The sequence below is a fragment of the Photobacterium kasasachensis genome (assembly GCF_050336885.1).
Classification (GTDB): domain Bacteria; phylum Pseudomonadota; class Gammaproteobacteria; order Enterobacterales; family Vibrionaceae; genus Photobacterium; species Photobacterium kasasachensis.
The window spans coordinates 57,672-115,342 of record NZ_JAKJSH010000005.1 but is presented as its reverse complement, the minus strand read 5'-3'; the positions used below and the strand labels follow the sequence as shown (position 1 = coordinate 115,342).

Below are 57,671 nucleotides of genomic sequence, written 5' to 3'. Positions count from 1 at the left end.
ATTTGTCATCTTGGCGGCGAGAAAGGCAATGAGCAGAAATGGCTAGAGCTAGCGTCACACGATGCTATTAGTGAATACCAAAAACGCTTCCATGATCAGTTCGCTCAGCTGGTTGACGAACCTCGCAGGAAACTTCGTCCTGCAGGCCTGTTACCACTGCTGGATATCTACCGCGCCTGGCATAACCTGTGTCACCAGGACCGCTCGGGCTTAACCCCCGCTCAGCAAATGGGGTTAACCTCCGCACCACTAACATTGGAACAACTGCTCAACTAATAACAACACCAAGGCTGCCTAATTCGGCAGCCACCATTTCTACATCTCATCCCGCCCCTGAACATGTCCACATCAGCTGGGAAGCCCGACCAGAGTGCAAATACTCAGCTTCCGTCATGCTTAACACTCAATGTCATCCTCTTCTGTTTAAAATGAGCCACGCTTTGCTGGACAGATCAACTTTCCTTCCCTCTATCACGCGTAGTATTTGATAATTATCTAAGATTTATTTACAAATAATTAATAAAAACCAAAACTCGGGGTAGATGCAGTTTGATACGGATAGTCCCAAATAGAATTAAGCCCATATTGCTTGCGAGCATGCTGTTTGTCGGCATTATCCCTGCGTTTATTTATAGCTGGGTCAGCAGCGAGAAGCTCTCGACTGTGGCACTTTCCCAGATCTCTCAAGGTTTGAGTAGCCGAACCGAGCTTGCCGCACAGAACATTGACGATATCATTGCCAAACGAATCCTGAGCATCAAAATATTGGCAAACTCGCCGGTTTTTGAACTTACTTCCGGTGCCGTTAATACAGGCGATGGTTTTCTCAGCCACTACCTTTCTGAAATTACGTCAGTCGATACCGCTTTCTCGGCAATTTACTTGCTCGAAAATAATCAGAATGACAACGGCCAGGACCGCTTCGAACTCATTGAATCCTCATCGTCCCACACGACTCAGGCGCTTAATCAGGAACTCAAACAGGCAGGTATTACCCGGCTCAGTGAAGTGGCTGACATACTTGCCCCACAGAACAATGATGTCTATGTTTCCCTGCCGCAGGGACTGGACAAAACTCCGTTTATCTACTTCATTTCCACTATTACACACCAGCACCCGGAATCAGATACACAGGACAACCAAAAGCTGCTCGTGGTCAAATACGAACTTAGCGAAATCAATAACCAGCTGACCTTCCTCGGCGAACGCATCAGTGATACTGACTACATCATCCTTATCGATCAACAAGGCGACGTGATCCTTTCGGGCATAAACCAAGGCCACCCGCTGCAAGTGTTTGCTAACTTTAAGCAGGTGTATAACCAGGATGATAGCAACACTCACACATCGACCAGTGAGATCATACATTATACCGACCGGTACAATGAACCATTGATTGCCACTGTGACCCGCCTCAGAACTCAGGGAAATGACGGCAACCCTCTTTGGTCACTGGTCTCGATAACCCCGCAAAATACAGTAACTCAGGCGATTGACTACCTGCATCGCTACTTCATGCTGGCCCTGTTTCTGACAGCAGGTATTGTGATCATCCTGTCTATTGCCCTGACAAAGCGGATCACTATGCCGTTGGCCAAACTGTCACGCTTTGCGGCTCAGTTTAAACTGGGTAACTATGCCCGCAATGAACGCATTGACGGTCCGCACGAGTTTCAGGTATTGCACGACGCACTCAATCAGGGCGCAGACAAAATCTCCTACGATACCGAACGGCTCAACCGGGCACTGCACAAGGCAGAAGCGGCAGACCGGGCAAAATCAGCCTTTCTGGCCAACCTTTCTCATGAGATCCGAACCCCGATGAATGGGATGCTGGGGTTATCGCAGCTGCTGCTAAAGACGAAACTGACCGAAGAGCAGGATCACCACCTCCGTACCCTGCTCGATTCCGGAAAGCATATGATGTCGCTACTGAACGACATTCTCGATTTTTCCAAGATCGAGCAAGGGCAACTTAAGCTGGATCCCACCAACTTCTGTTTTACCGATTTGGTCGGTACCATAGAGAGTACCTACTACTCGCTTGCCAAAGAAAAAGGCATCGGCTTCGACATCCAGTGCGAATTCAATCCCAACGACTGGTTCTATGCCGATAAAGCGCGGATCCGCCAGATTCTATTTAACCTGATCAGCAATGCCATCAAGTTCACGGAGCGCGGCAAGGTACAGGTGACACTGAAGCTGGACGATGGAGAAAGCCCCGGCGAGAAGATCCTTACCATTATGACCCGAGATACCGGCATTGGCATCGACCCGGAACGGATCCTGTACATCTTTGATCCTTTTGCCCAAGCAGAGGCTTCAACCAGTCGCCGCTTCGGTGGCACCGGGCTCGGGCTCAGTATCGTCAAACAGCTGGCGGAACTGATGGACGGGCAGATTCACCTCGACAGCGTTCCGGGAGCAGGGTCGACCTTTACGGTCACCCTTGGCATTCACCAAGGGCAGTACATGGTACCGGCGCAAGAAAGCCTCGAGTTCGACCACCGCGCATTTGCCAACCTCCGGGTATTGATCGTCGAAGACAACAACCTCAATGTCCTGATTATCGACTCCTTCCTCAAGCAACGCGGGTTCCAAACCTGTGTAGCCGAAAACGGAGCCGAGGCTCTGGCGATCCTCGAGAACGAGTTTTTCGATGTTGTTCTTATGGATAACCATATGCCGGTTATGGACGGTATCGAAGCAACCACTAAAATCCGAGCCTTATCGTCGCCTGTCAGCCAGATCCCTATCTTCGCCTGTACAGCTGATGTGTTTGAAGAAACCCAGAAAAACATGATTATTGCCGGCGTCGACTGTGTGATCACCAAACCTCTCGATGAACAAAAACTGCTTGACGCCCTCCAGCGCTTCAAGAGCAAGATCACCCATATGGCATTGCTACGCGCAGCCTATGAAGCAGAACAAAGAACAGAAACCGCTCCGAACAATGCTGCTGACGCGATAGATGCTATTGACGTTATTGAGCAAGAAGGTGGTGGTTTGACGGATGGCTGTGTCGGCAGCAGCGTGTTAAACGACGAGATCATAAGTGAAATCACTCAGGATGGGAGCCATACCAACGACAGCAGTGAAAGCCAGTTGCTGGCCGAGAGTTTCCAGCAAATCGAAATCAACGCCCTGCTTGATATGATGGATCAAGACCATGACATCATCATGCAGTTCCTCCAGATGTTTGCCGAAGAGCACAGTCAGGATATAGACAAACTCAAGCAGGCACTGGCCAAGGATGATTTTGATTCGGCCATACTGCTCAGCCACTCTCTGAAGGGTGCGTCAGGCAGTATCAGTGCCATCTATGTCCGCGAGGCGGCGTTGGTCATCGAGAAGAAGGTCAAGGCAGGCAAACAGCCAACCGAGGCTGAGCTAGCCAATCTTGACGATTTGTTAAACAAGCTCATTGAAGAGATCCACCAGCAAGTTGAACTAACGATCTAATAAAGACTGGTGTCATTCGTAAAAATGGCACCAGTCTGCCCAGCACAGCATTGCCCCTCCTCTTATCAATCACTCCCAGCCAAGCATTCAAGCCTGTAATTAGCGATACATCTCAGAACGCCATCCCAATAAAGAATAAAATCAAACCAAAAAAGAGATACTGAGATGCGAAAAATATACGACTTTGATTTAAAGCTACTCCACTTATTTGTGACCATTGTTGATTCTGGTGGCTTTTCAGCTGCGCAATTTAAATTAAACATGCACCAATCGACAATTAGTACTCGCATGAACGATCTGGAAACCCGGCTTGGTATGACATTGTGCCACCGGGGACGAAGAGGGTTCCGCCTGACTCATGATGGCAACAAGGTCTATCAGCTTTGCCAAACGTTATTTAGTGATATTGCCAGCTTTGAAGATCAACTCGATAGCATCAGAAATGTCTCCCATGGTCATATCAAACTCGCACTGACTGATAACCTTGCTACCAACCCGCAATGTAAAATCCAGCAGGCTATCAAACACTTTTGCAAAGACCACCCAAAGGTGACAATCGATACGGAAATCTGCGACTCGTACCAAATTGAAATGATGGTGCTTGATGGAAAGGCCGAGCTAGGGATCACCTCCTCAGAGGTCCCCAAAGACGGTCTTACATATATCTATTTATTTGGTGAAAAACAGTGCCTGTATTGCGCACCGGACCATCCGGTTCTCTCGATTCCACGAGAGATCACGACTGAAGATCTGCTTGATACACCAATTGTGGAGCGAGGGGTATCCCACAAGATCACTCCGCTCAGCAATACTAAAAACTTGCTTCACCTCGCCAGCAGCACCAATATGGAAGCAACAGCCCATCTGGTATTATCCGGAAATTTTGTCGGCTACCTGCCGGATCACTATGCTTCGATTTGGGAGCAACGTGGAGAGATGGTCAGAGTCAATGCCCCGTCTCTTGAATACATTGCTGAATTCCATTTAACCACCCTGGAATCCAAGGAACTTTCATTAGCCGCAACTGAATTAATGCATGCGATTTCCAGTGCCCACCAAAATAAAAAGCCGTCGCTTCATTTCTCGATTTAATACAATCAAATCTCATTACAGTTTCTTCACGGAATAAAGCAATTTATTCCGTGAATGTGACTTTTTATTCTTACATCGAATTCATACAAAGTAACCATAGAAAACCCATTATTTATCTTCATCACTAAAAAGCGCTCAATGTTCCAAAAGAACAATATTACCCAGAGGTAAAACTATGAGCACTTACCCGTGTATTAATATCCATTTAGATACGATCACCCAAAATACCCAACAAATGGTGTCAGCGTGCCGAGCCCAGGGCGTATCGCCTGCCGGTGTTACCAAGCTAGCCTGCGCCACTCCAGATGTCGGGCAGGCTATCTTAAATGGCGGCATTCAACTTCTTGCTGATTCTCGCATTCGGAATTTAAGAAAAATCCGTCATCTCGATACCCAAACGCTACTGTTGAGACTGCCAGCTCTTAGTGAAATCAGCGAGGTCGTCAAATATGCCGATATCTCTCTGAACTCCGAGATGGCAACCTTAAACGCCCTGTCAGCCGAAGCCCTCAAGCAGCATAAAACCCATCAAGTTATTCTGATGCATGACCTAGGCGACCTCCGGGAAGGTGGGTTCTACGAAGAAGAAACCCTTGCCCTTGCTCGCAAGGCCGTGTCACTACCGGGGATCGAGCTTGTCGGCCTCGGTAGCAACCTCGCCTGCTACGGTGGTGTAGAGCCCACCTCCGACAATCAAAACACGCTGATTGCGATCGCCAGACAGATAGAAGTGACATTTGGCATCACGCTTAAGTATATCTCCGGAGCAAGCTCTGCCGGATTGCCTTTGATGCTCAGCGGTGAACTGCCACAAGGCATCAACCAGCTAAGACTCGGGGCTTCACTTCTGATGGGAATTGGGCTGAACGATGATCCGATCCCCGACACCCGCCAAGATACCTTTGATCTCACAGCGGAAATTGTCGAGATCAAAGTCAAACCCTCAGTCCCGACCAGCTCCACCGCCCTTGATGCTTTTGGCAACAAACCTGATTTTATTGACCGCGGGCTGCGTAGACGTGCAATTTGCGCAATCGGAAAACAAGATGTCGATATCAGCCAGATCTCCCCGAAAGACCCAAACATCATCGTCATTGGCGGTAGCAGCGATCACCTCATTCTCGATATCAATGACTGCGAACCCGACTACCAAATCGGTAGCTTAGTCGATTTCGATTTGTCCTACGGCGGCGTCTTGCAGTGCATGACCTCCGAATACATCACCAAACGCTTTATCTAAAACCAAAAATATGAATGCAAATACCAACTCAACATCGCGCTAAGGATGCACCATGTTAAGAATTAAGAAGTTCCCTAACACCTTTACGATCCTATTCTTTTTAATTTCCTTCTTTGCCATGCTGACCTATATATTGCCAGCTGGTAAATACACCCGAGAAATGAATGAACAGCTCGGCAGGGAAGTGCCTCTGCCAGGCTCATATCATGTCATTGAGTCTTCGCCGCAAGGTTTTTTTGATACCCTTATGGCTCCCATCTCCGGCTTTTATGATCCGGTAAGCGGCGTCATCGGTGCCATCGATGTCAGCCTTTTCGTCCTGATGGTCGGCGGTTTCCTCGGTATAGTTACCAAGACAGGCGCCATTGACACAGGCATTGCCAGGATCATGGTTCGCCTGAAAGGACGGGAAATATACATGATCCCTATCTTGATGACCCTATTTGCACTTGGTGGGACATCCTACGGTATGGCTGAGGAATCACTGGCCTTTTATGGCCTGCTTATCCCAATCTTTATGACTGCCCGCTTTGATCCCCTGGTTGCCGTAGCCGTTATCTTTGTCGGCACTGGTGTCGGCACGCTGGGTTCAACCATTAACCCGTTTGGTACTGTCATTGCCTCTAACGCCGCCAGTGTCGATTTCCTCAGCGGGGTTGAATTGCGGTTTGTCATTCTTGCCGTTGCCCTTATCGTCGGCTGTGGCTATGTAATGCGCTATGCCAGAAAGATCCAGAACAACCCGGACGCTTCCCTGCTTGCCCACCTGCGTCACGATCATGAAGCGCACTTTCTGGGTGACAAAGATGCCACTGACAATCTGCCGGTTCTAACCACCTCACAGAAAGGCGTGCTGATCCTGTTTATCCTGACTTTCAGCATCATGATCTACGGTGTCTCTGTACTCGGTTGGTGGATGGCTGAAATGGCCACGCTATTTATCTTTATGGGTATTCTGTGCGGGATTGTCGGTCGCCTGAAAGAAGACGATCTGATCAACTCATTCGTGGCCGGCGCTGCCGACCTGATTGGGGTGGCATTAATTGTCGGTGTCGCCCGCGGAATTGTTGTGGTCATGGAAGCCGGTAACATCACTGACACCATTCTTAACTTTGCTGAAGGGATAGTGGCAGGCAAAAGCTCGGTCTTGTTCATTAACACCGTTTATTGGATTGAGATGCTGCTCTCTTTCATCGTTCCTTCAACCTCAGGTCTGGCAGTAATGAGCATGCCTATCCTGGCGCCACTGGGCGATTTTGCCAATACAGGCCGCGAGCTAGTGGTAACCGCATTTATGAGCGGAATAGGCACTATCCTGTTTATTACGCCAACCTATGGTGTACTAATGGGTGGATTAGCGATAGCACGTATTCCTTATATCACCTGGCTGAAGTTCATTGCCCCGTTAGTTGCTTTCTTTGTCGTACTTAACTGTGTGGTTCTGTCAATCGGGGTAACACTATAGAGTAACCCGTTATTAACCAATTACGCTCCCGGTGGGTCATTACCTTCCGGGAGCTTTTTGTACTACTGCGATTAGAACCACCGCGATTTCAACCACTGGTATTTCAATCGCTTCTATTTCAACAGCTGCTATTTCAAGCCCAGCCGCTTAGCCAGTCGATGCAGGTTACCGCTGTCGATGCCAAGCTGCCTTGCGGTCGCTGCCCAGTTGTTATCGTTCGCCTCCAGTGCCTGGCGAATATACTGCGCCTGAAATAACTCAGTCGCATCACGCAGGCTGTCACCGCTAAACACAGGCATTAATGGCTGAACAGCACCCCGGGCAGATCGAGCTATCGCAATCCCCTGCCTAGAGGCCTCTGGGCCAAAACCATCTTGATCAGCGCTGTCAAAATTAAAGTGATGAGGATGAATCTGTGGTGATTCAGCACCATATTCAGAACGTGCCAGAATAGCCGCGCGGTGGATACAGTGCTCCAGCTCGCGAATATTACCTGGCCAGCCATATTGGGAAAGTATTGTCAGACTAGTCTGGCTAAGACGGAGGGTCTGTATCCCTAATTTTGCCCGGCACTTTTCGATAAAGTACCCGGCAAGCAAGGCTATATCATCACCACGTTCTCGCAGCGGGGCCACATGGAGAGGAAAGACACTTAAACGATGATAGAGATCGGCACGGAACCGCCCTTCCACCACTTCCTGCTTAAGATCCTTATTGGTGGCAGCAATGATACGGACATTGACTTTCAGGCTGCGATCGTCACCAATCCGCTGCAAATCGCCATATTGCAGTACCCGCAGTAGCTTGGCCTGAAGCGCCAATGGCAGTTCACCGATTTCATCGAGGAAAAGCGTCCCGTCATTGGCAATTTCAAACTTTCCGCTCCGGTTGCTGATTGCCCCGGTAAAGGCCCCTTTAACATGGCCAAACAGTTCACTTTCGGCCACTGACTCAGGTAAGGCAGCACAGTTAAGGTAAACAAGAGGCTGCTCCGCTCGACCAGACTTGCGATGAATATCCTTGGCCACCAGCTCTTTACCGACACCTGTCTCGCCCAGCACCAAGACATTCAAATCCGACTTGGCAACAACATCGATTTCGCTCTTAAGGGCAAGCATAGGCACCGACTGGCCAACCATCTCAACATTGTCACTATCACTGATTTTAATTGACGAAAACTGCGCCGGGCTCTCTGTTGCCACTTTTTCCAGCTGCTCCATCATCAGGGCATTATTGAGCGACACCGCAGCCAGCGCACTGATAGTACGCAGGTCCTGATCGCTAAACTCCGCAAACGAAGAGGTGTCAAAGCTGTCTATGGTCAGGGCGCCGATTAAGTTGTCATCCGCCAACAGCGGCAATCCAATACAGGCATGAACTTTAAGTTCATCCTCATGGTTGGGGATTAGCCCATCAAACGGATCCGGAAGCTCGCTATCGGCAGGAAACCTGACAATGTCTCCGGCTCGCGCTATGGCTTCGAGCCTCGGGTGTTCGCTAATCGTAAAACGCCGTCCCAGCACATCTGGAACCAGACCATCGATAGCCAGAGGCGTAAATTGCTGACCACGAAAAGCCAACAGTGCCGATGCATCGCAATTCAGGGTTTGGCGAATAGTATTAAGCAAGCGCTGAAAGCGGTCCTGATTAGAAATACTGGTCGTCATATCCAAGGCGATATGGGTAAAGTCGCGTGTTGGCAAAACCATGGCAGTTCTCTCCGCTGATATTATTCAGGCTTTTAATACACTGTCACTATGACACTAATCACAAGAAACTCAATAAAGGGATCCAATACAACCTATAACTTATTGAGTTGTTTCAGCTCAAAAATCATCACCGATCTAACCATGCAAAAATTAGCGACTGACTTTTAAACACCAACAATGTCAATATGACACGCAGATGTATAAATGACAATAAAATATAAGTGTCATAATGACACCAAGAATATATGAAATTCTTTAAATACAACAAGTTAAACTTTGGCACGATAGTTGATTAGTAAGCCTTGATACTAAAACAACTATTCGAGTGATCAGATATGACTAAACAAAAGTTATCAATCATATCGCTTCTCATTGTGTGCTTGGCTTCATTTACAGTTTTGCTCAGCATCGGAAGCGACATTTACCGCGAGGCACCGCCAATCCCAACCAAGGTTGTGAGCACAAGCGGTGAGGTTATTTTTACGGAAAATGATATTCAGCGGGGCCAACTGGTATGGCGCTCTATGGGCGGGCATCAGCTTGGTTCTATCTGGGGACACGGCTCATATGTCGCTCCAGACTGGACAGCAGACTGGCTGCACCGCGAGGCGAACAACTGGCTGGAGCTCAAAGCGCGTGAAGATTTCAACAAGCCTTTCACCCAGCTGTCGAACAGTCAGCAGGCAGCGCTGGAGCAAGAGCTACGTGATGACTTACGCCCTAACAACTACAACGTAGAAACCGGTGTCATCACCATTTCTCCACGCCGTTCTGACGCGATTTCTATGTTGCAGCATCACTACATTGGCTTGTTTGGCGATGATCCTGCCTATCAGCCACTGCGTGAAGACTACGCAATGAAAGAGGGTACGGTTTCAACGGCCGAACGTCGCGAAAAGCTTACCGCCTTCTTCTTCTGGAGCGCATGGGCTGCCACCACAGAGCGTGTCGACCAAACTTATACCTACACCAATAACTGGCCGTATGATCCGGTCGTAGGCAATACACCAACATCCAGTAATATTGTCTGGTCAATCTTAAGTGTGGTTGTTCTGATTGCCGGTGTTGGCGCACTGGCCTGGTATCACGCCGCACTAAAACATGAGCCACTGCCAACACCACCAAAATATGACCCTCTGTTTGATGGCAAACCGACTGCTTCACAAAAAGCGGTAGGTAAGTACTTCTTTACTGCAGTAGGTCTATTCCTATTACAGGTTTTCCTCGGCGGCATTACCGCCCACTACGGTGTCGAAGGTCAGGACTTTTACGGCATTCCTCTTTCAGAAATCCTCCCTTACTCGGTAACCCGAACCTGGCATACCCAACTAGCGGTATTCTGGATTGCAACTGCATGGCTGGGAACAGGACTGTACATTGCACCGGCACTGTCAGGCCATGAACCAAAATTCCAGCGCCTGGGTGTCAATGTCCTCTGGATCGCACTGGTTGTTGTCGTACTCGGCTCGATGGCTGGTGAATGGCTTGCTGTTCAGCAGTACTTTGACCTCGATACCAGCTACTTGTTAGGACATCAGGGACAGGAATACATCGATCTTGGCCGTGTCTGGCAAGTACTGCTATTGGCTGGCCTGCTGATCTGGCTGGCACTGGTAACCCGTGCAATTCGCCCGGCGCTTTCGCAGCAAGGTGAAATGCGTGCTGTGATTTGGGTACTGTATGCCTCTTGCGTGGCGATCGGCCTGTTCTACGGTGCTGGCCTGTTCCAGGGTAAACACACCAACCTGGCAATTGCTGAGTACTGGCGCTGGTGGGTGGTACACCTATGGGTTGAAGGCTTCTTTGAAACCTTTGCGACCTCAGTTATTGCCCTTATGTTTGTTCGCCTTGGTCTGGTGCGCGCAGCAACAGCCAACAGTGCGGTACTGTTCGCAACAGTCGTCTTCTTAACTGGCGGCCTGATCGGCACCCTGCACCACTTGTACTTTACCGGTACGCCGACATCCGTCATTGCCTGGGGTTCAATCTTCTCGGCACTGGAAGTCGTACCGCTGGCGCTTATCGGATTCGAGGCTGTTGAAAGCTACCGCATGCGCAATACCACGCCGTGGATGGCGCGCTACAAGTGGGCAATCATGTTCTTTGTCGCTACGGCATTCTGGAACCTTGTCGGTGCCGGTGTACTTGGCTTTCTCATCAACCCACCTGTCGCGCTGTACTTTATTCAGGGCTTGAACACCACAGCTACCCATGCCCACGGTGCATTTATGGGCGTCTACGGCATGCTAGGAATTGGTCTGATGTTGTTCTGCCTGCGTGGTCTGGCGGGTGATACCCGGGGCTGGGATGACAAATGGCTGAAATGGGCCTTCTGGTCACTGAACATTGGCCTGGCTGCCATGTTGGCTATGTCACTGCTGCCTGTCGGCCTGGTTCAGTTCTTTGCTGTCATCGAGAACGGCTACTGGTTTGCCCGCTCACCGGAAGTGCTGCACAGCCCGCTTGTTGAGACCTTGGTCTGGCTACGTATGCCTGGTGACATGCTATTTGGCGCTGGCGGTATCTTCCTGGGAATTTTCCTCGCCAAGCTAGTTGTTCGTGCAATCAAGTCAGGCAAAGAAGCGGAGGCACTAGCACGATGAGCAAACACATCCTATCAGGGCTTAAGGTATTGCTGGCCATCTCGGGGATCTACCTCGGTAGTGCCGTACTAACCAGCCTGCCACAGCTGTTTGTTCAGCTGTCCATTGAGATGGGATGGATGACACCCGCTCTTCTGTAAACTGTAACCGCTCAGCTCGCCTTATAACAAAGTCGGCCTGGGCGGTTTATTACATGTGGACACATCATGTATCTGACCATAAAAACGTTTCATCTGATTACCGTAATGCTCAGCATCAGTTTGTTTGTTCTGCGCTTCGGCCTGCGCTGTCGCCACTCCCCCTTGGCAAATAACCGGGTGCTGAAGGTTATCCCGCATATTAATGACTCTTTTTTACTTACCAGCGGCTTTGCCCTGATCAACCTCACCGGCTTTGTCCCGTTTACATCCGCCGCCCCCTGGTTATCAATCAAGCTGGTGAGTGTGGTTGCGTACATCCTTTGTGGTGCGTTTGCTCTTAAGGCGAAAACCAACTGGCAGCGATGGGCTTTTTTCACCGGCGCAATGGGCTGGTTGATGTTTATTATTCACCTCGCCATTAGCAAATATTTTGCCCTCCATTCATTACCTGGCTATTCCCTGTTTCTGTGATGCTGTACTGACAAGAGCATCAGTGCTCTTGTCACCTTCCGCCCACCTTTCCCTCACCGATTATTAGCAATAAGCCCCATTCCTTCGCAGAATCTAACAGCTTTTTGCCCCTACAAATGCGAGCAAAAGTTCACACGTCAGATCATATGCTCACACATAAAACATTCGTATCACGCCAACAAGGCAAGTATCCAGGCAAATTAATTCGTAAAACAGTCTTAAGATCTTATAAAAATGCGATCCAGGCACGATTTGCCTTCCTAAACAATTGACAATTTACAGCAAAAAGCTAATTATCATCACATCAATTGTTCTTTGATGATCCATATGTTCACGAGCTGTGTTTTTGGTTTGAAACATTTGGGTTAATTACAGGTAAAACTACCTTTTCTGGCTACACTTTTAGCTAGCAATAAGACAAGCCCTAACACTTTGAAGGTCGAAAGATATGAGCACTAAACTGGAACAACTGCGCGCGCTAACAACTGTTGTTGCTGACACTGGCGACATTGAGGCTATCAGCAAGTATCAGCCTGAAGATGCGACTACCAACCCATCGCTGATCCTGAAAGCTGCACAGATCGCTGAGTATGCTCCTCTTATTGATGCGTCAATTGCTTACGCTAAAGCTCAGAGCGACGACAAAGAGCAGCAGGTTCAAGACACTTGCGACATGCTTGCAGTAAACATCGGTAAAGAAATCCTGAAAGTCGTTCCTGGCCGTATCTCTACTGAAGTTGACGCTCGTCTTTCTTACGACACCGAAGGCAGCATCGCTAAAGCTCGCCAGCTAATCAAAATGTACAACGATGCCGGTATCACTAACGACCGTATCCTTATCAAGCTAGCGTCTACTTGGGAAGGTATCCGTGCTGCTGAAGTACTGGAAAAAGAAGGCATCAACTGTAACCTGACTCTGCTATTCTCTTTCGCTCAGGCGCGTGCATGTGCAGAAGCTGGTGTTTACCTGATTTCTCCTTTCGTTGGCCGCATCATGGACTGGTACAAAGCCAAAGAAGGTCGTGACTTCGAAGCGCAGGAAGATCCAGGTGTTATCTCTGTAACTAACATCTACAACTACTACAAAGAACACGGCTACAATACTGTTGTTATGGGCGCAAGCTTCCGTAACACTGGTGAGATTCTAGAACTAGCCGGTTGTGACCGTCTGACTATCAGCCCACAGCTACTACAAGACCTGGAAGATGCAACAGGTGAAGTTGTTCAAAAACTAGTTGCAACTACTGAGCTGAAAGAACGTCCTGCCGTTATGGGTCACGCTGAGTTCCTATGGGAACACAACCAGGATCCAATGGCTGTAGAGAAACTGGCTGAAGGCATCCGTAACTTCGCCGTTGACCAGGGCAAGCTAGAAGCAATGATTGCTGAGCGCCTGTAAGCCTTAGACATATTCAAGAAAGCGGCCGACAAGCCGCTTTCTTCCTTTTTAACGTTTTTGATTCAAATAAATTCTATAGTGGAAACCAATATGGAACGTAAAGTGTTAGCAAATGCAATCCGTGCACTGAGCATGGACGGTGTACAGCAGGCAAACTCAGGCCACCCAGGTGCACCTATGGGTATGGCGGACATCGCTGAAGTATTGTGGCGCAGCCACATGAACCACAACCCACAAAACCCAGAGTGGGCTGACCGCGACCGTTTCATCCTGTCGAACGGTCACGGTTCAATGCTGATCTACTCTCTGCTTCACCTTACTGGCTACGATCTATCTATCGATGATCTGAAGAATTTCCGCCAGCTTCACTCTAAAACACCTGGTCACCCAGAATACGGTTATGCACCGGGTATCGAAACTACAACTGGCCCTCTAGGTCAGGGCATCACCAACGCTGTTGGTATGGCGATCGCTGAAAAAGCAATGGCTGACCAGTTCAACCGCGACGGCCACGATATCGTTGACCACTACACCTACTCGTTCCTGGGTGACGGTTGTATGATGGAAGGTATCTCTCACGAAGCATGTTCTCTAGCCGGCACACTTGGCCTTGGCAAACTAGTTGCTTTCTGGGATGACAACGGTATCTCTATCGACGGTGAAGTTGAAGGTTGGTTCTCTGACGACACACCTAAGCGTTTCGAAGCATACGGCTGGCACGTAATTCCAGCAGTAGACGGTCACGATCCAGAAGCAATCAACGCGGCTATCGAAGCGGCGAAAGCGGAGACTGGCAAGCCGACTCTGATCTGCTGCAAAACTATCATCGGTTTCGGTTCTCCAAACAAAGCCGGTTCTCACGACTGTCACGGTGCTCCACTAGGTGCTGAAGAAATCGCTGCAGCTCGTGAATTCCTAGGCTGGAACCACGGTCCTTTCGAAATCCCTGCAGACGTTGCTGCTGAGTGGGATGCGAAAGAAGCGGGTGCCGCTAAAGAAGCAGCTTGGAACGCGAAGTTCGAAGCATACGCTGCTGCTCACCCTGAGCTGGCTGCAGAGTTCAAACGCCGTTCATCTGGCGAGCTTCCTGCACAGTGGGAAGAGCAAGCGAACGCAATCATTGCCGATCTTCAGGCAAACCCTGCGAACATTGCATCACGTAAAGCCTCTCAGAACGCACTGGAAGCATTTGGTAAACTGCTACCAGAATTCATGGGCGGCTCTGCTGACCTTGCGCCTTCTAACCTGACTATGTGGTCTGGTTCTAAGTCACTAGAAGCAAACGACTTCACTGGTAACTACATCCACTACGGTGTACGTGAATTCGGTATGACAGCTATTATGAACGGCATCGCCCTGCACGGCGGTTTCGTACCATACGGTGCAACCTTCCTGATGTTCATGGAATACGCACGTAACGCAATGCGTATGGCTGCGCTGATGAAAGTTCAGAACATCCAGGTATACACTCACGATTCAATCGGTCTGGGTGAAGATGGTCCTACGCACCAGCCTGTAGAGCAAGTTGCTTCTCTACGCCTGACACCTAACATGAGCACATGGCGTCCATGTGACCAGGTTGAGTCAGCCGTTGCCTGGAAATTTGCTATCGAACGTAAAGACGGTCCAACATCACTGATCTTCTCGCGTCAAAACCTTGCACAGCAAGAGCGTACAGCGGCACAGGTTGCTGACATCGCTAAGGGTGGCTACATCCTGAAAGACTGCGAAGGCAAGCCAGAGTTGATTCTGATCGCAACAGGTTCTGAAGTAGAACTAGCAACAGAAGCATACGCCCAACTAACAGCTGAAGGCCGTAAGGTTCGCGTTGTTTCTATGCCAGCAACTGACCTGTTCGACAAGCAAGATGCAGCATACCGTGAAGCGGTACTGCCATCAGACGTAACTGCACGTATCGCTGTAGAAGCTGGTATTGCAGACTTCTGGTACAAGTACGTTGGCTTCGGCGGTCGTATCATCGGTATGACTACCTTCGGCGAATCTGCACCAGCAGGCGAACTGTTCAAGATGTTCGGCTTCACGGTTGAAAACGTTGTTGATACAGCAAAAGAACTACTAGGCTAAGCATTACTGCTTAACTGATTTCAAAGCCAGGCTTGATAGCCTGGCTTTTTTTATTCCAGTATTTAAAGTGACTATTTTATAAAATATTAGCTGCGCAAAACCATAATTTCCCCACCTGTTAATTTTCTATTTACACCTATAACAAAATTCATCATACAAAAATCTAAGTATTAGCAGGCCCTTTGTTAGCAATTTATCAATATGTGACTAAAGTCTTACTTTTAAAAGGGTTATTAGGGATGCATCTATTAGAAAATATGCCGTTATTTGATCGGGATCACTCATTTTCAAGCAAATAAACAAGATGCATATAACTCAGATCAATACCTGAAAATATTTTTATGCATCTGGTGTCAATGTAGAAAACATTTCTATATATCAAGGCTGTTGTGAAAAAATAAGGATTTTTTTCTCTTATATAAAGCGTATTCTCGCTTTGAATTAAAACATAAGCACCAGGGAATAATTACTTCATTAATCCACTTTTATAATTTTTGATTTTTGATTTCATTTTAACTCCAATCCGAATTATCGGATGTTCCCTCGTGCCAACTTTTTATATTGGACGTAATAGTAGGTCGAAAGATGACAAAACAAAAACTAGGACTCGCGAGTATAGTATTGCTCGGGTTTAACTCTATCATTGGCTCTGGAATATTTTTATTACCTAGCTCTTTATATCAATTAGCCGGTGATTGGTCTGTTGCCCTTATTCTTATTACTGCGGTCATTGTCGCTACCATCGCATTTTGCTTTGCTGAAGCATCAGGCTACTTTAGCCAAAATGGCGCAGCCTATGTTTATACCAAGGAAGCCTTTGGTCCTTTTGCCGGTTTTGAAGTCGGTTTCCTTAAATGGATGATGCAGTGTATTGCGTGGGGAGTAATGGCAGTAGCACTAACTAATATTCTTGCTAATACCTTTGGTTTTGAAGAAAACCAAATGTTACGTAGCGGAATTATTATTAGTATTGTCGGCTCACTAACAATATTAAACCTTGCTGGTGTCGGTGCTGCCAAATTGGTGAACAATATTTCCACATTAGCGAAAATGGTACCTTTAGTATTATTAATTGTTGGTGGCGTGTGGTTTATTAATCCAGAGTTCATCCTACCGACTATCTCTTCTGCACCAGCAGAAACGGCAGAACATTCACTTTCATTTGAGACTCTAGGTTCAGCTTTGATCCTTTGTTTCTACGCTTTTACCGGATTTGAAACATTCGGCACTGCCGCGGAAGATATGGATAATCCTAAGCGTAATCTTCCTCTTGCCATTATCATCGTAATCATCGCAGTGACGGTATTCTATGCCGCAGTTATGGCTGTCTCTGTCGGCATCCTAGGCCCTGATATCGCCAACTCTTCCGTCCCGTTAGCTGATGCAGCAAAAGTGGCGTTCGGTGATGCGGGTTTCTATATGATCACTATCGGCTCAATCATCTCGATTGCCGGTATTAATGTTGCCGCTTCTTTCCATATTCCACGTGCGTTACTGCCACTGGCTGACGACAAAATGATCCCAGCCGTGTTTGGTCGCAAGAACGACAAAGGTATTCCTACAGTGGCTATTATTGCCTCAGGCTTGGTAACTATCCCGATTGCCCTCTCTGGCTCATTCACAACTCTGGCGATGCTTAGCGTAGTCACCCGATTTGCGCAGTACATCCCTACCTGTATTGCTGTTCTCAAGTTCCGCCAACGCTTTAAAGGTGACGAAAGCACCAAGAACAACTTCAAAGTACCATTCGGACCGATTGTCCCTGTGGCAGGTGTCTGTATCTGTCTCTGGCTGCTAGCCGACCAGAGCCTGACCAAGATCCTCGTTGGTTTGGGGGCCATGGTACTGATTTCACCGCTTTACTTTATCGCTCGTAAACGTGCAGCAGAGCAACACGTAGAACCAGCAACTACCAAAGCGTAACCCACTCGTAAACATGGCCAGGACCTAGGTTCTGGCTACTACCCGGACATAATAGATGATGAACACAATTGAAATTGTTAATGCATGGCATCAGGAAATTACCACATGGCGTCATACGCTGCACAGCATGCCAGAAGTAGGTTTTGAACTTCACAACACATCTCAATATGTCGCGAATAAGCTTGAATCCTGGGCCATAAGAATCGATCGCAGCTTCGGCCAAACCGGTATTGTAGGCATTATTGACGGCACACTGGGTGAAGGAAGAACCATCGCCTACCGCGCTGATATGGATGCCCTGCCGATGCAGGATCAAACAGGCCAGCTATATGCCTCTCAGAATCCGGGAATGGCCCATGCCTGCGGTCATGATGGTCATATGGCCATGTTACTGGCCACCGCCCGTTACTTCTCTGAAAACCGGGATTTCCGAGGCCGCATCATCTTCTTATTCCAGCCAGCCGAAGAAATCGGTGCCGGTGCCAAGGCCATGATGGAAGACGGCCTGTTCGAGCAGTACCCTTTTGACGAAGTGTATGGCTTCCATAACATGCCAAGGTTGCCAGAAAATACTATCTCGCTGCGCTACGGTCCTATTACTGGCGCTGGTGAAAAGTTCCGCCTGATTGTGAAAGGCTGCAGCGGCCACTCCAGTGTTCCGCATAAATGCATCAACCCAATCACTATCTCTGCCAAGATCATCACGGCATGGCAGTCCATTGTGTCGGAGTGTGTACCCTGCTCTGAAATGGGCGTGCTTGCCGTGACGAAAATCATGAGTGGTGAGGTGTTCAACTCTATACCTGAATCAGCCGAAGCCGGCGGTACAATTCGCTTCTACGAGCGTGAAGTCGGCAAGACGCTGCGCCGCAAAATGCAGCTGCTCGCCAGCTCAATTGCCGAAGCCTACGATGCAGAAGCTGAGGTACTGTTCGAAGTACTATGTCCGGCGACAGTGAATACCCCTGAACAAGTTGATTGCGTCATTGACGTTGCCAAACAAACCGTCGGGGCAGAAAACCTCAATACCAATGTCGAGCCCAGTCCGGGGGGCGAAGACATGGCATTTTTCAAGAAAGACGACAATATTGGTGCCTGCTTTTTTATGATTGGTTCAAAGGGCACCAACCTCCATACCTGCGATTTTGATTTTGATGACAGCATAATTCCTCTCGGAGTCACCATGCTGTGCCGAATCGCAAAACAACGCTTAGTGTGAAAAGGTTTATTATGAAAACAATGCTAAAAACATCCCTACTTTCCCTTGCTCTGGCAGTTGTACCAACATCAGCAGCCTTCGCCGATGTCATCGACTGGTCAAGCGACGAAGGGATCACTCGCCTTGAACAATCTCACTTCAAGAAAGATTTCTTCAAGCTGGCGAACTTTTACGATGCGCAGGATAACAAAGTCTACTGCGGTGTTGCCTCCACCAGCATCATAATGAACGCACTCCGCGTACGCCAGAACGTGACAGAAATCCCGCTGGATGAATCAACGATTGCACCAGAAGACCGGGCTTACTTCCCTCAAGGTGACTGGAGCCCGTTCTACGAACGCTATACTCAAAATACCGTTCTGGGTCATAGCGAGAAGACTCGACTACAAATCATGGGACAGCCTGTCTCTGAAGGTGCCGGCCCAGATTACGGCTTACAGCTAGATCAAATGACGGATCTGGTGACATCCAACCATCTAAAAGTAAAAACAGTATTCGTCGATAATCTGGACAGCAAGGCGGCGATGAAAGCCGAGCTGGTTCATGCCCTGGAAACCAGAGACCAGTATGTTGTCGTTAACTACTCACGTAAAACACTTAACCAGCCAGGATCGGGCCATTACTCACCAGTTGGTGCCTATGACAAAGCATCGGACTCTTTCCTGATCATGGATGTATCGAATGCCAAAGCGGATTGGGTCTGGGTCGACAGCGATCAACTATTTGACGCAATGGCAACAATGGATACAAAGCGTAATCGCGGTTACCTGCTGATCAGCGAAGGTCTTAAAGGCTAAGCATTACTGCTTAACTGATTAAAAAGCCAGGCTAGATAGCCTGGCTTTTTTTATTTTCCAGTCCCGTTCTGAGACATTTTTCTTATATCAATTAGCAAACGCATGAGTGCAATAATTCTACATCTAACTCAAAGATTAGCCTACATTGCTAATGGACTATGCTGCCACGCTTGGATAAACGACAGCCAAATACAAGCATTAAGGCCAACATCAACCAAGAGCCAACACTCCCGCCACTAGCGTTACCTGCTGCTTCCTTACCACCAGTCTCGCCAGATGTCGTACCTTGAGGCTTTGCCTGATCCGTACTCGCTTTTGCCAGTAACAGCGTTATCCGCTCAACCGGTTTTTGTCCTGCAGACATCTGCACATCAACGCCATGTGGCTGATTTGGACTGAATGACCAAGGAAGAACCTTATGGTTTATAGAGCCATTATCGACGCGCTGGACAATCGTTAGCCCCTCAGGCACCTGCCCCTTAAATTTAATGGTGGCTTTCACAATACCTTGGGTAACTTTTTTCCCACTCACCACCATATCCAGACGATCGATGACATTAGACTCAGACTGATTTTTCGCGCTAATTCCTGCTAGCACTGTATTGCCCGCAGAAATTTGCTCCGCCTCACCCAGCACCAACGGTTGAGTCGAATCAACAAAAAGCCAGGTATCACTGTACTCATCTAAAATAACCGAGACCTGCTCACCAGAGGCCAACCCAATACCACCTAGAATATGACGGTTATCAGCATCGCTGCCCGCCTCTAACACATCCGGAATACCGTCTAAGTCAGTGTCGTTGGGCATTACCAAAAGGCCAATCTCCTGCTCATCTGACAAACCATCTTGATCTGAATCCTGTTGGTTAATATCCATCCTGTACGCTTGTTCAATCAAATCGGGCATCAAATCATCATCACTATCGATACCGTATTTTCCGAGAGTAGAACGGAGATGCAACAAAGAATAATTTGTCTCTACAGGTGTGATTGCAAGTCCACCATTTTCCAACAGCTCTACTTTAAACATCGCCGTTTGAGTCGTATCAGCATTGATATAACTCAGACTATAAGTCCCATCCTGATTATCCACTAACGGAAAGCTATTGCTGTCCCCCTTATTCGTCAGCGGTGTTGGCAATAAGGAAACAGCGTTAATCCCCGTTGGTAATTTACGTGTTCCTCCCCAGACCACCTGCTGTTGATCAAAATCCCACAACCAGTAGCCGACTGAATCGATGCTATGTTTACCAAACAAACCTAGCTGATAGCGTCCAAAGTAGCGACCGGTAATGCTTTCTCCTGTATTTGTAACGGACATACTCAGCCGCTCACCATCATAGCCCTGTAACTTATCAATGTTATTCCGATAATACTCAGTGCAGGCTTCCCCATAAGGTTCAGCAAGACACCCTTGATATATATCTTGATAAAGACCCATGTTAAGTTCAGTGCTCTTGATAATTTCTTCAACCTGGTTTTGCTGGGCAGGTGTCAGCAGATTTGCAAACTGCGTCAGCAAAATTGTTGCGCGACTGTTGTCTGCTAGATTCTTATGGTACTCATCAGTCAATTCTTCATGGATTGCTTTTGTCGCATCACTGGTCTGAATATCAGCATGACCTGAAATCAACTCCGAAATATAGCCCGATTCAAAACTCGCTGCTTTGTAACCCATAACAGCGTAATCTTCATGGTTTTGAAATTGGTTGGGTACCTTCTCACTGATATAATCTATAAGTGCCTGATAGCTGTTTAAGCAGCGAGTATATTCTTCTAATGAACACGTCATACCCTTTTCTGAAATCAATTTATCTAGCTGACTGGGTTCACCACCCAACTGCATCGCAGATACCGTCATGCTTATTTTATTCAAGTATTCAGAAGGTACATCCTGTAGGTTAAAATCATGCATACGAATCGTATCTTTCAACCTTACATTGGCTCTACGAGTCTCCTCATCGAAAAAATTTATTTTTAAGCTAGCGATAAACAGAGCCCCGTAATAAACCTCATGAATAAATTCGGTTCCAAGGTTTATGTGACGGTCAGGATCACCAATATACGGCTGACAAGCCTCAGTGATATTATAGCGACCATCACTTTTCGAGTTTAATACTGCAGACTTTGTTCTCGGTTCACTAATTATACTATATGTATCAGAAAATCGATCAGCACTCATACCAATATGAAGCTTCTTTGCTTTCATACCAGCTAATACCGGAAGTGATACATCTGGTATTCCGTTCGATGGTCGCGAATCCAGCCAATTTTCAACCTGAATGTTAGAGGCTATAGTAAAGGCCCCCTCGGAATTTCCCGTTTTAACTACCTCCCCTTCAATACAAGTGAAATTGGAGACACCAAGAGTATGAGGGTTAAATGCAGCGCCGAGCTCTGCATTTGGAGTTTGTTGAAAAGAAAGAAATGTATCAGCATGACTTTGGCTTGCCAACAAAGAAATACATAACATTGTGCAAGCAGTGGGGTACTTCATGATCGTCCTTATCTTCGTCTAATTGTAATGATAATTTCTAAAATACGGGCAAATTAACCCTAAAAAGCTCTTAATAACCGACAAATGTACCATTGAGTGCATATGCGTTGTTTTACGCGCTTCAAACTTATAAGAAACAAGATGCAATAAATAATCAATAATTGAGACAAAGCACACTTTTAGCTTGAAGTAATAATGTCCTTGGAACGAATCAATGAGCAAAACACTCTAAATCGCATTTATGCGACTGACCTTTTACCCGTAAAGCTCCTTACATATTGAAAGAACAAGGTTCTCAACTATGTTTATACGAATGTATTGCCACTTCGTATTAAAGGGTTGTCTATGAGATGTATATTAGTTTCATTGGTCGCTGTTAGTGTTACCGCAGGGGCACTCGCCTCAGAATCAAAACCGGCGACCCAGGCGACCATTGAGGCGAACCAAGCTTTATATAAAGCCTTACCATTTCAGGACAAGAAAGACTTTGAACGTGCGCAAAAAGGATTCATTGCCAAACAGGACGTAGTTACTATTAAAAATGACCAAGGGAATGTGGTCTGGGATCTTGAGGAATATAAAAAATACATCACTCAGGACGCCAAGGCCCCCGATAGTGTCAATCCTAGTTTGTGGCGAAACGCACAACTCAATCTCATTAACGGGTTGTTTAAAGTCACTGACGGCATTTATCAGATCCGCGGTTATGACTTATCAAACATCACCTTTGTAGAAGGTAAGTCAGGCTGGATTGTATTCGACCCTCTTATTTCACAAGAAACAGCCCGCGCCGCCTTGGATTTTATCAATGCCGAACTGGGGGAGCGCCCTGTCACTGCTGTTATTTACAGCCATAGCCACATAGACCACTTCGGTGGCGTCCGTGGAATTGTCGATGAGGCTGATGTTGCTGCCGGCAAGGTTCAAATTATCGCCTCCCACGGTTTCACTGAGCACGCGGTATCAGAGAATGTCATTGCAGGTAATGCCATGGGAAGACGGGCAATTTTTATGTATGGCGCGCTGCTTCCTCGTAACGAACAAGGCAGTGTTAACGGCGGGCTCGGGCAAACCACTTCAACCGGTCTTGCGACGTTAGTAAAACCCACCCTGATCATCGAAAAAACGGGCGAAGAACATATTATCGACGGTGTGAAAATGGTGTTCCAATATACGCCGGGCACCGAGGCGCCGACTGAAATCAACACATGGTTTCCAGAGAAAAAAGCGCTCTGGATGGCAGAGAACAGCACTAACACAATGCACAACATATTAACTCTGCGCGGCGCACAGGTACGTGATGCATTGAAATGGTCCTATTATCTAAACGAAACTATCGAGCTGTGGGGCGATGAAGTCGAAGTAAAATTCCAGAGTCATCACTGGCCCATGTGGGGGCAGGAAGAGATAGTCAATTACTTCAAGCTTCAGCGTGATATGTACAAATATACGCATGACCAAACGGTTAGGCTGATGAATCAAGGCTACATTAGCTCAGAGATTTCCGAGATGATTCAGTTCCCGCAAGAGATCGAGCAAAACTGGAGTACCCGTGGTTACTACGGCACACTGCGCCATAATAGCCGTGCCGTTTACCAGCGCTATATGGGCTGGTACAGCGGTAACCCTTCGGATCTCAATAATCTCCCCCCAGCAGATGCCGCCGCTAAGTACGTGGAATATATGGGAGGCGAAGAATCTGCTATTGAGAAAGCTCAGAAGGACTTCGAAAGCGGAAACTATCGTTGGGTAGCCGAAGTGATGAAGCATGTGGTCTTTGCTAACCCGGAGAGCAAAAAAGGGAAAACACTACTCGCAGACTCCTATGAGCAACTTGGTTATCAGGCGGAATCTGGCCCTTGGCGTTCTGTCTATTTACAGGGAGCCTATGAATTACGCAACGGTACCCCGTCAGCTGGGGGAACCAATACCGCCTCGCCAGATATTATCAAAAACATGCCCCCCGAAATGTTATTTGATTATTTGGCGGTAAGACTGCTTCCTGAAAAAGCAGCCGGTAAACAATATGCTATAAACATTGATTTTACCGACCTTGAAGAGCAATACACACTGTATATCGAGAATTCTGTTCTCAACCACACAACGAAATTAAGTGACAAGCCAAATGTCACTCTCACGTTGACCAAAGAATCCTTAGACAATATTCAGCTGGGTATCATCACACTGGAAAAAGCCATTTCCAGTGGAAAGATAAAATTGAAAGGTGATAAGGAAGCCTTCAAAGATTTTGTGGGGATGCTGGATAACTTCAACTTCTGGTTCAACATTGTTACTCCATAGGAGAAACAGATGAAGCCAATATTTTGGTTGATACTATTAAGTCTGGCCTCTCTGGGAGCAAGTTTCTCTATACGGGCTTGCTCTTATGACGGGCAGTTCAATAATCCCTTCACCGAGAGCTTTCCGGGCTCACTTGATGTGGCGATAGCAACACAAGAGGCGCTTGAGCACAGACGTCTGGAGGCGATTGAAGAGCTGGAAGGGCAACGAGGATTAAGGCGTGCGAGCTGGTGGCTCAAATTAATGGTTAAACAACATAACAATGAGCTTGAGTCTGTGGCTTATATATATCTGGTGGACAGCCATCTTTGGTCCAGGATGACATCAGATAGCAGTGTAGATATTCACTCATCACCGACATCGCGAAACCAAGCGTCTGTGTTGTTACTGAGTGAAGCTACCCTGAGTGCCCTTATTCAGAACAAAGTTGATTTCAAGAGCGCGATTGCACTTGGCATCATGAAATTTTCTAGCTAGTAACAAGATTAAAAACACTTAAATTCAATGGCTAGAGAGTCCCCCCTCTAGCCATACGATTTATAAATTATACAAACAGACCCACGATAGTGGCGTTCATCAAGTTAGCCAATGTTGCAGCAAGCAGTACTTTCATACCTATTTGGCCGATAACACCTGCTTTGGTCGGGATCATTTTACTCAGTGCACCACATACCATGGCGACAGAGCCGATGTTGGCAAAACCACAGAGTGCAATCGTCATAATGGCCGTCGAGCGTTCGGTCATAACTATCTTGCCCATATTGGCGAAGGCGACAAACTCATTCATTGCAATCTTTTGACCAAGGAACGACCCGGCAATGGATGCCTCTTCCCATGGAATACCGATCAGCCAGGCAACAGGTGAGAATAAGGTGCCGAGGATCATATCGACCGACAACCCGGTGATATTGACCATTTCACCGATCGCGTTCAGGCCACCATTCAGCAATGCCATAAGTCCGATACAAGAGATGATCACCGCACCAACAATAGCGGCAATGCCTACCCCGGCAATCGCCCCTTTAGCAACCGCATCAATGAAACTGGTCGGCTTTTCATCATCAGGTAATTCAGGTACCTCATCGATAGTGACTTCTGTTTCAGGAATGATCAGCTTGGCAAACATCAGACCGGCAGGTGCCGACATGAAACACGCCATAATGAGGTAGTTAAGCTCAACCCCCATTCCGGCAAGTCCCGCCAGAATCGAACCCGCAATGGATGACAAGCCGCCGACCATCACCGCAAAAATTTGCGAACGGGTCAGAACACGGTGATAAGGTTTCACCAGCAAAGGAGCTTCCGTTTGGCCAAGCACGATATTACCGGCAGCATTCATGGATTCCGCACGTGAGGTACCCAGTACCTTTTGCAGCCCGCCGCCAATGATATAAACGAACCACTGCATAATACCAAGGTAATAAAGCAATGACGTCAACGAGGCGGTAAAGATAATTTGCGGTAATACCTGCAGCGCCCAGACAAAACCAATGCCATCAACACTGAAATTCACCAGGCTGCCAAAGGCAAACTGAATCCCCTCTGCGCCATAGCCAAAGACATTGCCAACCGCGTTAGATATAGACAGTAATACCCCGGCCCCCATCTCGGTCGCCAACACAAAGAAAGCAACTACCAGAATAATTGCAAACGCCCCGGCAACAGCACGCCAGCTAATGGCTTTACGGTTTTCAGAGAAAATAAACCCGATGCTCAGCAGCGTAATAATACCTAGTACAGACTGAATCATTGTTATTTCCCTACTAACGCGTTGACGGCATTCGTAACTTGCAGGGCATGCGCCTGCGCCAGATCGAGTGTCTTGGCTTTATCACCGCCCTCATTGGGATCAGCATTCAGCTCGAACGTCACAATCGTATCGACAATATCCATTTCTGCGGCACGGAACGCATGCTCGAAGGCTTTCTGGTAGTTGCCAAACGGCATGAAGTTAAAACCACTCTCGCTATAGGAGTCCGCTGTTGCACCGGCGGTTATTGAGAAAACAAGTTTCTTGCCCTTCAGCTTGCTGCCGTAGGGACCAAAGGCAAAGCCATAGGTAAACACGTCATCAATCCACTTTTTCAGTACTGCGGGAAAAGTGCTCCAATACAAAGGAAACTGAACAACAATCACATCAGCCCTTAACAGCGCTGCCTGCTCCTCTTTAATATCACCCTGATACACAGCCAGATTGTGAATTAGCCAATCCGTAGCCTGCTGATAGTGCTTGTAAATAGCCGCGTTGGCTGTTGATGCCTGTAGGTCTGGATGTCCGTCGATAACGAGTACATTCATAGAGTGATTCCTATAATCAAATTAAGCCGGATTGGTTGTTATCATCTTCTGTCCGGCTTGTATTTATCCGCTCAATAGATGCTGATTATAAAATCTCCAGAAGCCGCAAAGAGAGGACATTTGTCCCTCCCCAATAGAGGCAGTTCATACAATTGATAATGGTATGGAAATTCTTGAAAACGATTGGAAGCTGGTGACTGCAGGGCTAAACCTATCTGGCAAACGACACATCGGCTCACAAAAAAAGCAGCAAATTCACCAAAGAGTTATGGTAATTCATGAGTTTAACTTCATAATAAGAGTACGTTTTTCTTACCCCGACCACTTTAAATAAGGTATGACTAATGACGTGGCAATTAAACGATCTCCTCCCTATACTGTCTGAGCATGACGGCTGGGAAGTCAAAGAGCATGACCAAACACTTGTTATCCGCAATGAAGATAACATCGACGCATACCTTGCCGTTGCTGGCGAACAGATCCTGGTAGAGGTGTTACTGTTCCCGCACCAGCAGGTCAATAACATTCATGCTTTGAATGATCTGATCTTACGTACCCACAAAATGTTCCCGCTCTCGACCATTGGTATCAATGAAATTGGCGGCGAAAGCTACTATGTCGCTTTTGGCTCACTCTCTTCTCAGTCAAAAGCCGAAAGTATCCTCATTGAAGTTGCTACCCTATTTCGCAATGTCGAAGCCTTCATCGAGCTGTATCAGGATCACCTAACGGAGAGCACATCATGAGTGTATGGAAGAAACTATTTACTGCCATTAAAGGCGGTGCCAACGAAGCGGCAGAAACTATTGCAGACAATCAGGCACTGCGCATTCTCGATCAGGAAATCCGCGAAGCAAAGCAGGAGCTGCGCCGCTCTGACGAAGCCCTTGTCAGCATTGTCGCCAAACGCAAGCTGTCTCAGCAGAAAGTCGATGCTATCAATAACGGTATCGAAGAATACGAAGGCCACGCGCGTGCCGCCATGGACAAAGGCCAGCAGGAGCTTGCCCTGGAGTGCGCCCAGAAAGTTGCCGCTCTGCGCAATGAGCAAGATGCCGAGCAAGTGTATCTGGATCAGTTTGTCGCATCAGAAACAAGCATGCGTACCAACATTGCACAAGCCAAAGACAAGCTGCGCCAGCTAGAACAACAAGTTGATGTGGTCAAGGCTAACGAGGCGGTGCAAAAAGCGCAGTCTGCCGTATCGGCTACTAATGTCGGTGCCAATGCCAAAATGCATACGGCCGTTGAGTCACTTGAGCGTATCAAGCAACGCCAAGCTGAAAAGTCGGCCCAGCTAGAAGCTGCAGCAGAAATGGCAGAAGAGCAATCTGGCAGCAGCCTTGATAAGAAACTGGCCGATGCCGGCATTACCTCTGGCGGCAAAACATCGGCTGAAGACGAACTGGCTCGTATTTTAGGTAAGTAAGGCTGTTACTTTGGTTTTATTACTGACACACAGTTCGCACTCAGGCAAGCGGAGGTAATCATGTCGTTATGGATTCTCTTTCAGCGGTGGGCGGTACGAAACCTCACCCAACTGAACGGACGAAACCTACTGGTTACCCTGCTTAGCTACAGTGCAATCAGCTGGATACTGTTACGGATTGCCGGTGAACACGATCTTACCCGGTCGTTTACCGACTTTATCTATTACCTCTTCGTCACCGCCTCAACCGTCGGCTACGGTGATATGTCACCGACCACCACGATAGGCAAATGGGTCGCCTCGCTGTTTGTGATCCCCGGAGGACTCGGGTTATTTGCCTTATGCGTCGGGCGTGTTGCCAGCGTTTTTATTTACTATTGGAAAAGTGGCCTGCTGGGAAAACGGAGTCTCAAAGTGAACAACCATATCTTAGTGCTGGGCTGGAACGAGCAGCGCACGCTTCACCTGATCAAAATGCTGCAGCATGAAGAAAAAGGCAATCGCCCGATTGTGCTGTGCGTTCGCCCTGAAATTGAAAACCCGCTTCCGGGCGAGGTCGAGTTTGTCCGCGTTACCAGCTTTACTGACAACGAAGGCATGCAGCGGGCAGGAATCGAAGGTGCCAGCTGTATTCTAATCGACAACACAGAAGATGATATTACGCTGTCGGCAGCGCTGTTCTGTGCCAGCAAAAACCCCAATGCCCACCTGCTGGCCTACTTTAACGACGAGGCCCTCAGCCAGTTGCTAAAGCAGCATTGCCCCAATGCCGAATGTATTCCTTCGGTAGCGGTGGAAATGCTGGCAAAAGCAGCGGTAGATCCAGGGTCCAGCGAGCTTCACCATGAGCTGCTCAGCACGACTCAGGGGATGACGCAATATTCCGTTACCTACCCTGAAAACGCGGCGAAGACAACGATCGAGGCATTGTTCGCGACCTTTAAGCAACAATACGAAGCCACATTGATTGCGATTGATAGCGGTGACGGTGTCGAACTCAACCCTTCGCTAGAACGTGAAGTTCTGCCCGGAAGCAAGCTGTTTTATATCTCGGACGAACGTGTCGATAATTTTCAGTGGTAGCACCAATGGTTTACTACCGAAATTAGCATTTAGCCTTTGAGCAGGCGGAAGTTAGTGCTCAGGAGTCATTATGTTTGATTGGTTTAAAAAGAAAAAAACACCGGAAAAATCACTTCCCCAGGCCCCGGAAATCATGGGGCTGAGGCTGGGCGGAGCCTTTGAGTTAGATGACTTGAAGCTGCGACTTATCGAACCGGATCTGGTTATCGAAGGTGCCGCACGCACCCAGCTGATTAAAGCGGTGGGCGAAGTTGAACTGGATGAACAAACTCGGATATTACGATACTACACCGATGATGACGGGTTTATCCAGGTTCTCACTCACGGGCCCGGTGAGGCCGACATCAGCGAGGTCAAACTCTACTATTTCTACGACACCAAGCCGGTCGATACCGAATCAGAATGGAACCACCTGCTGGATAACCAGCTGGTGCAACCAAGCTGGGAGCTCGAAGGGCATACGTTTGAAAAGGTATGGGAAAACAGTCGACCTGTGGTGATGACGGAAAAAACCTGGATCGAGAGTGGTGCCATCAGCGAAACCGATCAGTTTGTGATGATTTATGAGCGTGATATCGGCAATGATATTTTTGAATCGGTCTTTGTCGCCGCAGAAGAAAAAATCATCCACAACCGCGCCGAGCGCAGTCTGGCAATCAGTACCGGCATCAACCTGACACCGACTGACTTCAAGCTCATTGGCTAGTCAGCCTTATTAACACTTAGGATTTCAAATGGAAGTTTTAACAGATTCACTGGCAGGCCTTGGCGCCTTTTTGCTCTACTTCTCGCTATCTCTTGCTTTCTTGATGCTGTTTAAGGTGATCTATGTTCGCTTTACACCGCATGACGAGTGGAAGCTAGTAAAAGACGGTCAGAACATTGCCGCCGCCATCGGACTCTCTGGCTCCATTCTTGGTTACTGCCTGGCAATTGCCGGCGCGGCAAGTAACTCCGTCAACCTTATCGATTTTGCGATTTGGGGTATTGTGGCGCTACTTGCCCAGCTTGTCGCTTTCTATATTGTCCGCTTTGGCTTTATGCCCAAAATCGTTGAACGTATCGAAGCAGGAGAAATCCCGGCCGGTATCATGATGGCTGCAACCTCAGTATCAGTTGGCTTGCTCAATGCTGCCTGCATGACTTACTAGGAGCGTCCATCATGAAACGAAGTAAGCAGGTCGTACTCGCAAGCATGCGCAAAAACTGGCGGACCTTCTCGGTGAAGCCGGTATCTGTCGCTTTTGCTGGTGCTGTTCTTTCCGGCTGTAGCGATAACGGCAGTGAGGCCATTATCTACCATACGCTGGATGACTGCATTGACGACAACCCCAACTATAGTCAGGAATGTCGTGCAGCCTATCAAGATGCACTAGAAGAAGCGGAACGCACAGCCCCTAAATATCGTTCGGAATATGACTGTACCGCCGAGTTTGGCATGAATGCATGTATGCAGGCACCCAGCAATAACTGGTACATGCCAGCAATGGCAGGTTTTATGTTTGGCCGTATGATGGACAGAGACCGCGGCTATTATTCTCAGCCGATGTTCCGCTCCTATTATCCGGGCAGCGTCTTCTATGATCGCTGGACCACCGCAGACGGCTACGATTATGGCCGCAGCAGCTATAAAAAAAGCAAGATCCGGGTGACAAAAGACCAGATGAAGCCTAAACCAACTGTCAGCCGGACTATTTCTCGCGGCGGCTTTGGTTCGACCGTATCGGCAAAATCTAGCTGGAGCAAATCATCCAGCGGCAGCAAGAGCTGGGGCGGCTAACCCGCCTTATTGGCACAATTGGCCAGCTCAACATTCCGTCGAGCTGGCCAACCTCTTCCTGATTTCTCGTTTCATCCTATCGTCAGTTACTCTGCAAACGGATCGCTAAACATAGGATTGGAGAGAAAAGTCTCGTCGGTCAGGGTATGCAGGAAAGCCACCAGCGCTTCTTTCTCCTCCTGGTCCAAATTCATCCTCACTGGTGCTCCCGTCGGGCTACCATTACGTCTCAGGTCTGGGCTGAGGTTCGGATGCGGCTGTACCCCGCTATTATAAAACTCAACCACTTCCATCAGCGTACTAAACCGACCGTCGTGCATGAAAGGGGCACCAACCGCAATGTTTCTCAGTGACGGGGATTTGAAAAAGCCCCCACCGGCACCCGGATCACCGCTGGTATCTGCATCCAAGCCGTTGATATGGCTGCGATCCATCGTATGTGCAGAGGTTTGGTGGCATTCAATACACCCCAGCGAGGCCTGCCTGCCGACAGGAAATCCCGAGAACAGTTTATGACCCAACATCTCCTGCTCAGTGAAGACGGCTTCAAAGTCCGGATCATTCCACTCTCCGGCGGAAAACGCCTGATCATACTTAGACTGATAGGAAACCATCGCCCGGATAAACTGCGCCATTGCCTCAGAGATACGCTGGCTGGTGATCGCCTCGTCACCGAAAGCCGCGGTGAACAATTCCGCGTAAAAACTGGTTTCTGCCAGCTTCACTTCCAAATCAAACAGGTTCATACCCATTTCAACCGGATCCTGAATCGGCATCAACACCTGCTCTTCCAACGTGGCCGCCCGCTCGTCCCAGAAGAAACTCCTCGGCTCATAATAGGTTGCATTAGTCAGGCTCATCGAATGGCGCCCGGTTTTTCCGCCGTCAAATCCGGTACTGAACTGAGCAGGATCGGTAAAGCCGTGCTGTTGGATATGGCAGGATGCACAGGAAATAGTGCTATTGACCGAAAGCCTGACATCATAGAACAAGACCCGCCCCAGCTTAGCTCCCGCATTGTTCACCGGGTTGGAAAACGGTGTATTATCCTGAGATCTAACATTGCCAAACGGCGATGTGGTCGCCGTATAATAGCGCGGCCTGGCTTCCAGGTAACGCACATAGTCATGTTCAGCGGTTAAATCGGGTAACGGCAAGCCGTCAATATCCGTTCGCGGCGCAGGCTCCTCTTCTGGCGGTGGATCTGGCGGCACAGGAACCGGCTCTTCCCCTACAGGCGAACCCGCAGCACCTTCATTACCTTCGCCAGAAGCGGCACTGACATCGCCAGCAAAACTGTCGTCGCTGGAATTATCGCGGCATGAAACAACCGTCGTCAGAGCGACGGCCAACAGAATACACATAGAAGTATTCATGATAAACACTCCAACCTAGCCTATATTATTTTGTTGTTATGTATGGAAAATTAGACTTTCAGCCTATTCCCCTATTTCACATCACAATAGCAGTTGGTTGGACTTCTCGAATCTGACTAATGAGAAGCAGAGTGTGTATATTCAGTTACCAAGATCGCCGATATAAAGAAAAAGCCATCCGTCTAAACGAATGGCTTTTGGTTTTTCTCACGGGTTATCAACTATCCCTGCTGATGGCTTTCCATCAAAGTAACCTCTTCTGTCTCCACCTCTTGTGGCTCGTTTTCAGCGCTTTGCTCAAGCTTATGCATCGCCTGAATTTCCATCACATTAAGGTGTGAGTAATCAGCCCGCATATAGCCGACGGTCTTATACAGCATATAAGAGGTCAGCAGCAGTATTGGCAATGCAAAGATCAGAATCGCCGACTGCATTGACTGTACCGGTGCATTAACCGTAATAAAGATTGTCGGTAGCGCGATAATAATCAGACACCAGAATATTTTCAGGTAGGTAGACGGATTGTTCTTCTCATCCAGTTTTTTCTGAGTATTACAAGCGACGGTAAATACAGAACCATCCAGGGTTGTCACCAGTAGCAGGAAGGTTGAAATAATGAATACCACCAGAATAACCGATGACAACGGTAGCGTATCCAGCGCCTTAACAATCGCTTCACTGGCTTGGCCATCAGAGACCATTTTGCTGATCTCAACCTTGCCGTCTAACTGGGTTTTCATCATGAAAGAGCCGACAATCGAGAACAGTGCTGCAATTCCTGCGGTACCGCCACCTATCATGCACACTACCACTTCACGAATTGTACGGCCTTTCGATACCTTGGTAACAAACACACACATTAATGGGATGAAAATCATCCAGTATGCCCAGAAGTATGCTGTCCAAGACTGAGGGAATTTCGCCTGATTAATAGCATCAGTGTACAAGCTCATCTTAATAAAGTTCTGAGCCCAAATTGCAATTGAAGAGCTGGTATTTTCCAGAATAAACTGAGTCGGACCAAATATTAAAATATACAGAGCAAGTGCTACGACAAAATAAGTACCGTTATTACTGATTTTCTGCATGCCTTTTTCAATACCAAAGAATGAACTGGCAATTAGTAATGCAGCAACAATAACAAGCATAGATAATTTAAGAACTAAACTGTCTTCAACACCAAGTAATAAAGAAACCGCTGCAGAAATAATTGGCACACCAAGAGACAAAACTATAATCAAACCAAAAATAAGTGCAATTGGATACATGACATCAATAACGCGACCGACAATTTTCGCTGTCGCCTTATTTTTAATCATCGACATCACAACATCGCTAATTTTCAGTGAACGGTTTTTTCGGATATAGAAGGAGTACATCACAGGGATAGCGGTAATGGCATAGATGGCCCAGGCTATAATCCCCCAGTGGTGAAGGCTGTAAGTAACTGCCCACTCAGCAGCTGTAACCGAACCTGCCTCGATAGCGAATGGCGGCGTCTTAATATAATAAGACCACTCAAGAAATGCCCAATAAACCGTACCAGAACCAACACCGGCAAGAGCCATCATGGCGATATAGGAAAAGGTCGAGAATTCAGGTTTCTCATTTCCCATTCGGATATGCCCGTATTTACTAAATACGAAAAAGGCAGCGAGAATAACAAGGCCGAATGCATACCAAAGAATTGGAGTACCAAAGTTATATGCAATCAGTGTAAATATATCACCGGCAATCTTGATTGCCTTATCAGGATTGGTTAAAAAGAATATTGAAATAATAGATACAATAACTAATGAGGTAATGATGCTAAACCTGTCAAAGTTACTTCTTCCCGTCGTACTTTTCATCACGTTTTGTCCCATTTATTAGTAAACCACTTCCACATCGTCACGGTGGATATATGGAAGTGGAATTTCCATTGCTAACGTAAGGTATTGTTATAATTATTCGAAAATATAATGAGCTACCGAACTTTCCCGAACAGCATCCCAATCCATTTCCACACCCAACCCATTGCCTTCCGGCGCATGGACATAGCCATCCTTGTCGGTGCGGATCTGCGTCTTGGATGCCAGCTCGAAGCTTTCATACGGATAAAACTGCTCAAAGAACTTACAGTTATGGTGAGCCAATGCCACGTGCAAATTAGCAGCCTGGGTGATGGTGTATCCCATGCTTTGGATCTCAAGGTTCTTCGAGTGACCTTCCGCAATAGCAAAACACTTGTTCAACGGAGTGATACCGCCACAAACAGTAGCATCCTGGCGAACATCTGACCAGAAGCCGTTGCCCAAGGCGTAGGTGACTTCCTGTAAAGTGAGCAGGCAGTTGCCGTGGCTGGAGATTTCCAGATCCGTTTTATCAACCAGACGCTGGTAAGTCTTATAGTCATAATCGGAAACCGGGGCTTCCAGCCATTCCCAGTCATAGCTTTCCATCAACTTGGCCATTTTCATCGCCTCAGCAGGCGTGTAGAAGGTGGCAGTATCCAGCATGAAACGGACACCAGTGTGACCATAACGTTCCTGAATAGCATTGACCAGCTTGACGTCTTTCTCATAGACACAGTAGCAATGCAGCTTGATCGCGGTAAAGCCGTGTTCTATACAGTCATCAACATATGGGAAGTAGTCTTCAACGGTATCGAACATTGGCGTCGACGCGTAAGAGAGCATCTTGTGACGGGCACCGCCGAGCAGCATGTACAGTGGCATACCTGCTTTTTTCGCCTTGATATCCCAAGCTGCGATATCAATCGGAGATTTTGCCGGTAGTCCCCCCCATGAGCAACGCGCCTGCAGCCAGGAATAGAGCTCTTCGGTCATCAGCGGGTTTTTGCCGATCAGGCCAGGAACGATAGTACGCATGGCTTCGATAATGCAACGGTCAAAGTCATTTTCGGTGTAGCTGATCGTTGCACCCACCCCTTCGGTACCGTCATTACAGATGATCCGAACGATGTTGTTGGTGTAGAGCAGAGGCTCCTGGTTATCAGCCCAAGGAATCGGCGGAGCGTCACGGTCAGCAACAGCGTACAGTTCAACTCGTTTGATCACGGTATCTTTCATGATGTTCTCCTTACAGGGCACTACCATTTTCGATCATAGTAGAGCGGATATCCTCGCCTTTCAGGTCTCGGATTCGTTTATTTTCATTAATCGCTTTGACAGCAGCAATGCCTGCTGCATGTCCGTATTCAAAACACTGTGCCGTTACACGGGCAGACGCCAGCGCTTCATGCTCGGCACTCAGGCAACGTCCGGCAACAATGATGTTTTCACCGACAACCGGTACCAGGGTGCTGAACGGTACATCGTAGTAATCATCAATCAACCAGTGCAGTTTCGGCTTGTCACCGGAGTGCAGCTCAATTGGCCAAGGGGTGCGGCAAATACCGTCTTCTCGTTTGCGGCAGTTCACCACATCGTCATTGCTGAGGGTTTCGACACCGACAATAGAACGAGTCTGGCGAATGCCCACCTCAACCCCGGTATCAACCACATACGCATCCTCGCAACCCGGCACATAGTTGTTCAGGAACTTGGCATAATCACGAACCTGACGGCGACCAAACACCTCGGCTTCAGTGAAGTCTTTCGGATCGATAACATTCAACATCCGACCATCCTGACCCGCCAGGCGCGTTGCATTTACCATCAGCTCACCGGGGCGAGTCGTTGGGAAAATCCAGATCTTGTGGCGAGGTAGGTCGTAATCGCCTTGCTGGTTAGCAGCCAGAATATTTTCGGTCACTTTCGGCGGACAAATAGTGTCGTCACCGTAGTAGTCCAGGTATTTGTCCATATCGACACCGGCAATGCGGAAGAACATCGTCGGGTTTTGAATACGTCCGTTGTCACCGAAGAAATAATCCATTCCCGCCCGGGCAATCAAGGCCGCATCACCAGAGGCATCGACAATCATCTTCGACAGAATTACGCTCTGACCGGCATTTGACTCGATAACCACCCCCTTAAAGGCATCGCCATCCATAATCACGCCAGTCACCGCGGTATGAAATAGAATATTCACACCAGCTTGTTCCAGAAAATCATCCGCTACTTCACGCCACATCAGCGGGTCATGCGTCACGGTGTAGGTTTTGCCATAACGCTGAGGGCCGGTTACGCCACCTTTATCTGCCAACGCTTGACGAAAACGTTCGGTAAAACCGAAAACCACCTGCTCTGGCTGTGCATCTGGCTCATCACTTGCCATGTACATACCGCAGATAGTGCCAGAGAGCCCGGCCACCGCCGCACCACCACAGAAGCCGTACTTTTCAATCAGCCAAGTGTTCTTGCCCATGCGTCCGGCAGTTTCCGCTGCTGCCACACCAGCCGCACCTCCGCCAATAACCAGGACATCAACTTCAGCCAACACCGGCAGATCCGGCACAGCCTCAAAGCGGCGAACAATTTTCCAATCTTTCATTACTACCTCACTAATAGATAACTGATAGTCATCTGATATATCAGTTGTGTATTTTGAATATATTCCTGATCTTTGTGTGATACAATGGCAATTGTCCTGATCGTGAGATCGCTCACTAAAATATTGCCCGAGGGAATAAGAAAACGATGAGTATAGGTTCAGCCAATAAGACAGAGGTTGCATACAATCAGTTAGAGCGCATGATTATTTTTCGTGAGCTGGAACCTGGAAGTATGGTCAGTGAAAAGCAACTCGCAGAAAATCTGGGCCTTGGCAGAACGCCGGTAAGGGAAGCACTTCAACGGTTATCTTATGAAAGAATGGCCGAGATCCATCCCCGCCGCGGGATCCAGATACCGGTTATCTCGGTAGAGTCTCAACTAAAAATTCTCGAAGTTCGCCGGGATATCGAAGCGCTTTGCGTCAGCTATGCAGCATCACGCGCGACAATGCAGGAAAAGCAACAAATGCTCGAGCTGGCGTCGAGCCTGGAAGAGTGTGCAAAGAATAAAGATGACCTGACGTATGCTGGCCTGCTGAAACAAATCCATACCCTGCTGGTAAAAGCGGCAAGCAATGAATATCTACAGCTTGCGATGGCACCTTTGCAGGGATTGTCTCGCCGTTTCTGGTTTGCCTACAAAAATGATACGTCGGATTTGACAGAAGCATCCTCATTGCATGCTTCCGTATTAAGGGCTGTCAGCCACACCGATGCAGAAGAAGCCGTTGCTGCCTCACACCGATTGAATGACTATCTGACCGATATGGCCTACCGCAGTATTACCGCGAGAAAATAAAAACCATTGTCAGGTTAGACTTTCATGTTCAGCAGTGTCCCAGTCATTTCATCAGCCCGGCGGATCACATTGGCACCCGCCTGGTTGTATGTCTGGGCCTGGATCAGATCGATACTGGCATCAGTGGGATTATTAATACCGGTTGGGGCAGATCCTTTCACCTCTGTCGCTTGCTCAGCCGTACTTGACCCACTCAGACTTGACTGCTGAATATCTTTCGCAGCCGTTGTTGCCATCCCTTGCGCCTGATTGAGCATGTTCACACCGGTATAATGCGCAGAAATCGTCATAGAGAAAGCCTATCAGGGTCAAAAGGTTAAACTGAGTCTCATGATGGGCCAGATCACCCAGACTGTCAATCAGGCAGGAATACTTGCCAAATAAAAGCCCAACCATGACTGGTCGGGCAAAATTATGTGTATCTGAAAGAATAGGTACAATTAGCGAGTTTACTCACTAATTATAGTCGGTGATATCCAGAGTCTGGCCATGCGTATTTCCAGTCACTGCCGCCTCCGTATCAGCGGCCGAGACACCACCTGCGGGCCTGCTCACAGGTCCCGTTTGGGTTTACCTTTCTTTCTCATCGCCATCAGCACCCAGAACAGTACGCCTGTTACCGCCACAGAAGCGATACCCAGTCCAAACATCACCTCGTCACCATGACCGACGCTTCTGAAAACCCGGTATAGCAACAAAGAGCAAATAAAGTACGCAGCGATTAATCCGAACAACTTAAAGAACTGTAATTCTTGAATTTTCTTCATCACAGTTTCTCTCCTACAGTTGTCTGTCAAACAGAAGTAGCGGCCTGCAAGAACAAACCGCCACTCTTCTGTTTTCCGGTTTATAAGATCAGTATGATCCATATTCCGAGAACGTTGCCTTCTCCGGGCCCGACTCTTTGTTTTCCCCAAGCGCCAAAGTGCGAGTGATACCTACCTCCTTCACAAAACAATCATCATGACTAATAAGGATCAGGCTGCCCCGATAGGTAGCGAGTGCCTGTGCAAGTATCTGTTTGGAGCCCAGATCAAGATGATTGTCAGGCTCGTCAAGCAACAGCAGGGTTTCGCCTTCCTGATGACTGACTACCAGCATCGCAACTTTCATCCGCTCGCCACCGCTCAGCGCTGACAAAGACAAATTCACCCGTTCGCGACGAAAACCGACACCGGCCGCCATGGTTCTCAACTCCGTATTCGAACAGACCGGACAAAGCCGCTGCAAATTTTCGAGTACAGTTTGCTGCTCATCCAGCAAACTGAAGTGCTGATCCAAATAGCAAAGCTGTGCCGCGCAACTCATATGGCCGGCTACAGGCGTTAGCTCACTGGTAATAGTTTTCAGCAAAGTCGATTTGCCACAGCCATTACTGCCTGTCAGATGAAGCCTGTCGCCATACTGCAGAAACAGGTTAATCGCACTGCCCTCTCCGTAGCGTAGCTTCATGGCAACCAATGCCAGTACAGAAGAAGCTCGCCGCTCTGATTGGTTAATCACAAGCTGCTGAGGCTTTACTTGCTCAAACTGGGCTTTTAGTTCAGAAGCTTTCTGTTCCGCCTGCGACAACTGATTGGCAAACTGTACCTTACGGGCCGAAGCTGACAGCTGCGCCGATTGCCGCATCCCATCAAGCAATAGCTTTGACTGGCTGCCGGATTGTCGCAACTTGTTTCCCTGTGCAGCACGCTGTTGGGCTTTTTCCATATTTCGCTGATACTGCTTGCGAATTTGCAGTACCTGCTTTTCAGCGTTGACCACAGAGCGCTCGATTGCTGCATGTTGCAGTTCTTTTTGACGGGCGTAGGAAGTATAGGTCCCCCCATAATGTCGAACTCCCTCAGCAGTTAGCTCCATGATCTCATCGACATGTTCAAGCAGCAGCCGATCATGGCTGATCAGCAAGATCCCGCCATCAAACGCACACATCTGTTCAACAAGCCATTGCCGACCAGCGCGATCAAGATGGTTGGAGGGTTCATCGAGGATCAGATAATCATAGTCGGCACCAAAGAGCTGCCATAACATCAACCGGGTTAGCTCCCCACCACTCAATCCACAACATGGCTTGAAGGGCTCGGGAGGCAAACCCATCTTTTGAAGCTGGAGGCAAAGTGCGTCCCTGGCTCCCCAGTCATCGCCAACCAAATCGAAATCAGCTTGCTCACAGCTGCCAAGCTCTATTCGCGCCAGCGCTTTCAGCTTGGCTGACATACCAAGAAAATCAGCAATTGTACCGAGTTCCCGGCGCTCTTGGTTCTGGGTTATCTGCGATAAATAGCCGACCTTTGCATTACAGACCACCTTACCGCTTTCCGGTATGCGATCACCGACTAGCACACTGGCTAGCACAGACTTACCGACACCATTGCGCCCGACCAACCCGGTGATCTGACTTCCCAAAGAAAAACTAATATTACTGAACAGCTGCTCGCCATTGTTATGGCTAACCGCAAGAGACTGCGCCAAAATTGGCGAGTGAATTAAGGTCATATAACCTCCTGAAACAATTCAGGGGCAATGGGTAACCGTCTGATACGATCCGTTTACGAATCGAAATGACATTTGAGTAAGGCTGATTACCGGCTGCTGCCACCAGCAATAAGCAAGAGGCAACACAATTAACTGGCAATAGCAGAGACGAAGTTACGCCCACTAACCCTGAGGATCCAAAAAAAAGAATAAAAGGATGTCAGGTGTTAGTTGTTCATCGTGGCGTAAACTCCTTATGAAATGATGGCGCTATTCTATACAGCCCCAATAGCCGTTTTCAATCTCTGAATTTCAGATAATGAGAAAATTAAGGCCAAATCACACTCTGTGGCAGGCGACCGTTAGCTTAATTGCGATACCCATCATTCCCAAATGTAGATACTTTTTTTACTGTATAGCCACAACAATAAACGGAAGTACACGGTATGCCGCAACAGGAAAACATGCACCTTGCCCTCATTGAGGATGACGACATCGTCCGCCAGGCCACCAGCCAGTGGCTGCAGCTGGCGGGTTACCAGGTACTGGAGTTCGCCAACGGCCAGTCAGCGCTAGACAATATTCCCGAGCAATTTCCAGGGATTATCATCAGTGATGTCCGGCTACCTGATATCGACGGTATGGCACTGCTTCCCCAACTCCTGACACGTAACCCTTCCATTCCGGTGATCCTGATCACCGGCCATGGAGACGTCGATATGGCGGTAAAAGCCCTGCATGAAGGGGCGTTCGATTTTGTCGAAAAGCCTTTTAATCCGGAGCGACTACTTGAAACCGTCGCCAGGGCACAAGAGAAAAGGCAAACCCAGGTTAATTCCGATGAAAGAGAGCGCTATCTGGAGCAGGCGGAAGGATTGGAAAAAATCCTGATTGGCCGCAGCAATACGATGATTAACCTGCGCCAGCAGCTACTCAAAATTGCCTCTATCGATACCAATGTCATCATTTATGGTGAAACTGGCTGCGGCAAAGAGCTTGTTGCCCATTGCCTGCACCAGGTCAGCCAGCGCAACAACCACGAGTTCGTACCGCTGAACTGCGCAGCAATTCCGGAAAACCTGTTTGAGAGCGAGCTGTTCGGTCATGAAGCAGGGGCGTTCACCGGAGCCATCAAGCGCCGGATCGGCAAGCTGGAATTCGCCGACAAAGGCACCTTGTTCCTTGATGAAGTAGAAAGTATGCCACCGGGTATGCAGGTGAAAGTATTGCGATCCCTGCAGGAAAACACCATCGAGCGCGTTGGCGGTAACACGGTAATCAAAACCGATCTCCGGGTGGTGGCTGCGGCGAAGGAAGATCTTCAGCTTCATCCGGAATTCAGGCAGGATTTGTTTTACCGCCTCAACGTGGCACAGCTTTACTTGCCGCCACTTTCAGAGCGCGGCGATGATATTTTGCTGCTGTTCGAACACTATACCCAGCAAGTTCATAGCGGCACCCGCAAAGCAAGCCCAAGCGATCAGCAAGCGCTGCTCAGCTACCCCTGGCCTGGTAACGTCCGCGAGCTAAAGAATGTCGCCACCCGCTTTGCCCTCGATAACTCACTGACTGTCGGTGAAATTCTGGCTGCCCGCCCGAACCTCACTACAGAGCCATCCAGCGCCGCCCTGCCGCTGGCAATCCAAGTCCAGAACTTTGAACGCAAAGTTCTACATGAAACGCTACAACGTCATAACGGCAGCATCATAGACACCATGGGGGAACTCGATCTACCACGCAGGACTCTCAACCAGAAAATGCAGAAATACGGTCTCTACCGAAGCGACTACACCGAGTGACCAAGCTTGGTGAATTCTGCTTATGATTTTGCACAAATAGAAAAAAAGCGACCCGGAGGTCGCTTTCTCTAACGGTATCAATTTTAAATAAAAGCCAGTATCGGTGAGATACAAAGCAGGATACCGGTAACAATAATCATATTGGTCGCCATCCCTTTATATTTGGCCAAGTGTGGTACCTTGTGTACCAGATAAGCAGGGATCAAACAGCCAACCAAGCCAAATACCGGGCTACAGATTGAAGTGAAAGACAGGATTGGGGCATTAATGGCAATCGCACCCCATGCCAACAAGATAATGAAAACCGTCACCAGCTTGTTCACCAGGTTCTTATCAATCGCAGACTCGTCATATTTACGCAGAAGCATGTTCATACATAGTCCGGTACACGCTTCCTTGAACGCCAGGAACACACCAAAGAACGACGTCACAACCGCAAAGATATTGATAATAATACCCGCAATTGTCGCCCAGCTGCCCGGGAAGTAGTGAGCAATAATCGCCAGTGCCGAAATATTCTTGTTCATTGCCTCTGTTGCCTGCTCTTGGCTAATCGCGAAGGTGAAAGACACAGCAAAAAAGAACACGATAACAAACAAGATAGCAAAAGCGATTTTCATTGCTCTTGATGCTTTATAACGCGCAACCTCAATAGATTTTTCATGTGAACGGTATGAAATAACCATTGGGCTTAGTGACTGAATAAAGAGGATAGAAGTCAGCGTAAACGGCAGGGTGATAATTGCATCTTTCAGCATTGAACCCCATGCACCCACCTCTGGAACGTTTGCCATATCCCAACGCGCCACAAGCAATACGCCCATGATAGCAACCAGAGATAATACTGTTACAGCCATAAAACCAGATAGCTTAAACAGTAACTTTTCACCTTTTGAACCGATAAAAGACAGAATGCAGATTAAGGCAAGGCCATAGAATACGTTATCATTTAAATGGCCTTCGGTTACCCCGAAAGAATGCAGGTAGGAAGCACTGTCATTAGTCACCGCAAGAGAATAGACTAATACCCAGATAACCAGCATTACAAAATATAATGCCCCTAATGCCATCCCCCAGTTTTTCCCTAAATAACCAGTTATCACTCCAGGATAGTCTGTACATTCTTTCGACTCTGCCAACGTATTAATAAATAGTTTCTGGAAAAGATACATCGCAGGATAGCCGATAACAGATGAAAGCAGGAAAACCCACAATCCCATTACTCCAACCTGAACTGGAAGAAATACAATGCCAGCACCGATTGCCATCCCGATACTCATGACAATCCAACCAATATCGACACTGTCAAACTTGATCGCCTCTTTCCATTCGGCTTTGGTCATATTTGCCTTTTCGTGTAATTCGACACTCCCGGTATCTATAATCGTCGTACTTGTATTGAGTTGATCACTCATATTATTGTGCTCCAATGCTGTAGGAATTTATTGGTAAGATCTTCATTATTATTTACACACATTAACCCCACCATAACAATTGCAATATTATGATGATATTAAGTCACACCCTGTGTTAGTCATTAATTGGAAGCATACGCTTTGAATGAGAGAAAAAAATTTCAAAATTCTATTTCACGCCCAGGCAAATAGAATGTTTTTACTGCATACTCATTCACGCACAAAATAATTTTCTCCAGCTTGATTCAGGATAATTTTGAGCTAACTATATCATGATAAAGTTTTGATCCAATTCAAAAATTGAACAAAAATACAAATTCACAAACACTTATTAACTACATGAAAAACAGGATGGTCATCACATATTTATCATTCTATTAATTACAGAGCAATGCGTAACCACCATAAGAGAAACTGTCTCTATATTGACAAGACATAAAACAGATAAGACAAATGATAATAGATAATATTATTGGGAGGAGTGGTGTTCGGAAGTACAGGTTGCAGTTTTGTTAGAGATGTTTTTGTATTTCTTTCATCATCAAAAAACAAACAAAAAAAAGCCCGAATATTCGGACTTTTCTCTATTTGCTATTTATTATTCAGAAACAGCAATGACTTCAATTTCAACTTTCGCATCCAGAGGAAGACGCGCAACTTCAACACAGCTTCGTGCCGGACAATTTGCACCAAAGAAAGCGGCATAAACTTCATTAACAATGCCAAAGTCATTTAGGTCTTTTACAAATACGGTTGCCTTAACGATATCTGCTTTTGTCAAACCAGCCTCGTTGACTATCGCTTCAACATTCGCCAAAGATTGTTTTGCCTGCGCAGCAACATCTTCCGGCATTTTGCCCGTCTCAGGATCTAGCGGTAACTGACCAGAAGTGTATAGCATATTTCCGAACTTCTTCGCCTGAACATACGGGCCAACGGCTGCAGGTGCCTTTTCTGTATTTACTGTTTCTACCATGAGTTCCTACTTTCAATATAGTGTCATTGAAAAACAGCGATCACTTATCGCTATTTAGATCATGGAAGTAATATACGCTTTCATCAGGGGAAAACCTTCATCAATATTGCTATGAAAGCAACATAGAGTAGAAAATATTTCTCTCATTTAAGCTTCAAAGATTGATTTGCCAGAGACGTCACAGTTTACCAGGACAGGGCAATCAGTATGCGAAATACCTGATTGACGATAGGCTATTTTTTGCCGACACCTTTTACGGCCTTATTTGTTAACCATTTCACACAACCGGGCCAAGAAGTAAACACATTGCTAACAAGCACCCATAATTAGCCCCATCTATCGGCAATTTTTTGCTCATCATTAAAGACACCAAATAAGCAAGAACTTGCTCGTTTTATTTGTGAATATTATTTATCCCCATCATTTCAAATAGTTACAAACTGGCACTTCACTTGCTATTGGACTAAAGAGTGTAAAGCGTCACTAAGCACAAATTCACAGTGAACAACAGGTACTTCTACACGGAGCGTAAAAATGTTTAAAAAAGCACTTATCACCTCAATCATTGTCGCCACTTCAACCATGGGAGTTTTCTCCACAGCAACGCAGGCAGCCGAAAACCGCAGCTATATCCTGGCGACAGCTTCAACTGGCGGTACGTACTATCCGGTTGGTGTAGCCCTCGCTACGCTAAGCAAAATTAAACTAGAACCCAAACATCAGTTTTCTCTGGCAGCCATCAGTTCCGCGGGCTCGGGCGAAAACGTCAAGCTTCTCAATGAGAATGAAGCCCAGTTTGCCATTTTGCAGGGGCTCTATGGTGCCTGGGCCTGGAACGGTCAGGGACGCTTTGAGAAAAGCGGCCCACAGAAGCAGCTTCGCTCAGTGACCATGTTATGGCAAAACGTCGAGCACTTCGTGGTGCGCTCCGATTTGGCCAAAACAGGCACCGTAGCCGATCTAAAACAAATGGAAGACAAGAAGTTTTCTATCGGTAAGAAAAACTCGGGAACAGAAGGGTCTGGCCGCCAGATCATGTCCGGTCTGGATATCAACCCTGATACCTTCAACCTTGCCTACCTTGGTTACGGAGCCAGCGCCGATGCGATGCAAAACGGTGCCATTGACGGCATGAACACACCTGCCGGGGTACCGGTAAGTGCCGTAACCCGCGCCTTTGCCGCAATGGGCGAGAAAATCCAGATTCTGTCCTTTACCGATGAGCAAATCAAACAGGCCAACAGCGAATACAGCTTGTGGACCAAGTTCACTATTCCGGCCAACACCTACCCGGGCCAGAGCAAGCCGGTCACCACCATTACCCAGCCAAACTTCCTCGTCGTACGTGAAGATATTGCAGACGACGATGTCTATCTGCTTACCAAAGCAATTTACGAGAACCTGCCATTCTTGAACGGCATACACAAAACCACCAAAGTAATGGCTATCGAGAAAGCCATAGACGGCCTACCAGTACCACTTCACCCAGGTGCTGCACGCTACTATCAAGAAATGGGAATCGAAGTACCGTCCCACTTAATTGCACAGTAATCGTAAATCAATCGAGATCCCGCAGTACAGGAAGTGCTGCGGGTTTCGAGGAGCATCATCATGAGCAATGCCACCGAACAAGAACTGCAGCAATTTGAACTGCCGACACGGACAGACTTTCCTTGGCTGACATCCACAATCACTGTGCTGGGTGTCGTGCTATCCATACTTCATATTTGGTTCAATACCCTTGCGACTCTGCCTGAACTTTGGGTTTCAGCGACCCACTTTGCCGGTTTTGCTATTATCTGTGCGCTATGGTACCCGGCCCATCAAAGCCTCAAGCGCAGCAAAGTCGCGCTTGGCGTTGATATTCTTATTGCCTTGGGGGCACTGGCCTGCCTGCTATATATCCCCTTTGCCGAAGATGCCCTGTACGAGCGCGGGGTGAAGTTCATCGCCAGCGACTGGGTCTTTGCTATTCTGGCTATTGCGATTGTTCTAGAGCTTATCCGCCGTACTATTGGCTGGTTTATCCCTGTCCTGATCGTACTGTGCCTGAGCTATGTCGTCGTTTGGGGACAATGGGTTTCGGGGATCTTCCACTTTCCCGGGCTAAGCTTTGAGACGCTACTCTACCGCAGCTTCTACAGCTCCGAAGGCATGTTTGGCTCAATCTCGCGGATCAGCTGGAGCTTTGTCTTCATGTTTATCCTGTTCGGTGCTTTTTTAGTCCGCTCCGGTGTTGGTGACTACATCATCGATGTCTCCCGCGCCGCGGCCGGAAAGATCATCGGCGGACCGGGCTTTATTGCCGTTATCGGTTCGGGGCTAATGGGGTCGGTCTCGGGTTCCAGTGTGGCCAACACCGTCTCGACCGGTGTTATTACTATTCCGCTCATGCGCAAGGCCGGGTTTCCCGCCCGATTTGCCGCCGGTGTCGAAGCCGCCGCCTCAACCGGTGGCCAGCTAATGCCGCCGGTTATGGGAGCCGGAGCCTTTATTATGGCCTCCTATACACAGGTTCCCTACGTCAATATCATTGCCGTTTCTGTGGTTCCCGCCCTGATTTACTTCCTTTCCGTTGCTTTCTTCGTCCGTATCGAAGCCAAGCGCAGCGGTGTCCATCAGGTAACCACCACCACCGAACCGTTCCTGAAAGTGCTGCTTTCCGGCTGGCACAACCTTATCCCGCTTGGGGTACTCGTCAGTCTGCTGGTCAGTGGCTTTACCCCGACCTATGCCGCCGGATTGTCGATTATCTCTGTTATCGTTGCCTCCTGGCTTTCACCCAACAAGATGGGACTTACTGCTATTGTTGAAGCAATGGCGCAAGGCGCTCGCAATATGGCAACCACTGCAGTGCTGCTGATCGGGATTGGCCTGGTGATCAATGTGATCAGCACGACGGGGATCGGTAATACCTTCTCGCTGATGATCAATGACTGGGCTGGAGGCAACCTGATCATCATGCTGGTACTGATTGCCCTGGCTTCACTGATCCTCGGTATGGGGCTGCCTGTAACCGCAGCCTATATTGTTCTGGGCACCCTGTCTGCGCCGGCCCTGTACAAACTGCTTGCCGAAAGCCAAATTCTCGACCTGATGGTCAACGGACAGTTGCCCGAGCAGGCGAAGGCTATCTTTATGCTTGCCGCACCGGATCAACTGACGGCGCTGACGCAACCAATGAGCCTAGACAAGGCCCAGCAACTACTGGCACTGGTACCGGCAGATTTCATGGGGACTCTACTGGACCAAGGGCTGGGACTGGAGAAAGTCGGCTTAGCTCTATTGTCTGCCCACCTGATCATTTTCTGGCTATCGCAGGATAGCAACGTAACTCCACCTGTCTGCCTTACCGCCTTTGCCGCTGCCACCATTGCCAGAACGCCACCCATGCGGACAGGGTTAACGGCATGGAAAATTGCCAAAGGCCTGTACCTAGTACCTCTGTTGATTGCCTATACCTCGCTAGTTAGCTGGGACTGGGTTTCGGTGGTCACCGTCGGCTTTTTTGCCACCGTTGGCACCTATGCCCTGATAGGGGCAATAGAAGGCTACCTGGAAGGACAAATTAATTTGTTCCTGAGGGGCTTACTTGGCACACTAGGGGTAGTCTTGGTATGGCCTGATCTGCCGCTAACTGCCCGTATTGCCGCCACTATTGTGTTCGTGGCCCTGTTTATCTATAGCGGTCGAATAGATCGCCAGCAACAGCTGGCTGCTACTCCGTCATCCCAATCATAACAAGGTACAGGAATTACGATGCCCGGAGTTATCTGCTCCGGGTGCCAATAGGGAGTTTTAGTTGTGAACAAAATATACGATTACATTATCGTCGGTGGAGGCATTGTCGGCATTTCGACCGCCTGGCAATTGCAACAACGATACCCGGAAAAATCCATTCTGGTGCTCGAAAAAGAAGATACCCTTTCCCAGCACCAAACCGGCCATAACAGCGGAGTGATCCATGCCGGCGTCTATTATGCGCCGGGGAGCCTGAAGGCGAACTTCTGCAAAGCCGGTGTCGAGCGTACCCTTGAGTTCTGTCAAAAGCATGAAATCCCAGTAGAAAACTGCGGCAAACTACTGGTTGCTACAGATCCGCTGGAACTTGAAAGAATGCATGCGCTATATGAGCGTTGCCATGAAAATGGAATTGATGTCGAACTGCTCGACCAAGCTGCGCTTACGGAGAAAGAACCAAACATTACCGGTTTGGGAGCGATCTTCGTCAAATCGACCAGTATTGTTAACTATCGACTAATCACAGAGAAAATGGCCGAGGAGTTTATTCAGCTCGGGGGCAAGGTGTCGAAACGTACCGAAGTGGTCGCCCTGGCTGAATCCACCGATAAAATTACGGTCAGCTGTAAAAGCGACGGCCAGCCTTTTCAGCTAGATTGCCGGTTCTTGATATCCTGCTCGGGCCTGATGGCCGATCGCCTGACACAGATGCTCAATATCGAGACTGACTTTCAGATCATTCCCTATCGTGGGGAGTACTATCGCCTGGCACCAAAATTCAACAATGTGGTTAATCATCTGATCTACCCGATTCCGGATCCGGATCTTCCCTTTCTTGGTGTGCACCTTACCAAGATGATCGACGGTACCGTTACGGTCGGCCCCAATGCGGTACAAGGCTGGAAGCGAGAAGGCTACGGCCGGATCAATATCAACCTGAAGGATGTTCTGGATATGATCCAATTCAGCGGTTTCTGGAAAGTCACAGCCAAGCACCTGAAAACCGGCCTGATAGAAACCAAAAACTCATGGTGGAAACCCGGCTACCTGAAAATGGTCAATAAGTATTGCCCGCAGATCAAAGCCAGCGATCTTGAACCCTACCCGGCCGGGATCCGGGCGCAAGCAGTACTGAAAGACGGCACCCTGGTTCATGACTTCCTGTTTGCCGAAAGCCCGCGCAGCCTGCATGTGTGCAATGCACCCTCACCGGCCGCCACCTCGGCAATTCCAATCGGTAACTATATCTGCGACAAGGTGGCCGAAAAGGAGCCCACGGCCCCAAAGGAAGTAAACACTGAATCTGTTGCAGAGCCGGCCTGATTCAGTTTCCGTTCTCGACAGCATCCTCACAGACAAAAACGCGCGAAGAAGGTCTTCGCGCGTTTTTATTCACCAATCAGCCACAGCCACTTACATCATTTCATCCAGGCTTCTCTAGTGCTTTTTAACTACGATATTCAGCAACAATAAGGTTATTACCGGAAAAACCGATGCCACCAGCATCCAGCTCCAGCCTTGAGTAAACAGCACCATACCGGCACTTAATGAACCCGCCGCCTGAAAAGCCGTAATAGAAAAATCATTGATAGCCTGAACCCTGAAGCGCTCATGTGGTTGATAGGTACCGGGCAGCAAAGTCGTACCGCTGATAAATAGAAAGTTCCAGCCAATACCAAGCAGCACCAGTGCCCACCAGTAACTATGTACACTTTGCCCGAGCAGCCCTATCGCAATACAGCCGAGCATGATCATGCAACCAACAAAGATCAGCCTGAAGGTACCAATACTCCTTATGATTAACGGGGTAATAAGCGATGGCAAATACATCGCAACAACATGGCTCTGAATCACCCATTTGGCACTCTGGATATCATGACCGTGATGCTGCATGGCCAGCGGCGTCGCTGTCATCAGGAACGCCATGACAGCATAGGCCGTCAATCCGGCCCCCAGCGCAAGCCAGAGCAAAGGCTGCTTTAGGACTTGAGATAAAGGACGATCGCTACCATTCTTGATACTGTCTTCCCTGATACTGATCGGCTTCATGCCCACCCACAATATCACCGCACCTACAAGTTCAATGATCCCCAGCGCACTATATGCATTCGCATATTCAGACGTAAAGGCAGGAACAAGCTGCCCGACATTTAGCAACTCAGGCCCGACAACGGCAGCAGCGATGCCCCCCACCAATACCAGGCTTACCACACTAGGGTGCTGGCTAGGATCCTTACAGCTTTCAATGGCCGCAAAACGATATTGGCTGACATACGCCAGTTGGGTTCCCAGCAAAAAACTACACGCAGTAAACGCCCAGAAGGCTTCTTGCTCAATAGCAATACCGGCGGCAAAAGCAACACCACTGCTAATCAGTGCTGCCGCAATAAAGGCATTTTTCCGACCGAACCTATGCTGGATTTTCGCGGCGGGAAAAATGTTCAGTGACACGCCGATTATCAACACCGTTACCGGTAAGGTTGCCAGCTCAAGCGTCGGCTGTAACTGAGCACCGACTATCCCGCCAAGAAAAACACTAAGCGCACCAACTGACAGGACAAAAGGCTGAACCAGAGCAAGCAGCCAGGCATTCCATGGCAAAGATTTCATAAACATCCATTTTCGTCATTGCTAATAGTAAGCTTGATACGGGCAGCCTGTTACAGGGTTTTATTTACAGCTAAGGTATAAATAAGATCATCATAACGTTGCTGCCTGATTTCGTAGGCATCAGGAATGCGCTGGCTAAACTCGAACCCACACTTTTCCAGCACCCGGCATGAGGCTTCGTTTCCATCTGTTACCGTAGCGGTTAAGCATGACAAATGAAGCTCATCAACAGCAAACTGAACCAAGCTCTGCAGCGATTCCGTGCCGTAGCCGTTGCCATGGTACTCAGGCAGCAACAGGTAACCGACTTCAGCCTGAGATCGATCTTGTTGATCAATTTGAAACCCGGTTACCCCCACCGACTTGCCTGTCTCTTTTTCGATGATTGTCAGGCAAAGCCAGTGCTCGGAGTCATGTCTCCACTCAGGGAGACGGCTGTCGAATCTAGTTTGTATATCATCAGGGGAGGGTTGATCAAAAGCCAACTCTATCACCTTTGGCTCCTGAAGCAGCCGGCAAAACAAAGGCCAATCCGCCTCAACTATCTGCCGCATCGCCAACCTTGGCGTATCTAGACTAATCACCTTATTTTTCCTCAGCTTATACCAAAAATTATGTGCTATTGTGCATTGACACTACACAGCTATGGCTTGCTTGTCGAGGCTATATGTTTAGCGTACTGATGTTCGTTTAGCGCTCCCCTCGGCCAAATCGATATACAAGCTGCCCCGAAAAAAGATCGTCGTTTGTCGAGGTACTGGTACTGTGATAATGAGACCAATCAGCAAGTAGCGCCCAATTAGCATGAAACTGATAATGCAAACCAGCACCACCGTTGATCTGGAATGTTTTGAGATCAACACTTTTCTCCAACAGTGTTTCGCCAATACCGACATTCAGATAAGGCCGCAGTTTATCCTTGTTATTAAAATAATATTGAAAATCAAAACTGTAGTTTTCATAACTTACATCTGCTTTGGTAATCGTGCTCGGTGTTTCAACTCGGGTATAATTCAGTCGGGAAGAGAAAGCCGGGGTAAAATACACTCCCAGGCTGATTGTCGGCGCCCAACGATTCTCCAGTTGCCAGTCACTATCAAGATCCAAATATCGAGCCCCAATTGAAATACCAACGACGCCGTAATCAATAGGATCATACGACACTGAAGATGTCGCATATTCCCGACGACGCTTGAGCGCCGGGCTTGTTTCTCCCTCGCCGATGCTGTAACTCATGTTGACCCTAAACTGGGTATCCACTTCTCCGTTTGACATCGGAACATCCTGAAAGCCGATGTACCCGGTGCCAGCTTTGATAACATCACGGCCAACCAGATTATTAATACCACGACCAATGCTATCGACCGGATCAAGAAAAAACAGCGCCGTATCTCCTACCCACGAAGAGCCCCAGACTTCACCGCCACCCTGGATGATCTCCCGCTCTTTGTTGAATGCCCACTCGCCATATACCCACCCCAACACGGGGGTTGTCACCAAATCCTGAATAGCAGGGACTTCTGCAAAGGCCTCCAACCCATATTCCCAATAAAATGTAGACATCAGAAACGAGTAGACAAACGCATCCCACTGGCGATAGCCGGACTTTCGGGCAACCTGATAGTAGACACCGCCAAAATAAGGGTGGCCGATATAATTGATATACCAGATATCCCGATCCCACACAGGGCCGTCTTTGACATTTTTCCACCATTTTTCCATCAGGCGTTCACTGCTATTGTCCCAGTTCGAAATGTCTTCCGGCAGCAAGGCAATAACACCGGCCACCCCGACTCCATACCAGGCAACCGATTTGGTCTGCGACCACAGACGATCGGCGTCCTCGCCGTTTTCCGCCGAGAAAAGCGCCACCGAATAAGGGGAATCATACACACTGTCAGGCCTGGACTGATCTTCCCAGCTTGTGTTGCTATACCCAGATAAAGAAGAAGATGCAGAAGAAAGTACAGAGGAGGATGTAGAAAACAAGGTATCGTTTTCATCACCGAAGGCTGGGGAAGCCACAATAAATGAAGCCAACAACAAAGGAATGGTAAACTGACAATGCATAACCTGATCGCCTTCTGCTCATCAATATCAAGCCAAAAATAAGGCTAATTATTATTTTAGGTATCTTTAAGCTGTTAATTCAAAAAGCAATCTAGTCAGTATAGTTCAATGTAATTTGTTCCTTCCTAACAAGAAGGATATATTTATGAGAATCCGGATCACAACTGACAATTAAATACTGACCTCCTACAACGGAGACTGTCCCCTACTACACGCTACGAATAAACATGCTGCCACTTCGAAGGAGAAATTTTGGCTCTACTCAATCGTCTGTCAATCCGCTCCTACACCCAGCGGATGCGCAGTCATTTTCATGAATACCACCAGCTGGTATTGCCGTTACATGGCTCTATCAATATTAAAGTCGGTGACTACTCGGGGAGAGTAAACCTGGGGGATTGCGTTGTCATCCAAGCTGGCCAGCAGCATGACTTTCATGCTGATGAGGCGGCACGGTTTCTGGTTGCCGATCTGGACCAATTGCCAGCCAACCTTACCGAGAGTTCATCGGTCAAGTTCTCGATTAGCTCTCCTTTGCTGGCCTACATTCAGTTCATCGACAAACAGCTGGAATCTCAGGTAAACCAGGAGGTCGAGACGATGACCTTTGATCTTTTCTATCAGCTCATCACCCAGCAAACCTGCTTCACCAAAATCGATCCCCGAATCGAGCAGGTTATTGAGATGATCCAGCGCGATCTCAGCCAAACATTGTCGATCCAGGAACTCGCCCGGCATGCGTGCCTCAGTCCAACCCAGTTCAAAAAAGTGTTTAAACAGAGCATGACAATGACCACGCAGCAATACATTACGCAACTTCGAATGGAAAAGGCCAAAGCCTTGCTGGCCCATACCGATCTGCCAATCCGCATTGTCGCAGAGCAGGTAGGCTATACGGACTTGTCTGCGTTCAGCCGCCGTTTTTCTGACTTTTTTGGCTTGTCGCCGTCTGCATTTTCGCGATAGCAAACAAAATCAACTCCAGCCTATCAACCAACACAAGCGTCCTTTCAGCACACTAACAAACACAAACCACAGCTATTCTTTCTGCCATTAAATCAGATAAGGATGCACTATCATGGCAACACTCTATGGCGTTATTGCCGTTATTCTATGGGGGTTACTCGCCCTGCTCGGTACCATGACCACAAAAATACCGGCATTTCAGCTATTGTCTCTGTGCTTTAGCCTCTCAGCATTCATTATGCTGGCAAAGCGCTTCATTACCGGCCAGCGATTGTTCAGCAAGCCACAACTGACAACACCACAGTGGCTCATTGGCATAGCTGGACTATTCGGCTTCCACTTTTGTTATTTCATGGCACTGAAGTATGCCCCAGCGATTGAGGTCAGCCTGATAGTCTACCTATGGCCATTGCTATTAGCCGTTTTTGTAGCTAACCGACAAACACTCGCCAGGGCCCTATGCGGTGGCTGCCTGGGTTTTGTCGGTATTACGTTTATTATCCTTGGTGAAGCCAGCCTATCAATCAGCCAAGCTCACCTGAGCGGTTACCTGCTGGCTATTGTCTGTGCGCTGATTTGGTCGAGTTATTCGTGGTATTTGTCCAAATCGACTAACCATGTCGATGACATTGGCTGGCTGTCGGCAGCTGTGGCCGTGCTCTCTCTGGTGGCTCACCTGAAACTGGAAACCGGCTACTGGGATTTCAATGTCAGTGAATGGCTCGGTATAATTTTGCTTGGCCTGGGGCCGGTGGGCGGCTCGTTTTACCTGTGGGACATCGGCCTTAAACACGGAAATAAGCAACTGCTGGCCTCTCTGAGCTTCAGTGCCCCACTGATTTCATCAATAGCGCTGTCACTGGCAGGCATAAACAGCTGGTCATTCAATATTATACTGGCACTATGTTTTATTCTCGCCGGGGCCCTGCTGGCCAATATGAAATCCAAGCAGTCGAAAGCGATACCAACCAACGCCTAGTCTGATTCAGTGATGCCATGCTCAAATTCATCTCCAGACTCATAGCCAGGTGAATGCGTGGATTGTAGCGAGAAAACCTGCATCACAACCGTAAATGTCATCCCCGCCACCCGCCGCCCTTCGTCATCGACGTTATTGGCGGCACGGATGGAACCTTGCATATCGCGGATACTATTTGCAGTGATTGATAGTCCCAACCCCAGCCCTTCACCCATTTTTTTACTGGTCTGAAACGGTTCGAACATGTTGTCCAGCATGGACTCGCTAACCCCGCATCCATTGTCGATCACCTCAATGATCACCTGCTCGCCCTGTTCTGAGGCTGTGATAATCAAGGCAGGTTGAGCTATATCAGCCATCGCATCAAGGGCATTACTGATCAGGTTACCCAATACCTGCATGAGACGCTGAGGCTCTCCGAGTACGTGTGGCAGTGTAGAGGGAATACGAATACGAACATCGACACCTTGCAGCCGTTGCTGATGAATACGCAATAATTGCTGCAGCGAATCCGGCAAGGACGTGGCCGATAGCTGTTCAGGGCGGTTAAAGGCAAACGTTTTGAGCTGCGAGGTCATGTTTGCCATCCGTTCCACCAGCGTATCCACCAGCTTCATGTTGACAAGCAGCATCTTGGTTTCTCCGCGCTCAATCAGTAATTCATTGCTGGAGAGCAAAGTGCGCAACCCGGTAAGCGGTTGGTTGAGCTCGTGGGTAATCGCGCTCGACATTCTGCCCAGCGCGGCCATTTTACTGCTCTGGACCAGCTCTGCCTGGGCAGAGTGCAGCGCTCTTGTCCTTTCCTGAACCCGTTGTTCCAGTTGCTCATTGACCGCACGAAGGGCGTTTTCCGCTTTTTTACGCTTGCTAATATCGATGGCCGTGATCAAAAAATGCCTTTCGTCATGCCAAGGAAGCGAGGTGATTGAAAACAACACCGGAAACCGCGAGCCGTCGCTACGCCGGGCCATCACTTCTACGCCAGTGATTTCTCCCCACTCATGGTGATTAGCCAAATTCTTCAGCAACAGCATTACGGTTGAATTACCGGCCGTCGTCTCAAACAGCTGCCAGGCAAAAATATTCTCGACCATGGAGTCCGACAAGCTGAAATAACGCATAGCCGTCGGGTTGATTTCACCAATCTTTCCCTGGCTGTCAAGCAGCATCAACCCAACATTGGTTTTGCTGAACATCCGCCGCAACCAGTATTCGGACTCAATGACCAGATCCTGTAACTGCTGTTTAGAGCGCAGCTTCTGCCGTCGCTCGTAAATAAACAGCCCCAGAATAAGTATCGAGACCATCAGGATGACGGTACTCACCCCCAGCCAGTAAACCGTTTGTATTTGCTCTTTCAATGGCGTGAGGTAGTAGATCTTCCATTTCAGATCATCGAGCTGAACCGTTTGAACCAGATAGTCTTCCTGCCCGAGCTGCCAGGTCGACAATGTCGTACCACTGGCAAGCTGCATAACACTCGGAGGTTGCTGTGCCATTTCCTGCGCCTGGCTGTTGAGCCACTCGGCGCTATAGCGCTGGCTGCTCGACAGGAAAAACTTCTGTTCTCTATGGCTGATCAAAACCAATTCATTATCAGCCAGCCAGGACTCCGTCAAGGTACTCAAGTCGACCTTAACGACAGCGATTCCGATCACCACTGATTTTGAGTACATAGGCGCAGCCAGAAAGTACCGTGCCTTGCCGTCAACAATCTTGCTCACTGTCACCACTTCTCCGCCCTGGCGGATAAGTTTGTCAGCGATAGCCTGCCCGTCGGCTTCCTCCCAACTGGCATGCTTTCGGCTAGAAGCAATCAGGTTTCCTTTCGGTGTCAGGATATACCAGCCCTTGGTATTGGCGGCCTTGTCCAACTGGGCGAGATAAAGGCCAACGTCATCATGCAAAGTATTGTCGCCGGTCAGCAGCCCCCGACTCTGCTGGTGATCGGCCACCAAATAAGGCAGATAATGATAGCGACTGAGTGCTCGGCGAATGTCACCGACGTACTTGAGCAAGCGATCTTCGCCCTGCGTCTGAGCATTTTCAAATAGCCACTGGCGGCCCACTTCTCTTGTCGCAACCATCCCGGCGACCATAGCAATGATGACAACAGAGATAGTCAGCAGTAGCCTTAAACGTTTAGACAAAATGACTCCTCGCATCCATGCTGATTCTGTCTGTGTTTCACAGTCTGCAAGGCGAACAGCCCAAAGTCGAGCCAATCTATGCGCGAAATGACGCTAGACCTCTGATAGTTTGGAGCCAATCACATCCGCCAGCGTGTTTGATAAACTTAAGGATGACAGTAACTACCGGGCTTCGGCTCTGCGGGCCAGACCGAAGCTGTTCACCAAACTGGGTACGAGAACACATTGTATCCTCCGGAGGCTCTCACTCATGAAACTAACAACCTGGCTACCCCTTAGCTTTTTCTTATTCTGTGCCACAGCTGTTGCCAATGACACATTTGAGTTTCCGCCCGCATCGGTTACCTGGGCCAGCCCTGAAAACTACCGCGATGTGAGATCGTCCAGCGGTAGCCAGCCACGCTTTCAACAACAAGTCTTCGAGAATCTCAGTGAATATTTCGGCGATATGGCCAGAATCTATCTGGCTCCGGACCAAACACTGAACATCAAGGTGAACAATCTGGATCTAGCAGGTGATATTCGCTATGGCGCAGAAACCGGACAAAAAATACGAATATTAACCAGTATTTCAGCACCCTCGATCAGTTTCAGCTACCAGATCCGTCAGGGTGAGACGGCAATGAAATCGGATACAGTCAGGCTGACCAACCTGAACTATCAGGCAAGTGTGTGGGGAATGGGCAGAAGCAGGGTACTCGCCTATGAAAAACAGCTAATTCATGACTGGGCAAGAAAATCACTAAGAAATCACTAGGAAGAAACCTGGGCATTAGAATGCAAAAAGCCCTTTATTTTAAAAGGGCTTTATGAGGTTATCGCTGTTTATTTCGAGGCTTGGTTTTATCGAGGCAGGGTTATGCTGAGGCCATGGCACCTTTGCC

Annotated in this window: 47 protein-coding genes (2 of these 47 cut by a window edge); 29 read left to right on the top strand and 18 right to left on the bottom strand. The window is 48.2% G+C overall.

Going from position 1 to position 57,671, the window contains the following annotated elements:
* From L4D19_RS04940 to L4D19_RS04920, 5 genes are all read left to right on the top strand, one after another.
* Positions 1 to 276 carry the end of a transposase gene (locus L4D19_RS04940; RefSeq protein ID WP_428451492.1) on the top strand. It extends 1,215 nt beyond the left edge of the window, so the window shows 276 of its 1,491 coding nt (coding positions 1,216-1,491); its start codon lies off the left edge, out of view; the stop codon is at positions 274 to 276.
* Positions 277 to 585: 309 nt separating this feature from the next.
* Positions 586 to 3,462 (top strand): hybrid sensor histidine kinase/response regulator, encoded by a 2,877-nt coding sequence (locus L4D19_RS04935; RefSeq protein ID WP_428451491.1) that lies wholly within the window; start codon positions 586 to 588, stop codon positions 3,460 to 3,462.
* Positions 3,463 to 3,627: 165 nt separating this feature from the next.
* Complete coding sequence (locus L4D19_RS04930) at positions 3,628 to 4,554, top strand: LysR family transcriptional regulator (RefSeq protein WP_428451490.1); 927 nt, start codon at positions 3,628 to 3,630, stop codon at positions 4,552 to 4,554.
* 175 nt (positions 4,555 to 4,729) lie between these two features.
* Positions 4,730 to 5,794: an alanine/ornithine racemase family PLP-dependent enzyme gene (locus L4D19_RS04925; RefSeq protein WP_428451489.1), complete on the top strand. Its 1,065-nt coding sequence runs from the start codon at positions 4,730 to 4,732 to the stop codon at positions 5,792 to 5,794.
* Between the two features lie 52 nt (positions 5,795 to 5,846).
* On the top strand, positions 5,847 to 7,259 hold the full coding sequence (locus tag L4D19_RS04920; RefSeq protein WP_428451488.1) for a YfcC family protein: 1,413 nt from the start codon (positions 5,847 to 5,849) through the stop codon (positions 7,257 to 7,259).
* A gap of 128 nt (positions 7,260 to 7,387) precedes the next feature.
* On the opposite strand, the gene norR is transcribed toward L4D19_RS04920, so the two are convergent.
* On the bottom strand, positions 7,388 to 8,968 hold the full coding sequence (gene norR, locus L4D19_RS04915; protein ID WP_428451487.1) for a nitric oxide reductase transcriptional regulator NorR: 1,581 nt from the start codon (positions 8,966 to 8,968) through the stop codon (positions 7,388 to 7,390).
* Positions 8,969 to 9,303: 335 nt separating this feature from the next.
* On the opposite strand from norR, the gene L4D19_RS04910 reads away from it, so the two are divergent.
* The 8 genes from L4D19_RS04910 (at position 9,304) to L4D19_RS04875 (ending at position 19,605) form a co-directional block, all read left to right on the top strand.
* The gene (locus tag L4D19_RS04910; protein ID WP_428451486.1) at positions 9,304 to 11,571 is read left to right on the top strand and encodes a nitric-oxide reductase large subunit; all 2,268 of its coding nucleotides are present in this window, start codon (positions 9,304 to 9,306) and stop codon (positions 11,569 to 11,571) included.
* Positions 11,568 to 11,711, top strand: coding sequence for a hypothetical protein (locus L4D19_RS04905; RefSeq protein WP_428451485.1), 144 nt, complete (start codon positions 11,568 to 11,570; stop codon positions 11,709 to 11,711). Before L4D19_RS04910 ends, L4D19_RS04905 begins: the two co-directional genes overlap by 4 nt.
* A gap of 66 nt (positions 11,712 to 11,777) precedes the next feature.
* Positions 11,778 to 12,182, top strand: a complete 405-nt coding sequence (locus L4D19_RS04900; protein ID WP_428451484.1) for a SirB2 family protein — start codon at positions 11,778 to 11,780, stop codon at positions 12,180 to 12,182.
* A 448-nt stretch (positions 12,183 to 12,630) separates the two neighbouring features.
* Complete coding sequence (tal, locus tag L4D19_RS04895) at positions 12,631 to 13,581, top strand: transaldolase (RefSeq protein ID WP_428451483.1); 951 nt, start codon at positions 12,631 to 12,633, stop codon at positions 13,579 to 13,581.
* Between the two features lie 90 nt (positions 13,582 to 13,671).
* Positions 13,672 to 15,666 carry a transketolase gene (gene tkt, locus L4D19_RS04890; protein WP_428451482.1) on the top strand — a complete coding sequence of 665 codons (1,995 nt, stop codon included), beginning with the start codon at positions 13,672 to 13,674 and terminating at the stop codon, positions 15,664 to 15,666.
* Between the two features lie 585 nt (positions 15,667 to 16,251).
* Positions 16,252 to 17,589: an APC family permease gene (locus L4D19_RS04885; protein WP_160648822.1), complete on the top strand. Its 1,338-nt coding sequence runs from the start codon at positions 16,252 to 16,254 to the stop codon at positions 17,587 to 17,589.
* A 55-nt stretch (positions 17,590 to 17,644) separates the two neighbouring features.
* Positions 17,645 to 18,808: a M20 metallopeptidase family protein gene (locus L4D19_RS04880; protein ID WP_428451481.1), complete on the top strand. Its 1,164-nt coding sequence runs from the start codon at positions 17,645 to 17,647 to the stop codon at positions 18,806 to 18,808.
* An 11-nt stretch (positions 18,809 to 18,819) separates the two neighbouring features.
* The gene (locus L4D19_RS04875) at positions 18,820 to 19,605 is read left to right on the top strand and encodes a phytochelatin synthase family protein (protein ID WP_428451480.1); all 786 of its coding nucleotides are present in this window, start codon (positions 18,820 to 18,822) and stop codon (positions 19,603 to 19,605) included.
* Positions 19,606 to 19,753: 148 nt separating this feature from the next.
* Here L4D19_RS04875 and L4D19_RS04870 read toward each other — a convergent pair whose 3' ends face one another.
* Complete coding sequence (locus L4D19_RS04870; RefSeq protein ID WP_428451479.1) at positions 19,754 to 22,102, bottom strand: hypothetical protein; 2,349 nt, start codon at positions 22,100 to 22,102, stop codon at positions 19,754 to 19,756.
* 345 nt (positions 22,103 to 22,447) lie between these two features.
* Between L4D19_RS04870 and L4D19_RS04865 the strand changes: the two genes are divergently transcribed.
* Together L4D19_RS04865 and L4D19_RS04860 are read left to right on the top strand one after the other, a co-directional pair.
* Entirely contained in the window at positions 22,448 to 24,403 is a 1,956-nt protein-coding gene (locus L4D19_RS04865) for an alkyl/aryl-sulfatase (protein WP_428451478.1), read from the top strand.
* A gap of 9 nt (positions 24,404 to 24,412) precedes the next feature.
* A complete protein-coding gene (locus L4D19_RS04860) occupies positions 24,413 to 24,880 on the top strand; it encodes a hypothetical protein (RefSeq protein ID WP_428451477.1) in 468 nt (155 codons plus the stop codon).
* A 67-nt stretch (positions 24,881 to 24,947) separates the two neighbouring features.
* On the opposite strand, the gene L4D19_RS04855 is transcribed toward L4D19_RS04860, so the two are convergent.
* Positions 24,948 to 26,153, bottom strand: coding sequence for a NupC/NupG family nucleoside CNT transporter (locus L4D19_RS04855; RefSeq protein ID WP_083651739.1), 1,206 nt, complete (start codon positions 26,151 to 26,153; stop codon positions 24,948 to 24,950).
* 2 nt (positions 26,154 to 26,155) lie between these two features.
* Positions 26,156 to 26,701, bottom strand: a complete 546-nt coding sequence (locus tag L4D19_RS04850; RefSeq protein WP_075762649.1) for an NAD(P)H-dependent oxidoreductase — start codon at positions 26,699 to 26,701, stop codon at positions 26,156 to 26,158.
* Positions 26,702 to 27,045: 344 nt separating this feature from the next.
* On the opposite strand from L4D19_RS04850, the gene L4D19_RS04845 reads away from it, so the two are divergent.
* The 6 genes from L4D19_RS04845 (at position 27,046) to L4D19_RS04820 (ending at position 30,993) form a co-directional block, all read left to right on the top strand.
* The gene (locus L4D19_RS04845) at positions 27,046 to 27,447 is read left to right on the top strand and encodes a DUF2170 family protein (RefSeq protein WP_428451476.1); all 402 of its coding nucleotides are present in this window, start codon (positions 27,046 to 27,048) and stop codon (positions 27,445 to 27,447) included.
* Positions 27,444 to 28,130: a PspA/IM30 family protein gene (locus L4D19_RS04840; RefSeq protein WP_428451475.1), complete on the top strand. Its 687-nt coding sequence runs from the start codon at positions 27,444 to 27,446 to the stop codon at positions 28,128 to 28,130. The genes L4D19_RS04845 and L4D19_RS04840 overlap by 4 nt, the downstream gene beginning before the upstream one ends.
* A gap of 60 nt (positions 28,131 to 28,190) precedes the next feature.
* A complete protein-coding gene (locus L4D19_RS04835; protein ID WP_428451474.1) occupies positions 28,191 to 29,213 on the top strand; it encodes a potassium channel family protein in 1,023 nt (340 codons plus the stop codon).
* 70 nt (positions 29,214 to 29,283) lie between these two features.
* Positions 29,284 to 29,919, top strand: a complete 636-nt coding sequence (locus L4D19_RS04830; RefSeq protein WP_428451473.1) for a YjfK family protein — start codon at positions 29,284 to 29,286, stop codon at positions 29,917 to 29,919.
* Between the two features lie 28 nt (positions 29,920 to 29,947).
* Positions 29,948 to 30,364: a DUF350 domain-containing protein gene (locus L4D19_RS04825; protein ID WP_075762644.1), complete on the top strand. Its 417-nt coding sequence runs from the start codon at positions 29,948 to 29,950 to the stop codon at positions 30,362 to 30,364.
* Positions 30,365 to 30,375: 11 nt separating this feature from the next.
* Positions 30,376 to 30,993 carry a DUF1190 family protein gene (locus L4D19_RS04820; protein ID WP_428451472.1) on the top strand — a complete coding sequence of 206 codons (618 nt, stop codon included), beginning with the start codon at positions 30,376 to 30,378 and terminating at the stop codon, positions 30,991 to 30,993.
* 86 nt (positions 30,994 to 31,079) lie between these two features.
* Here L4D19_RS04820 and L4D19_RS04815 read toward each other — a convergent pair whose 3' ends face one another.
* The 4 genes from L4D19_RS04815 to L4D19_RS04800 all read right to left on the bottom strand — a co-directional run bounded on the left by L4D19_RS04815 (position 31,080) and on the right by L4D19_RS04800 (position 36,806).
* Positions 31,080 to 32,369, bottom strand: coding sequence for a cytochrome-c peroxidase (locus L4D19_RS04815; RefSeq protein WP_428451471.1), 1,290 nt, complete (start codon positions 32,367 to 32,369; stop codon positions 31,080 to 31,082).
* Positions 32,370 to 32,590: 221 nt separating this feature from the next.
* On the bottom strand, positions 32,591 to 34,219 hold the full coding sequence (locus tag L4D19_RS04810) for a BCCT family transporter (RefSeq protein WP_075762642.1): 1,629 nt from the start codon (positions 34,217 to 34,219) through the stop codon (positions 32,591 to 32,593).
* Positions 34,220 to 34,315: 96 nt separating this feature from the next.
* Positions 34,316 to 35,440, bottom strand: a complete 1,125-nt coding sequence (locus L4D19_RS04805) for a mandelate racemase/muconate lactonizing enzyme family protein (protein ID WP_075762641.1) — start codon at positions 35,438 to 35,440, stop codon at positions 34,316 to 34,318.
* A 10-nt stretch (positions 35,441 to 35,450) separates the two neighbouring features.
* Positions 35,451 to 36,806 (bottom strand): FAD-dependent oxidoreductase, encoded by a 1,356-nt coding sequence (locus L4D19_RS04800; protein ID WP_428451470.1) that lies wholly within the window; start codon positions 36,804 to 36,806, stop codon positions 35,451 to 35,453.
* 146 nt (positions 36,807 to 36,952) lie between these two features.
* Between L4D19_RS04800 and L4D19_RS04795 the strand changes: the two genes are divergently transcribed.
* Entirely contained in the window at positions 36,953 to 37,606 is a 654-nt protein-coding gene (locus tag L4D19_RS04795) for a GntR family transcriptional regulator (protein ID WP_428451469.1), read from the top strand.
* 14 nt (positions 37,607 to 37,620) lie between these two features.
* Here L4D19_RS04795 and L4D19_RS04790 read toward each other — a convergent pair whose 3' ends face one another.
* From L4D19_RS04790 to L4D19_RS04780, 3 genes are all read right to left on the bottom strand, one after another.
* Complete coding sequence (locus L4D19_RS04790; RefSeq protein ID WP_428451468.1) at positions 37,621 to 37,896, bottom strand: hypothetical protein; 276 nt, start codon at positions 37,894 to 37,896, stop codon at positions 37,621 to 37,623.
* A gap of 261 nt (positions 37,897 to 38,157) precedes the next feature.
* Positions 38,158 to 38,373 carry a hypothetical protein gene (locus L4D19_RS04785; RefSeq protein WP_428451467.1) on the bottom strand — a complete coding sequence of 72 codons (216 nt, stop codon included), beginning with the start codon at positions 38,371 to 38,373 and terminating at the stop codon, positions 38,158 to 38,160.
* A gap of 88 nt (positions 38,374 to 38,461) precedes the next feature.
* On the bottom strand, positions 38,462 to 40,102 hold the full coding sequence (locus L4D19_RS04780; protein WP_428451466.1) for an ATP-binding cassette domain-containing protein: 1,641 nt from the start codon (positions 40,100 to 40,102) through the stop codon (positions 38,462 to 38,464).
* A gap of 425 nt (positions 40,103 to 40,527) precedes the next feature.
* Between L4D19_RS04780 and L4D19_RS04775 the strand changes: the two genes are divergently transcribed.
* On the top strand, positions 40,528 to 41,880 hold the full coding sequence (locus L4D19_RS04775) for a sigma-54-dependent transcriptional regulator (protein WP_428451465.1): 1,353 nt from the start codon (positions 40,528 to 40,530) through the stop codon (positions 41,878 to 41,880).
* An 83-nt stretch (positions 41,881 to 41,963) separates the two neighbouring features.
* Here the strand turns inward: L4D19_RS04775 and L4D19_RS04770 are convergent, their stop codons facing one another.
* Entirely contained in the window at positions 41,964 to 43,223 is a 1,260-nt protein-coding gene (locus L4D19_RS04770) for an SLC5/6 family protein (RefSeq protein WP_428451966.1), read from the bottom strand.
* Between the two features lie 670 nt (positions 43,224 to 43,893).
* Positions 43,894 to 44,271 (bottom strand): RidA family protein, encoded by a 378-nt coding sequence (locus L4D19_RS04765; protein WP_160648800.1) that lies wholly within the window; start codon positions 44,269 to 44,271, stop codon positions 43,894 to 43,896.
* Positions 44,272 to 44,805: 534 nt separating this feature from the next.
* On the opposite strand from L4D19_RS04765, the gene L4D19_RS04760 reads away from it, so the two are divergent.
* The 3 genes from L4D19_RS04760 (at position 44,806) to lhgO (ending at position 49,335) form a co-directional block, all read left to right on the top strand.
* Positions 44,806 to 45,822 carry a TAXI family TRAP transporter solute-binding subunit gene (locus tag L4D19_RS04760; RefSeq protein WP_428451464.1) on the top strand — a complete coding sequence of 339 codons (1,017 nt, stop codon included), beginning with the start codon at positions 44,806 to 44,808 and terminating at the stop codon, positions 45,820 to 45,822.
* 60 nt (positions 45,823 to 45,882) lie between these two features.
* On the top strand, positions 45,883 to 48,012 hold the full coding sequence (locus L4D19_RS04755) for a TRAP transporter permease (protein WP_428451463.1): 2,130 nt from the start codon (positions 45,883 to 45,885) through the stop codon (positions 48,010 to 48,012).
* Positions 48,013 to 48,075: 63 nt separating this feature from the next.
* On the top strand, positions 48,076 to 49,335 hold the full coding sequence (gene lhgO, locus L4D19_RS04750; protein ID WP_428451462.1) for an L-2-hydroxyglutarate oxidase: 1,260 nt from the start codon (positions 48,076 to 48,078) through the stop codon (positions 49,333 to 49,335).
* Positions 49,336 to 49,449: 114 nt separating this feature from the next.
* Here the strand turns inward: lhgO and L4D19_RS04745 are convergent, their stop codons facing one another.
* The 3 genes from L4D19_RS04745 to L4D19_RS04735 all read right to left on the bottom strand — a co-directional run bounded on the left by L4D19_RS04745 (position 49,450) and on the right by L4D19_RS04735 (position 52,692).
* Positions 49,450 to 50,622 (bottom strand): MFS transporter, encoded by a 1,173-nt coding sequence (locus L4D19_RS04745; RefSeq protein ID WP_428451461.1) that lies wholly within the window; start codon positions 50,620 to 50,622, stop codon positions 49,450 to 49,452.
* A gap of 50 nt (positions 50,623 to 50,672) precedes the next feature.
* Positions 50,673 to 51,206, bottom strand: coding sequence for a GNAT family N-acetyltransferase (locus tag L4D19_RS04740; RefSeq protein WP_428451460.1), 534 nt, complete (start codon positions 51,204 to 51,206; stop codon positions 50,673 to 50,675).
* A gap of 106 nt (positions 51,207 to 51,312) precedes the next feature.
* Positions 51,313 to 52,692 (bottom strand): DUF3943 domain-containing protein, encoded by a 1,380-nt coding sequence (locus L4D19_RS04735; RefSeq protein WP_428451459.1) that lies wholly within the window; start codon positions 52,690 to 52,692, stop codon positions 51,313 to 51,315.
* Between the two features lie 252 nt (positions 52,693 to 52,944).
* On the opposite strand from L4D19_RS04735, the gene L4D19_RS04730 reads away from it, so the two are divergent.
* Together L4D19_RS04730 and L4D19_RS04725 are read left to right on the top strand one after the other, a co-directional pair.
* A complete protein-coding gene (locus L4D19_RS04730; protein WP_428451458.1) occupies positions 52,945 to 53,658 on the top strand; it encodes an AraC family transcriptional regulator in 714 nt (237 codons plus the stop codon).
* Between the two features lie 112 nt (positions 53,659 to 53,770).
* Positions 53,771 to 54,637 (top strand): DMT family transporter, encoded by an 867-nt coding sequence (locus L4D19_RS04725; RefSeq protein WP_428451457.1) that lies wholly within the window; start codon positions 53,771 to 53,773, stop codon positions 54,635 to 54,637.
* On the opposite strand, the gene L4D19_RS04720 is transcribed toward L4D19_RS04725, so the two are convergent.
* Positions 54,634 to 56,736 carry a sensor histidine kinase gene (locus L4D19_RS04720; protein ID WP_428451965.1) on the bottom strand — a complete coding sequence of 701 codons (2,103 nt, stop codon included), beginning with the start codon at positions 56,734 to 56,736 and terminating at the stop codon, positions 54,634 to 54,636. The genes L4D19_RS04725 and L4D19_RS04720 overlap by 4 nt on opposite strands.
* A gap of 301 nt (positions 56,737 to 57,037) precedes the next feature.
* Here L4D19_RS04720 and L4D19_RS04715 point away from each other — a divergent pair, with 301 nt between their 5' ends.
* On the top strand, positions 57,038 to 57,544 hold the full coding sequence (locus L4D19_RS04715) for a DUF3016 domain-containing protein (protein ID WP_428451456.1): 507 nt from the start codon (positions 57,038 to 57,040) through the stop codon (positions 57,542 to 57,544).
* A 100-nt stretch (positions 57,545 to 57,644) separates the two neighbouring features.
* Here L4D19_RS04715 and L4D19_RS04710 read toward each other — a convergent pair whose 3' ends face one another.
* A protein-coding gene (locus tag L4D19_RS04710) for a 6-pyruvoyl trahydropterin synthase family protein (protein ID WP_428451455.1) crosses the window boundary here: on the bottom strand, positions 57,645 to 57,671 show its final stretch. Its footprint extends 849 nt past the window's final position; 27 of the gene's 876 nt are visible here — the last part of the coding sequence; its start codon lies off the right edge, out of view — the gene reads right to left on this strand; it ends in the stop codon at positions 57,645 to 57,647.

Coding starts and splice junctions, on each gene's coding strand:
- L4D19_RS04930 (WP_428451490.1), top strand. CDS start 3,628: ATGCGAAAAATATACGACTTTGATTTAAAGCTACTCCACTTATTTGTG.
- L4D19_RS04925 (WP_428451489.1), top strand. CDS start 4,730: ATGAGCACTTACCCGTGTATTAATATCCATTTAGATACGATCACCCAA.
- L4D19_RS04920 (WP_428451488.1), top strand. CDS start 5,847: ATGTTAAGAATTAAGAAGTTCCCTAACACCTTTACGATCCTATTCTTT.
- norR (WP_428451487.1), bottom strand. CDS start 8,968: ATGGTTTTGCCAACACGCGACTTTACCCATATCGCCTTGGATATGACG.
- L4D19_RS04910 (WP_428451486.1), top strand. CDS start 9,304: ATGACTAAACAAAAGTTATCAATCATATCGCTTCTCATTGTGTGCTTG.
- L4D19_RS04905 (WP_428451485.1), top strand. CDS start 11,568: ATGAGCAAACACATCCTATCAGGGCTTAAGGTATTGCTGGCCATCTCG.
- L4D19_RS04900 (WP_428451484.1), top strand. CDS start 11,778: ATGTATCTGACCATAAAAACGTTTCATCTGATTACCGTAATGCTCAGC.
- tal (WP_428451483.1), top strand. CDS start 12,631: ATGAGCACTAAACTGGAACAACTGCGCGCGCTAACAACTGTTGTTGCT.
- tkt (WP_428451482.1), top strand. CDS start 13,672: ATGGAACGTAAAGTGTTAGCAAATGCAATCCGTGCACTGAGCATGGAC.
- L4D19_RS04885 (WP_160648822.1), top strand. CDS start 16,252: ATGACAAAACAAAAACTAGGACTCGCGAGTATAGTATTGCTCGGGTTT.
- L4D19_RS04880 (WP_428451481.1), top strand. CDS start 17,645: ATGATGAACACAATTGAAATTGTTAATGCATGGCATCAGGAAATTACC.
- L4D19_RS04875 (WP_428451480.1), top strand. CDS start 18,820: ATGAAAACAATGCTAAAAACATCCCTACTTTCCCTTGCTCTGGCAGTT.
- L4D19_RS04870 (WP_428451479.1), bottom strand. CDS start 22,102: ATGAAGTACCCCACTGCTTGCACAATGTTATGTATTTCTTTGTTGGCA.
- L4D19_RS04865 (WP_428451478.1), top strand. CDS start 22,448: ATGAGATGTATATTAGTTTCATTGGTCGCTGTTAGTGTTACCGCAGGG.
- L4D19_RS04860 (WP_428451477.1), top strand. CDS start 24,413: ATGAAGCCAATATTTTGGTTGATACTATTAAGTCTGGCCTCTCTGGGA.
- L4D19_RS04855 (WP_083651739.1), bottom strand. CDS start 26,153: ATGATTCAGTCTGTACTAGGTATTATTACGCTGCTGAGCATCGGGTTT.
- L4D19_RS04850 (WP_075762649.1), bottom strand. CDS start 26,701: ATGAATGTACTCGTTATCGACGGACATCCAGACCTACAGGCATCAACA.
- L4D19_RS04845 (WP_428451476.1), top strand. CDS start 27,046: ATGACGTGGCAATTAAACGATCTCCTCCCTATACTGTCTGAGCATGAC.
- L4D19_RS04840 (WP_428451475.1), top strand. CDS start 27,444: ATGAGTGTATGGAAGAAACTATTTACTGCCATTAAAGGCGGTGCCAAC.
- L4D19_RS04835 (WP_428451474.1), top strand. CDS start 28,191: ATGTCGTTATGGATTCTCTTTCAGCGGTGGGCGGTACGAAACCTCACC.
- L4D19_RS04830 (WP_428451473.1), top strand. CDS start 29,284: ATGTTTGATTGGTTTAAAAAGAAAAAAACACCGGAAAAATCACTTCCC.
- L4D19_RS04825 (WP_075762644.1), top strand. CDS start 29,948: ATGGAAGTTTTAACAGATTCACTGGCAGGCCTTGGCGCCTTTTTGCTC.
- L4D19_RS04820 (WP_428451472.1), top strand. CDS start 30,376: ATGAAACGAAGTAAGCAGGTCGTACTCGCAAGCATGCGCAAAAACTGG.
- L4D19_RS04815 (WP_428451471.1), bottom strand. CDS start 32,369: ATGAATACTTCTATGTGTATTCTGTTGGCCGTCGCTCTGACGACGGTT.
- L4D19_RS04810 (WP_075762642.1), bottom strand. CDS start 34,219: ATGAAAAGTACGACGGGAAGAAGTAACTTTGACAGGTTTAGCATCATT.
- L4D19_RS04805 (WP_075762641.1), bottom strand. CDS start 35,440: ATGAAAGATACCGTGATCAAACGAGTTGAACTGTACGCTGTTGCTGAC.
- L4D19_RS04800 (WP_428451470.1), bottom strand. CDS start 36,806: ATGAAAGATTGGAAAATTGTTCGCCGCTTTGAGGCTGTGCCGGATCTG.
- L4D19_RS04795 (WP_428451469.1), top strand. CDS start 36,953: ATGAGTATAGGTTCAGCCAATAAGACAGAGGTTGCATACAATCAGTTA.
- L4D19_RS04790 (WP_428451468.1), bottom strand. CDS start 37,896: ATGACGATTTCTGCGCATTATACCGGTGTGAACATGCTCAATCAGGCG.
- L4D19_RS04785 (WP_428451467.1), bottom strand. CDS start 38,373: ATGAAGAAAATTCAAGAATTACAGTTCTTTAAGTTGTTCGGATTAATC.
- L4D19_RS04780 (WP_428451466.1), bottom strand. CDS start 40,102: ATGACCTTAATTCACTCGCCAATTTTGGCGCAGTCTCTTGCGGTTAGC.
- L4D19_RS04775 (WP_428451465.1), top strand. CDS start 40,528: ATGCCGCAACAGGAAAACATGCACCTTGCCCTCATTGAGGATGACGAC.
- L4D19_RS04770 (WP_428451966.1), bottom strand. CDS start 43,223: ATGACCAAAGCCGAATGGAAAGAGGCGATCAAGTTTGACAGTGTCGAT.
- L4D19_RS04765 (WP_160648800.1), bottom strand. CDS start 44,271: ATGGTAGAAACAGTAAATACAGAAAAGGCACCTGCAGCCGTTGGCCCG.
- L4D19_RS04760 (WP_428451464.1), top strand. CDS start 44,806: ATGTTTAAAAAAGCACTTATCACCTCAATCATTGTCGCCACTTCAACC.
- L4D19_RS04755 (WP_428451463.1), top strand. CDS start 45,883: ATGAGCAATGCCACCGAACAAGAACTGCAGCAATTTGAACTGCCGACA.
- L4D19_RS04745 (WP_428451461.1), bottom strand. CDS start 50,622: ATGAAATCTTTGCCATGGAATGCCTGGCTGCTTGCTCTGGTTCAGCCT.
- L4D19_RS04735 (WP_428451459.1), bottom strand. CDS start 52,692: ATGCATTGTCAGTTTACCATTCCTTTGTTGTTGGCTTCATTTATTGTG.
- L4D19_RS04725 (WP_428451457.1), top strand. CDS start 53,771: ATGGCAACACTCTATGGCGTTATTGCCGTTATTCTATGGGGGTTACTC.
- L4D19_RS04720 (WP_428451965.1), bottom strand. CDS start 56,736: ATGGTCGCCGGGATGGTTGCGACAAGAGAAGTGGGCCGCCAGTGGCTA.
- L4D19_RS04715 (WP_428451456.1), top strand. CDS start 57,038: ATGAAACTAACAACCTGGCTACCCCTTAGCTTTTTCTTATTCTGTGCC.